53 protein-coding genes and 3 riboswitches (2 of these 56 cut by a window edge) are annotated in these 55,464 nt (G+C 68.3%); of the genes, 24 read left to right on the top strand and 29 right to left on the bottom strand.

Going from position 1 to position 55,464, the window contains the following annotated elements; translation table 11 throughout:
* Positions 1–961, bottom strand: partial view of an ABC transporter substrate-binding protein gene (locus AC1MEQ_RS10110; RefSeq protein WP_479790369.1) — the 5' portion only. 407 nt of this gene lie to the left of the window's left edge; the window shows 961 of its 1,368 coding nt (coding positions 1–961); its start codon is at positions 959–961; its stop codon lies beyond the left edge, outside the window.
* 158 nt (positions 962–1,119) lie between these two features.
* On the opposite strand from AC1MEQ_RS10110, the gene AC1MEQ_RS10115 reads away from it, so the two are divergent.
* The 3 genes from AC1MEQ_RS10115 to AC1MEQ_RS10125 are packed head-to-tail and all read left to right on the top strand — an operon-like array spanning position 1,120 to position 3,727.
* A complete protein-coding gene (locus AC1MEQ_RS10115; RefSeq protein WP_479790371.1) occupies positions 1,120–2,091 on the top strand; it encodes a sugar-binding transcriptional regulator in 972 nt (323 codons plus the stop codon).
* Positions 2,088–3,491 (top strand): xylulokinase, encoded by a 1,404-nt coding sequence (xylB, locus tag AC1MEQ_RS10120; protein WP_479790373.1) that lies wholly within the window; start codon positions 2,088–2,090, stop codon positions 3,489–3,491. Before AC1MEQ_RS10115 ends, xylB begins: the two co-directional genes overlap by 4 nt.
* A 41-nt stretch (positions 3,492–3,532) precedes the next feature.
* Positions 3,533–3,727, top strand: coding sequence for a hypothetical protein (locus AC1MEQ_RS10125; RefSeq protein ID WP_479790376.1), 195 nt, complete (start codon positions 3,533–3,535; stop codon positions 3,725–3,727).
* Positions 3,728–3,746: 19 nt separating this feature from the next.
* Here AC1MEQ_RS10125 and AC1MEQ_RS10130 read toward each other — a convergent pair whose 3' ends face one another.
* Positions 3,747–5,231, bottom strand: coding sequence for a mannitol dehydrogenase family protein (locus tag AC1MEQ_RS10130; protein ID WP_479790379.1), 1,485 nt, complete (start codon positions 5,229–5,231; stop codon positions 3,747–3,749).
* A gap of 122 nt (positions 5,232–5,353) precedes the next feature.
* Here AC1MEQ_RS10130 and AC1MEQ_RS10135 point away from each other — a divergent pair, with 122 nt between their 5' ends.
* Both AC1MEQ_RS10135 and AC1MEQ_RS10140 read left to right on the top strand, forming a co-directional pair.
* Positions 5,354–6,574, top strand: a complete 1,221-nt coding sequence (locus tag AC1MEQ_RS10135) for an MFS transporter (RefSeq protein WP_479790381.1) — start codon at positions 5,354–5,356, stop codon at positions 6,572–6,574.
* Positions 6,575–6,641: 67 nt separating this feature from the next.
* Positions 6,642–7,445: a DUF1206 domain-containing protein gene (locus AC1MEQ_RS10140; RefSeq protein ID WP_479790383.1), complete on the top strand. Its 804-nt coding sequence runs from the start codon at positions 6,642–6,644 to the stop codon at positions 7,443–7,445.
* Positions 7,446–7,454: 9 nt separating this feature from the next.
* On the opposite strand, the gene AC1MEQ_RS10145 is transcribed toward AC1MEQ_RS10140, so the two are convergent.
* The 6 genes from AC1MEQ_RS10145 to AC1MEQ_RS10170 all read right to left on the bottom strand — a co-directional run bounded on the left by AC1MEQ_RS10145 (position 7,455) and on the right by AC1MEQ_RS10170 (position 15,261).
* Positions 7,455–7,880 (bottom strand): CoA-binding protein, encoded by a 426-nt coding sequence (locus AC1MEQ_RS10145; protein ID WP_479796107.1) that lies wholly within the window; start codon positions 7,878–7,880, stop codon positions 7,455–7,457.
* Positions 7,881–8,306: 426 nt separating this feature from the next.
* Positions 8,307–9,722 (bottom strand): NtaA/DmoA family FMN-dependent monooxygenase, encoded by a 1,416-nt coding sequence (locus AC1MEQ_RS10150; RefSeq protein ID WP_479790385.1) that lies wholly within the window; start codon positions 9,720–9,722, stop codon positions 8,307–8,309.
* The gene (locus AC1MEQ_RS10155; protein ID WP_479790387.1) at positions 9,719–10,984 is read right to left on the bottom strand and encodes an acyl-CoA dehydrogenase family protein; all 1,266 of its coding nucleotides are present in this window, start codon (positions 10,982–10,984) and stop codon (positions 9,719–9,721) included. The genes AC1MEQ_RS10150 and AC1MEQ_RS10155 overlap by 4 nt, the downstream gene beginning before the upstream one ends.
* An 8-nt stretch (positions 10,985–10,992) precedes the next feature.
* Positions 10,993–12,348, bottom strand: a complete 1,356-nt coding sequence (locus tag AC1MEQ_RS10160) for an MFS transporter (RefSeq protein WP_479790388.1) — start codon at positions 12,346–12,348, stop codon at positions 10,993–10,995.
* A gap of 80 nt (positions 12,349–12,428) precedes the next feature.
* Positions 12,429–12,517: riboswitch (SAM riboswitch) on the bottom strand.
* Positions 12,518–12,589: 72 nt separating this feature from the next.
* Positions 12,590–13,999 carry an LLM class flavin-dependent oxidoreductase gene (locus tag AC1MEQ_RS10165; protein WP_479790390.1) on the bottom strand — a complete coding sequence of 470 codons (1,410 nt, stop codon included), beginning with the start codon at positions 13,997–13,999 and terminating at the stop codon, positions 12,590–12,592.
* On the bottom strand, positions 13,996–15,261 hold the full coding sequence (locus tag AC1MEQ_RS10170) for an acyl-CoA dehydrogenase family protein (RefSeq protein WP_479790392.1): 1,266 nt from the start codon (positions 15,259–15,261) through the stop codon (positions 13,996–13,998). Before AC1MEQ_RS10170 ends, AC1MEQ_RS10165 begins: the two co-directional genes overlap by 4 nt.
* A gap of 8 nt (positions 15,262–15,269) precedes the next feature.
* Positions 15,270–15,369, bottom strand: a riboswitch (SAM riboswitch).
* Between the two features lie 368 nt (positions 15,370–15,737).
* On the opposite strand from AC1MEQ_RS10170, the gene acs reads away from it, so the two are divergent.
* On the top strand, positions 15,738–17,759 hold the full coding sequence (gene acs / locus AC1MEQ_RS10175; RefSeq protein ID WP_479790394.1) for an acetate--CoA ligase: 2,022 nt from the start codon (positions 15,738–15,740) through the stop codon (positions 17,757–17,759).
* An 18-nt stretch (positions 17,760–17,777) separates the two neighbouring features.
* Here the strand turns inward: acs and AC1MEQ_RS10180 are convergent, their stop codons facing one another.
* Positions 17,778–18,059 carry a hypothetical protein gene (locus AC1MEQ_RS10180; protein WP_479790396.1) on the bottom strand — a complete coding sequence of 94 codons (282 nt, stop codon included), beginning with the start codon at positions 18,057–18,059 and terminating at the stop codon, positions 17,778–17,780.
* A gap of 89 nt (positions 18,060–18,148) precedes the next feature.
* Here AC1MEQ_RS10180 and AC1MEQ_RS10185 point away from each other — a divergent pair, with 89 nt between their 5' ends.
* Positions 18,149–19,207: a helix-turn-helix transcriptional regulator gene (locus AC1MEQ_RS10185; RefSeq protein ID WP_479790398.1), complete on the top strand. Its 1,059-nt coding sequence runs from the start codon at positions 18,149–18,151 to the stop codon at positions 19,205–19,207.
* A gap of 68 nt (positions 19,208–19,275) precedes the next feature.
* Here AC1MEQ_RS10185 and AC1MEQ_RS10190 read toward each other — a convergent pair whose 3' ends face one another.
* Complete coding sequence (locus AC1MEQ_RS10190; protein WP_479790400.1) at positions 19,276–19,491, bottom strand: hypothetical protein; 216 nt, start codon at positions 19,489–19,491, stop codon at positions 19,276–19,278.
* Positions 19,492–19,583: 92 nt separating this feature from the next.
* Here AC1MEQ_RS10190 and AC1MEQ_RS10195 point away from each other — a divergent pair, with 92 nt between their 5' ends.
* Positions 19,584–20,573 (top strand): ArsR/SmtB family transcription factor, encoded by a 990-nt coding sequence (locus AC1MEQ_RS10195; protein WP_479790402.1) that lies wholly within the window; start codon positions 19,584–19,586, stop codon positions 20,571–20,573.
* Here AC1MEQ_RS10195 and AC1MEQ_RS10200 read toward each other — a convergent pair.
* Entirely contained in the window at positions 20,528–21,175 is a 648-nt protein-coding gene (locus tag AC1MEQ_RS10200) for a histidine phosphatase family protein (protein WP_479790404.1), read from the bottom strand. The two genes, AC1MEQ_RS10195 and AC1MEQ_RS10200, sit on opposite strands and share 46 nt — an antisense overlap.
* A gap of 110 nt (positions 21,176–21,285) precedes the next feature.
* Positions 21,286–21,379: riboswitch (SAM riboswitch) on the top strand.
* A 95-nt stretch (positions 21,380–21,474) separates the two neighbouring features.
* Here AC1MEQ_RS10200 and AC1MEQ_RS10205 point away from each other — a divergent pair.
* The gene (locus AC1MEQ_RS10205; RefSeq protein ID WP_479790405.1) at positions 21,475–22,839 is read left to right on the top strand and encodes an O-acetylhomoserine aminocarboxypropyltransferase/cysteine synthase family protein; all 1,365 of its coding nucleotides are present in this window, start codon (positions 21,475–21,477) and stop codon (positions 22,837–22,839) included.
* Positions 22,836–23,348, top strand: a complete 513-nt coding sequence (locus AC1MEQ_RS10210; protein ID WP_479790407.1) for a CoA-binding protein — start codon at positions 22,836–22,838, stop codon at positions 23,346–23,348. Before AC1MEQ_RS10205 ends, AC1MEQ_RS10210 begins: the two co-directional genes overlap by 4 nt.
* A gap of 146 nt (positions 23,349–23,494) precedes the next feature.
* Here the strand turns inward: AC1MEQ_RS10210 and AC1MEQ_RS10215 are convergent, their stop codons facing one another.
* Positions 23,495–24,112: an ArsR/SmtB family transcription factor gene (locus AC1MEQ_RS10215; RefSeq protein WP_479790408.1), complete on the bottom strand. Its 618-nt coding sequence runs from the start codon at positions 24,110–24,112 to the stop codon at positions 23,495–23,497.
* A 78-nt stretch (positions 24,113–24,190) separates the two neighbouring features.
* Between AC1MEQ_RS10215 and AC1MEQ_RS10220 the strand changes: the two genes are divergently transcribed.
* Positions 24,191–25,540 carry an MFS transporter gene (locus AC1MEQ_RS10220; protein ID WP_479790409.1) on the top strand — a complete coding sequence of 450 codons (1,350 nt, stop codon included), beginning with the start codon at positions 24,191–24,193 and terminating at the stop codon, positions 25,538–25,540.
* On the opposite strand, the gene AC1MEQ_RS10225 is transcribed toward AC1MEQ_RS10220, so the two are convergent.
* The gene (locus AC1MEQ_RS10225; RefSeq protein WP_479790410.1) at positions 25,530–26,327 is read right to left on the bottom strand and encodes a carbon-nitrogen hydrolase family protein; all 798 of its coding nucleotides are present in this window, start codon (positions 26,325–26,327) and stop codon (positions 25,530–25,532) included. The genes AC1MEQ_RS10220 and AC1MEQ_RS10225 overlap by 11 nt on opposite strands.
* A 92-nt stretch (positions 26,328–26,419) precedes the next feature.
* On the opposite strand from AC1MEQ_RS10225, the gene AC1MEQ_RS10230 reads away from it, so the two are divergent.
* Both AC1MEQ_RS10230 and AC1MEQ_RS10235 read left to right on the top strand, forming a co-directional pair.
* Positions 26,420–26,716 (top strand): MFS transporter, encoded by a 297-nt coding sequence (locus tag AC1MEQ_RS10230; RefSeq protein WP_479790412.1) that lies wholly within the window; start codon positions 26,420–26,422, stop codon positions 26,714–26,716.
* Positions 26,717–26,725: 9 nt separating this feature from the next.
* Positions 26,726–28,300 carry an FAD-dependent monooxygenase gene (locus AC1MEQ_RS10235; RefSeq protein WP_479790414.1) on the top strand — a complete coding sequence of 525 codons (1,575 nt, stop codon included), beginning with the start codon at positions 26,726–26,728 and terminating at the stop codon, positions 28,298–28,300.
* A gap of 60 nt (positions 28,301–28,360) precedes the next feature.
* On the opposite strand, the gene AC1MEQ_RS10240 is transcribed toward AC1MEQ_RS10235, so the two are convergent.
* Entirely contained in the window at positions 28,361–29,656 is a 1,296-nt protein-coding gene (locus tag AC1MEQ_RS10240; RefSeq protein ID WP_479790415.1) for an adenylosuccinate synthase, read from the bottom strand.
* Between the two features lie 275 nt (positions 29,657–29,931).
* Between AC1MEQ_RS10240 and AC1MEQ_RS10245 the strand changes: the two genes are divergently transcribed.
* Positions 29,932–30,504 carry a TetR/AcrR family transcriptional regulator gene (locus tag AC1MEQ_RS10245; protein WP_479790417.1) on the top strand — a complete coding sequence of 191 codons (573 nt, stop codon included), beginning with the start codon at positions 29,932–29,934 and terminating at the stop codon, positions 30,502–30,504.
* Positions 30,505–30,535: 31 nt separating this feature from the next.
* Here AC1MEQ_RS10245 and AC1MEQ_RS10250 read toward each other — a convergent pair whose 3' ends face one another.
* The 3 genes from AC1MEQ_RS10250 to AC1MEQ_RS10260 all read right to left on the bottom strand — a co-directional run bounded on the left by AC1MEQ_RS10250 (position 30,536) and on the right by AC1MEQ_RS10260 (position 33,256).
* Complete coding sequence (locus AC1MEQ_RS10250) at positions 30,536–30,898, bottom strand: DsrE family protein (RefSeq protein ID WP_479790418.1); 363 nt, start codon at positions 30,896–30,898, stop codon at positions 30,536–30,538.
* Positions 30,879–31,646 (bottom strand): hypothetical protein, encoded by a 768-nt coding sequence (locus AC1MEQ_RS10255; RefSeq protein ID WP_479790420.1) that lies wholly within the window; start codon positions 31,644–31,646, stop codon positions 30,879–30,881. Before AC1MEQ_RS10255 ends, AC1MEQ_RS10250 begins: the two co-directional genes overlap by 20 nt.
* 101 nt (positions 31,647–31,747) lie before the next feature.
* Positions 31,748–33,256 (bottom strand): HD domain-containing phosphohydrolase, encoded by a 1,509-nt coding sequence (locus AC1MEQ_RS10260; RefSeq protein WP_479790422.1) that lies wholly within the window; start codon positions 33,254–33,256, stop codon positions 31,748–31,750.
* Between the two features lie 203 nt (positions 33,257–33,459).
* Between AC1MEQ_RS10260 and AC1MEQ_RS10265 the strand changes: the two genes are divergently transcribed.
* Positions 33,460–34,350, top strand: coding sequence for a hypothetical protein (locus AC1MEQ_RS10265; RefSeq protein WP_479790424.1), 891 nt, complete (start codon positions 33,460–33,462; stop codon positions 34,348–34,350).
* Between the two features lie 24 nt (positions 34,351–34,374).
* Here AC1MEQ_RS10265 and AC1MEQ_RS10270 read toward each other — a convergent pair whose 3' ends face one another.
* From AC1MEQ_RS10270 to AC1MEQ_RS10295, 6 genes are all read right to left on the bottom strand, one after another.
* Entirely contained in the window at positions 34,375–34,821 is a 447-nt protein-coding gene (locus AC1MEQ_RS10270) for an SRPBCC family protein (RefSeq protein WP_479790426.1), read from the bottom strand.
* 83 nt (positions 34,822–34,904) lie between these two features.
* Positions 34,905–35,531, bottom strand: a complete 627-nt coding sequence (locus AC1MEQ_RS10275) for a thymidine kinase (protein WP_479790428.1) — start codon at positions 35,529–35,531, stop codon at positions 34,905–34,907.
* A 128-nt stretch (positions 35,532–35,659) separates the two neighbouring features.
* Entirely contained in the window at positions 35,660–35,866 is a 207-nt protein-coding gene (locus AC1MEQ_RS10280; protein WP_479790430.1) for a hypothetical protein, read from the bottom strand.
* 385 nt (positions 35,867–36,251) lie between these two features.
* A complete protein-coding gene (locus AC1MEQ_RS10285) occupies positions 36,252–36,677 on the bottom strand; it encodes a DUF3151 domain-containing protein (protein ID WP_479790432.1) in 426 nt (141 codons plus the stop codon).
* Between the two features lie 2 nt (positions 36,678–36,679).
* Positions 36,680–37,702: a class II fructose-bisphosphate aldolase gene (fbaA, locus tag AC1MEQ_RS10290; RefSeq protein WP_479790434.1), complete on the bottom strand. Its 1,023-nt coding sequence runs from the start codon at positions 37,700–37,702 to the stop codon at positions 36,680–36,682.
* Between the two features lie 95 nt (positions 37,703–37,797).
* Entirely contained in the window at positions 37,798–39,147 is a 1,350-nt protein-coding gene (locus AC1MEQ_RS10295) for a lipase family protein (protein ID WP_479790436.1), read from the bottom strand.
* Between the two features lie 267 nt (positions 39,148–39,414).
* On the opposite strand from AC1MEQ_RS10295, the gene AC1MEQ_RS10300 reads away from it, so the two are divergent.
* Entirely contained in the window at positions 39,415–41,442 is a 2,028-nt protein-coding gene (locus tag AC1MEQ_RS10300) for a PhoX family protein (protein ID WP_479796108.1), read from the top strand.
* Positions 41,443–41,511: 69 nt separating this feature from the next.
* Here AC1MEQ_RS10300 and AC1MEQ_RS10305 read toward each other — a convergent pair whose 3' ends face one another.
* Positions 41,512–42,141, bottom strand: a complete 630-nt coding sequence (locus AC1MEQ_RS10305) for a TrmH family RNA methyltransferase (RefSeq protein WP_479796109.1) — start codon at positions 42,139–42,141, stop codon at positions 41,512–41,514.
* A 255-nt stretch (positions 42,142–42,396) separates the two neighbouring features.
* Between AC1MEQ_RS10305 and AC1MEQ_RS10310 the strand changes: the two genes are divergently transcribed.
* The 3 genes from AC1MEQ_RS10310 to AC1MEQ_RS10320 all read left to right on the top strand — a co-directional run bounded on the left by AC1MEQ_RS10310 (position 42,397) and on the right by AC1MEQ_RS10320 (position 45,575).
* Complete coding sequence (locus AC1MEQ_RS10310) at positions 42,397–43,590, top strand: TerC family protein (protein ID WP_479790438.1); 1,194 nt, start codon at positions 42,397–42,399, stop codon at positions 43,588–43,590.
* Positions 43,591–43,656: 66 nt separating this feature from the next.
* On the top strand, positions 43,657–44,703 hold the full coding sequence (locus tag AC1MEQ_RS10315) for a magnesium and cobalt transport protein CorA (protein WP_479790440.1): 1,047 nt from the start codon (positions 43,657–43,659) through the stop codon (positions 44,701–44,703).
* 80 nt (positions 44,704–44,783) lie between these two features.
* On the top strand, positions 44,784–45,575 hold the full coding sequence (locus AC1MEQ_RS10320; protein WP_479790444.1) for an HAD-IIA family hydrolase: 792 nt from the start codon (positions 44,784–44,786) through the stop codon (positions 45,573–45,575).
* On the opposite strand, the gene AC1MEQ_RS10325 is transcribed toward AC1MEQ_RS10320, so the two are convergent.
* The 5 genes from AC1MEQ_RS10325 to AC1MEQ_RS10345 are packed head-to-tail and all read right to left on the bottom strand — an operon-like array spanning position 45,572 to position 51,299.
* Positions 45,572–46,108 (bottom strand): gluconokinase, encoded by a 537-nt coding sequence (locus AC1MEQ_RS10325; RefSeq protein ID WP_479790446.1) that lies wholly within the window; start codon positions 46,106–46,108, stop codon positions 45,572–45,574. The genes AC1MEQ_RS10320 and AC1MEQ_RS10325 overlap by 4 nt on opposite strands.
* An 8-nt stretch (positions 46,109–46,116) precedes the next feature.
* On the bottom strand, positions 46,117–47,346 hold the full coding sequence (manD, locus tag AC1MEQ_RS10330; protein WP_479790448.1) for a D-mannonate dehydratase ManD: 1,230 nt from the start codon (positions 47,344–47,346) through the stop codon (positions 46,117–46,119).
* A 27-nt stretch (positions 47,347–47,373) separates the two neighbouring features.
* The gene (locus AC1MEQ_RS10335) at positions 47,374–48,822 is read right to left on the bottom strand and encodes a mannitol dehydrogenase family protein (protein ID WP_479790450.1); all 1,449 of its coding nucleotides are present in this window, start codon (positions 48,820–48,822) and stop codon (positions 47,374–47,376) included.
* The gene (uxaC, locus tag AC1MEQ_RS10340; protein ID WP_479790452.1) at positions 48,819–50,228 is read right to left on the bottom strand and encodes a glucuronate isomerase; all 1,410 of its coding nucleotides are present in this window, start codon (positions 50,226–50,228) and stop codon (positions 48,819–48,821) included. The genes AC1MEQ_RS10335 and uxaC overlap by 4 nt, the downstream gene beginning before the upstream one ends.
* Before the next feature lie 54 nt (positions 50,229–50,282).
* Positions 50,283–51,299, bottom strand: coding sequence for a LacI family DNA-binding transcriptional regulator (locus AC1MEQ_RS10345; RefSeq protein ID WP_479790454.1), 1,017 nt, complete (start codon positions 51,297–51,299; stop codon positions 50,283–50,285).
* 179 nt (positions 51,300–51,478) lie between these two features.
* Here AC1MEQ_RS10345 and AC1MEQ_RS10350 point away from each other — a divergent pair, with 179 nt between their 5' ends.
* From AC1MEQ_RS10350 to AC1MEQ_RS10370, 5 genes are all read left to right on the top strand, one after another.
* The gene (locus tag AC1MEQ_RS10350) at positions 51,479–52,489 is read left to right on the top strand and encodes a TRAP transporter substrate-binding protein (protein ID WP_479790456.1); all 1,011 of its coding nucleotides are present in this window, start codon (positions 51,479–51,481) and stop codon (positions 52,487–52,489) included.
* Complete coding sequence (locus AC1MEQ_RS10355) at positions 52,486–52,992, top strand: TRAP transporter small permease (protein ID WP_479790458.1); 507 nt, start codon at positions 52,486–52,488, stop codon at positions 52,990–52,992. Before AC1MEQ_RS10350 ends, AC1MEQ_RS10355 begins: the two co-directional genes overlap by 4 nt.
* A 2-nt stretch (positions 52,993–52,994) precedes the next feature.
* Positions 52,995–54,305: a TRAP transporter large permease gene (locus AC1MEQ_RS10360; RefSeq protein ID WP_479790460.1), complete on the top strand. Its 1,311-nt coding sequence runs from the start codon at positions 52,995–52,997 to the stop codon at positions 54,303–54,305.
* Between the two features lie 214 nt (positions 54,306–54,519).
* Complete coding sequence (locus AC1MEQ_RS10365; protein ID WP_479790462.1) at positions 54,520–55,404, top strand: hypothetical protein; 885 nt, start codon at positions 54,520–54,522, stop codon at positions 55,402–55,404.
* A protein-coding gene (locus AC1MEQ_RS10370) for a glycoside hydrolase family 3 protein (protein WP_479790464.1) crosses the window boundary here: on the top strand, positions 55,349–55,464 show its start. The gene runs 1,429 nt beyond the window's last position; 116 of the gene's 1,545 nt are visible here — the first part of the coding sequence; it begins with the start codon at positions 55,349–55,351; its stop codon lies off the right edge, out of view. The genes AC1MEQ_RS10365 and AC1MEQ_RS10370 overlap by 56 nt, the downstream gene beginning before the upstream one ends.

The raw sequence follows: 55,464 nt of genomic DNA on the forward strand, positions 1-55,464 counted from the left end.
CCAGCGCCCACGTGTACAGCCAGCCGGCCGACTCGGTCTCCTTCACCGGGGCCAGGGCGTAGTTCGTCTTGCCGGTCACCAGCGACGATTTCGGGTCCTCGATGGAGGAGACCATGGCCGTGGCGTCATACCACATGGCCGCATTGCCCTGGGAAAAGCGGGTGATGCAGTCGCCGTAGCCGGAGGTCGCGGCACCCGGCTGGCCGTAGGTGCGGACCAGGTCGACGTACCCAGAGACGGCGTCATGGACCTCCGGGGTGTTGAGGGTGGCGTTCCAGCCCTCGTCGAACCAGCGCCCGCCGTAGGTGTTGATGACGGTGTCCAACGGTGCCATCACCTCGCCCCAGCCGGCCAGGCCGCGCAGGCAAATGCCGGCGAAATCCTTCTCCGGATTGTGCAGCTCCTTGGCGAACCCGCGGATCTGCTCCCAGGTGGGCTGCTCCGGCATGTGGAGTCCGGCCTTGTCGAACAGGTCCTCGCGGTAGACCACGAAGGAGGATTCACCGTAGAACGGCACCGAGTACTGTCCACCGTTGTGGGTCAGCGCCTCCCGGATCGTGGGGATGAAGTCCTGGGAGTCGTACCCCTCGGTCTGCTTCATGAACGGATCCAGATTCGTGATCCAACCGTTCTCGGCCCACATGGGCGTCTCGTAGTTGGAGATCATCACGACGTCGAATTCCCCACCCTGGGTGGCAACCGAGGCGGTGATCTTCGCGCGGGCCTCATTCTCCGGCAGGGAGACGAAGCGTACGTCGATGCCCGGATGCTTGGAGCGGAAGTCGTCCATCAACGAGATCGCATCGGTCATCTGCGGGTTGGAGACGATGGCGACGACGAGGCTGGTCTTTCCGCCCGCTGAGGCCTGCCCCGAACAGGCACTGAGACCGGCGGCGGCCATGGCGCCGACTCCGGCTCCGATGAATCCCCGGCGGCTGAGGGAGAGATCCCGAATCGCCATTGCTTGCTCCTCGCCCGAGCGACGAGTGATCGCTCATATGATGGTTGTCAAGTGCTCATTTGTTATGTGACTCTAGTCATATAAGATCATTTGAGCAAGACATGCAACTCACATGAGTTCGGCGCGTTGCTGCGTCGCCGGGAGACGAGGTAGGCCACATGCCTGAAGGGCACGAGGAGACGCTGGCGCAAATCGCCACGGAGTACTACCTCGAGAATGCATCAAAAGTCGAGATCGCCAAGACCCACGGGATCTCCCGTTTCCAGGTGGCCCGCTATCTCGACGAGGCCCGCCGGGAGGGGATCGTGACGATCACGATCCGTCGCCCGGCCACCCTTCCAGCCGATGGGACCGCGTTGGCGGTGGCATTGGGTATCACCTCGGTCACCATTGCCTCGATTCCCGACGGGGCAGTCGATGCCCGCGACCGGTTGGCCCGCGCGGCGGCCGGCATCGTGGCAGGGGTCGTCACCGAGGGCAGCCGCCTCGGGGTGTCCTGGTCGCGGACGCTGCAGGCCATGGCCGGCCATTTGCCGACGCTTCCTGGATGCGACGTCGTCCAACTGGCCGGCTCCATAGCCGTGACGGGGGGCGGCGGTTCCGGCTCGCTCATCCACCGGCTGGGACAGGTGGCCGGAGGCAGGACGTGGCCACTTCCCGCACCCCTGATCGTGGAGACCGCCGAAACCGCCGCGAGCCTGCGCCGGCAGCCGGAGATCTCCGATGCCCTGCGCGCCGCCGACGAGCTCGACGTCGCGGTCGTCGCCCTCGGCGACTGGGGGCCGGGCAAATCGACGGTGTTCGAGCGGGTCTCCCCCGCCCAGCGGAAGGCCGCCACCGCTGCCGGGGCCATCGCCGAGTGTTCCGGCCGCCTGCTGGCCGCCGATGGCTCGGCGGCAGATGGCGGCTTGGACGACTGCGTCATCGCGGTCAGCTTGGAGCAGCTCACGTCCACCCGGCAGGTGGTCCTCGTGGCCCCGAGCGAGGACGGTGTCACCGGCGTGCGCGCCGCGGTCGCTGCCGGGATCGCGAACCACTTGGTCATCGGGCCGGCCCTGGCGCTCCGGTTGGCCGAAGACCTCGGCCTGTCCTCCACCCATCCCACCGAGCACGAGGGAGACACTGCGTGAGCCACGTCGTCGTCGGCATCGACTCTTCAACGCAATCCTGCAAGGTCCTGGTCCTGGACGCGGCAACGGGTGGGGAGCTGCGTTCGGCCAAGGTGCCCCACCCCGACGGGACCAGCATTGACCCGCGCATCTGGGCTGACGCCCTGCAGCGGGCCTGGCGGCAGGCCGATCCCGGATCCGCGGGTACCGTCATCGGCGTCGGGCTCGCGGCCCAGCAGCATGGCATGGTGGCGTTGGATGCCCATGGCGAACCGGTCTTCGACGCCCTGTTGTGGAACGACACCCGCAGCGCCCCCGAAGCCGCCGCCATGGTCACCGACCACGGCGCCGCATTCTGGGCCTCGGAGGTCGGCTCCGTTCCGGTGGCGTCCTTCACCCTGACCAAGCTGGCCTGGCTGGCCCGGCACGAACCCGCCGCGGCGGCGCGGGTCCACCGGGTCGTGCTGCCGCACGACTACCTCAACCACGTGCTGACCGGGCGGTGGTTCACCGACCGGTCGGACGCCAGCGGGACCGCCTACTACCATCCGGAGACCGGGTACCGGGAAGCGCTGTTGCACGAATATTTTGGCAAGCTGCCAGAACTCCCCGAGGTCATCGCCCCCGGAGCCTCGGGCGGGCGGCTGCTGGTTTCCTTCGGGGCCGGCGAACCACCCGTCTCCGCCGGTGCGGGCGACAATGCCGCAGCAGCACTGGGGCTGGGCATGCAGGCCGGGGAGATCGCGGTGTCGATCGGCACCTCCGGGACGGTGTTTGCCTCCGTTCCGGATCGACCCACCGCGGACCCCACCGGATCGGTCGCCGGATTCGCCGATGCCACCGGCGGGTACCTCCCGCTGCTGGCCGTCATCAACTCGGCCCGGGTCATGGCTTCCACGGCCGAACTGCTCCGCGTCGAGCTGCCCGAGTTCGATGCGCTGGCCTCCTCCGGCGACCCGCTGGCGGGCGGGCTGAACCTGATGCCGTACTTCGACGGGGAACGGACGCCGAACCTGCCCGATGCGACCGGGAGTCTGACGGGGTTGAGCCGGGCGTCACTGACGCGGGAGAACCTGGCGCGGGCGTCCGTGCTTTCCGTGGTGAACTCCCTCGCCGACGCTGCGCAGGCCCTGTCGGAGGCATCCGTTCCCGCCCGGCGGGCACTGTTGATCGGGGGCGGCGCCCGGTCAAAATCGTTGTGCGCCATCGCGCCGGAACTGCTGGGCATGGAGGTCGACGTCCTGGAGGCCGGCGAATACGTGGCCCTCGGCGCGGCCAGGCAGGCCGCCTGGGCCGCTACGGGCGAGCTGCCCGCCTTCGAACGACGTATCGAGACCCGGCTCAGCCCCTCGGGCGAGGCATGGGGAGCACAGTCCCGCAAGCTCTACGCCACCGAACGCACCCGGTTGTACGGGGTATAGCCACGCACCCACGCGGTGCCTGACGAAAGGAAACAATCCCGATGGATGCTTCGAGTGTGACCTCCAGCGGCGGCTGGTGGCTGGCCCTGGCGATCGTGACCGCCGGCCTGGCCGAGACCAAGGGCAGGCGCCGGTGGATCTGGTTCGTCCTGGGGCTGCTCCTCGGGCCGATCGCGACGGCGCTGGTGGTCATCTGGGACCGCCCAGCGGTTTCGCAGGCGCCCCCGGTGCAGTAGACGAACGACCAGTCCCCGCCTACTTCCAGCCGTCCTCGCGCAGGGTGCGGAGCAGAGCCAGCGCCCCGCCGTCGTCCAGGATGGCCAGCGCCTCCAGATACGGCCCGGTGAAGTCCTCGCGCCCGGCGAGGTCGCCAAAGAGCTCGGGATCGCGCAGGAAGGCCAGCGGATCCTCGTCCTGCGCTGCTGCCGCGGCCATGACGCGGTCGCGGAGCCGGTCCACAACCTCGATGGGTTGGCCGGATTCGTCGATCCCGCGGGCATAGCGCGCCCAGGAGGCGACGATGGCGGCGCTCAGGCGCACCGCCCCGCCGTCGGACAGGTTGGCGCGGATGACCGGGACCAGCCACGTGGGGATCCTGTCGGAGGATTCGGCGGCCAGACGGGCGAGGGTGTCCTGGACCTGTTCGTTGGCGAAGCGCTCGATGAGCTGGTGCCGGTAGGCGTCGAGGTCGATGCCGGGGACGGGCTTGAGCGTGGGGGTGGCCTCGCGCTCCATGTAGGCGAGCAGGAAGTCGATGAAGAGCGGGTCGCCGCAGGCCTCGTGGGCGAAGCGGTAGCCGGCGAGGTATCCGAGGTAGGCAATGCCCTGGTGGCTGCAGTTGAGCAGGCGCAGCTTCATCAGCTCGTAGGGTTCGACGTCGTCGACGAGCTGGACCCCGACCGATCCCCAGTCGGGGCGGCCGGTGGGGAACTTGTCCTCCAGGACCCACTGGACAAAGTCCTCGCAGACAACCGGCCAGGCGTCCTCGACCCCGTATTCGATGGCGATGGCGTCCCGGTCGGCGTCGGTGGTGACGGGGGTGATCCTGTCGACCATGCAGTTGGGGAAGGGGACGTGCTCGATCATCCAGGCACCGAGTTCGGGATCCTTCAACGTGGCGAAGGCCGCGAAGACGCGCGCTGCGAGGTGGCCGTTGCCCTGGATGTTGTCGCAACTCATGATCGTGAACGGTGCAGTGCCGGCTGCGCGGCGGCGGCGCAGCGCCTCGGTGACGAAGCCGAACGTGGTGGTCGGCACGGCGCCGTCCGCCAGGTCCGCGGCGACCGCGGGGGTGCCGGCGTTGAACTCGCCGGTGGAGGGGTTGTAGTTGTAGCCACCCTCGGTAACGGTCAGCGACACGATGCGCACGTCCGGGTCCACGAGTTGGGCCAGCACGGCCTCCGGGTCGTCGGGGGCGTAGAGGTAGCGGGCGATCGAGCCGATGACACGGGCGTCGCGGCTTCCGTCGGGGGCCTTTTCCACGAGTGTGTAGAGCCCGTCCTGGTCGGCGAGCGCGTCGCGCATGCGTTGGTCGTGGGGCATCAGCCCGACGCCGCAGATCGCCCAGTCCAGGTCGTGGCACGCGTTCATCAGCCGGTCCAGGTACATGGCCTGGTGGGCGCGGTGGAATCCACCGACGCCGAAGTGCACGATGCCGATGCGTCGTTGGGCCAGATCGTAGCCGGGCACGGAGACCGTGTCGTTGAGGGAGGACAGGCTCCCGGCGTTCAAACGCGTCATGGCAGGCTCCAATCGTGATGTGGCTAACACGGCGAGCATAACATATGAGCAATTTGGTCTACTCATATGAGCGTCGGAGCGTATGGAGGGCCCCGCTGCCGGGCTTGCTAGGGTTGGGCAGCGTGAGCCGACCCATCCCGCCGAAACGCGACAGCGTCTGGAGCGCGCCCGGGATGCCGGCGCTGCTCCTGCTGACCGCCGCGGGTTTTTCCGGCTACGCGGCCCTGCTCTCCGTCGCTCCGCTCTGGGCGGTCCGCGGAGGCGCCGACGCCGCCGGTTCCGGGTTCGTCAATGGGGCGCTGCTGCTGGCGACCGTCCTGACCCAGGGGCTGGTCCCCCGCCTGCTGGACCGCTTTGGGACGACGCGCGTGCTCGGTGCCGGCCTGCTCCTGTTGGGTGGACCGAGCCTGTTGCTGTTGGTCTCGGACCAGCTGGGCTGGATCCTAGGGTGGTCCATCGTGCGCGGAGTCGGCTTCGGCATCCTCACCGTCACCGGGTCCGCCGCAGTGGCCCTGCTGGTCCCGCCAACCCGGCATGGGGCCGCCATCGGCGCCTACGGTGCTGCCATCGCCGTCCCGCAATTGCTGATCCTTCCCGCCAGCCCCTGGCTCGCCGACGCCGTGGGGTTCTGGACGGTCTTCGCCCTCGGCACCCTGCCGCTGCTGGGCATCATCGCCACCCCGCGCCTGGCACGGGTTCTGCACGAGGACCGGCCACATGCCCCTAGTGCCGACACCGCGGCCACCACCAGTGCCGCGGCCCCCGCCGCAGGCAGCCGCCGTGTCCCCGCCGGGTTGCTTCGCCCCATGCTCCTACTGCTCGGCGTCACCCTGGCCGGCGGCGCCCTGATCACGTTTGCCCCGCAGTTCAGTTCAGTGCCCGCGGCTACCGCGGGCGGGCTGGTGCTCCTGACCGCGACCGCGGCGCTCAGCCGCTGGAAGGTCGGCGCCCTGGCGGACCGGTATGGAGCACATCGCTTCCTCTGGCCGCTGGTGCTGTGCACCGTCGTCGGCCTGGGCCTGGCCGCAGCGGCGGTCCGTGATCCCGACTCCACCGGAGTCCCGCTGCTGCTGGCCGCGATGGCCCTGGTCGGCATCGCCTACGGCGGACTGCAGAACCTCACCCTCCTGCTCTCGCTCTCCGCGGTGAAACGCCACGAATACGGGACGGCCAGCGCCGTCTGGAACATCGGATTCGACGCCGGAACCGGGCTGGGCTCGGTGCTCGTGGGGATGCTCGCTGCGGGTTTCTCCTTCCCCACCGCCCTGCTCGTCGCGGCCGGGCTGTCACTGGCCACCCTGCCGCTGGCCCTGCGGCGCCGTTCGGGACCGTCCGTGCCCTGACGGCCGGTCCCGGGGCACGACGGCGGCCGATGCGGTATCGCGGGGCGCCACTCCTTATGCTGTGCTCATGGGAACGACCGAAGACGCCGTCGATGGCGCACGCGAGGCAGCGCATAGCCAGTGGTTCGAGCGCGCAGCGCGACTGGGCTACATCGCCAATGGGGTACTGCACCTGACGTTGGGATTGCTGGCGGTGAACGTGGCCCGTGCCGCCGGCGCGGAGGCCAACCAGTCGGGCGCCATCGCCGCGCTGGCGAAACAACCCGGTGGCGTCGTCCTGATCTGGATCTGCGCCCTGGGCGGCATGCTGCTGGGGGTGTGGTGCCTGGCCCAGGCGGTCTTCCCCGGCGGCGACGGGACCCGCTACCGGATCAAGCAGGCGGGCATCGCCGTCGTCTTCTTCGCCGTCGGCACCACCTTCATCCGCCATGTGGTGGGCAGCAACAAGGACTCGTCGCAACAAAGCAGCACGGCCTCCAGCGTGCTGATGTCCTCACCGGTCGGCAGCGTGGCCCTGGTCATCGCCGGTCTGGTCGTCATCGGGATCGGCGGCTACTTCGTCTACCGCGGGGTCTCCCGGAGTTTCCAGAAGATCCTCCGCCCGCAGGAGAACCGGGCCATGCGCTTGATCGTGAACGGATTCGGCACGGTGGGGTATATCGCCAAGGGGCTGGTCCTGGCGGCGGTCGGCCTGTTGTTCATCGTCGCCACGATCCAGCACGACCCGCAGGACGCCACCGGCCTCGACGGGGCGCTGAAGGCGGTCCGTGACCAGCCCGCCGGCCCGGCCGCACTCTTCGCCATCGCGGCGGGGATGATGGCCTATGGCATCTTCCTGTTCCTGCGCTCCCGCTACGACGAGATGGAATAGGCCCCGCTTCTACTCGAAGAGGATGTTGCGGCGTTCGATGGCCGGGCAGGCATCCATCACCACGTCGAGTCCCGCCGCCGTGGCCCGGGCCGCCGCGGCCTCGTCGACGACGCCGACCTGGAGCCAGACGGCCTTCGCACCGATTTCGATCGCCTGGTCGACGATGGCCCCGACCTTGCTGGAGTTCACGAAACAGTCCACGACGTCGATGCTCCCGGGGATCTGGTCCAGCCGGGTGTAACCGCGTTCGCCGTGCACGGTATCGCCCTTGAGCGACACCGGGACGATGTCCATGCCGAGCTCGTCGCGGACGATGCGGGCGACCCCGACGGCCGCCCGCATCGGGTTGTTGGACAGCCCGACGATGGCCCAGCGGGCCGGGGTGGTCAGCAGGCGGCGGATGGTGTCCGGGTCGTTGATATGGGGCGCGCGCAGTTCCGGCCCGCCGATTCCGGCCCCGCCCAGTACCGGTTCGCGCAGGACGGGTTCGGACAGCACCGGGTCACCCACATTCAGGACCGGTTCGGTAGTGCCCGTCGCGGGGTCACCGGTGCGCAGCTGCGGGTCGGTGTTGCCCAACGGCGGCCCCTCGACCTCGGGGACGACCGGTTCGGGGATCTGCCCCGGGCGGGTGGACTCGCCGAGGAGGCCGGCGGGCAGGCCACCGTCCGCGACGCCATGCCCCTCCTGGGGGACGGCCGGGATCTCGACGTCGGCGATGTCCGGTTCCGGGATGTCGACGTCGGGGATCTCCACATCGGGGACACCGGCCAATTCGGCCTCGGACGGGTCGTGCTGGGCTGCTGGTTCCGTCATGGTGCCCAGACTACAAGCCGCGGCCCGGCAGGTCTGCCCGGCGCGTCAAGGGCGTCCGGCCGGCACCGCCTGGGTGGCGGCGGCCGCGTGCTGCGAGAAGGCGCCCCGGTATCCGGCCGCCGGATGCGTGTCCTCAAGTGTGGCCCGGCGGCCAAAGACCTTCTCCCGCAGCGTGCCGGGAGTGTACTCCGTCTGGGCGAGGCCACGGGCCCGCAGTTCGGGCAGCACACCGTCGATGAAGTCCGTGTAGGAACCGGGGAGGACCTGGTTGATGATGTTCACCCCGTTGATGCCCGCGTCCTGCCAGCGTTCGAGTTCATCGGCGATCTGCTCGGGGGTGCCGGAGATCTGCTGGGCCTTGGCCCGGTAGCGGGCCAGTTCCCCGATGGTCGGCTTGCCGCCGGGCACGGAGGCGATCGCCGCCTCGAGGACCCCGCGGGCGCCCTCGGTCTCCACCTCGCCGAGCGGGGTGTCGTGATCCAGTCCCCCGAGATCGACGCCGATGCCGCCACCGATGTGCGCGATGATCGCATCCAGGTCCAGGTACTCGTCGTACTCCGCCTCCTTGCGGCGCACCTCCTCCTCGGTGCTGCCCACGACGAAGGAGAGCCCGGCGAAGATCTTCACGTCGCCCGGGGCCCGCCCGGCCGCCGCTTCAAGGCCCCGGATCGCCGCTGCCTGCTCGCGCACGTAGTCGGTATGCGGGGCGAACAGGAAGGTGGCCTCCGCGTGGGCGGCGGCGAACGCCTTGCCGCGCGGGGAGCTGCCGGCCTGGAAGAGGAACGGGGTGCGTTGCGGACTCGGGCTGGTCAGGTGCGGGCCCTCGATGGAGTACCGGGTGCCCTCATGGTGGATCTTGTTGATCAACGCGGGGTCGGCGAAGCGCCCGGCCTCCTTGTCGGCCAGCAGGGCACCGTCCTCCCAGGAGCCCTCCCACAGCTTGTAAACCGCGGAGACGTATTCGTCGGCCCAGTCGTAGCGGTCCTCATGGGCGGCCAACCCCTTCGCCCCGAAGTTGCGGTGCGCGTTCTCCAGCACGCTGGTGACGATGTTCCACGCCACCCGCCCACCGGAGAGGTGGTCGAGGGTGGAAAACTGGCGGGCCATCTGGAACGGCTCGGATTGCACGACGGAGCTGGTCAGGGCCAGCCCGATCTCCGAGGTGGTCGCGGCCAGTGCCGAGGCCAGCACCAGCGGGTCGTTGGAGGGGATCTGCAGGCCCTTGTCGACCAGTGATGCCCAGCCGCCCTCGTGGTTCCCGTACAGCCCCACGACGTCGGCAAAGAACATCGCGTCGAACTTGGCGTCCTCGAGCTGGCGGGCCAGGTCGACCCACATCTGCAGTTCGTTGAACCGGTGCTGCTGGGCCTCGGGGTGGCGCCACTGGCCGCCGAGGATGTGGCTGGGCGTGTTCATCAGGAAGGCGCTCAGCAGCAGGCGCGGGCGCTCGGGGGTGCTCATGCGGATTCGGTCCCCTTTGCGGTCGTGGCGGCCTCGCCGATGCTGTTCAGCCCGGTGGGGATGGTGCCGTTGATGTGGAAGTCGCCGACCGCCCGGGCCTTGAAGACCGCCGGGTTGTGGGTGGCGACGGTGCGGGCGTTGCGCCAATGCCGGTCCAGGGACTTCCCCCGGCTGGTGGCGGAGGCACCGGTGACGTCGAACAGTGCGGTGGTGGCCTCGAGGACGAGCGGCGGGACGGCCACATGGGCCTTCTCCACGCCGAGTTCGGCGCGCAGGAAGGCCCCTTCGGCGTCGAGCCCCAGCGCCGGGTCTACTGCGGCGTCCAGGTCGCGGGCCGCGGCGGCGACGATCGCCTCGGCCGAGTAGACCCGCGCGGCGAGGGTACCGACGTGTTCCTGGATCTGCACGTCGTCGCGGAAGAGCCCGCCGGAACCGGTGTTGAAGATCCGGGTGCGGGCGCCGACCAGGGCCGAGGCGTCGCGCAGGGCAGCCCGGCCGATTCCGGCCAGCACGGCGAGCAGCACGAGCTGGAAGAACGCCGGTTCCAGCGTGCTGGTGACCTTGCGGTGGATGATGTTGGCCTCCTCGACCGCCACGTCCTCGAAGACGGCGGTCCCGGTGCCGGTCAGCGGCTGCCCGAATCCGTCCCAGTCGTCGTGGATGGTCACGCCCGCGGCGTCGGCCCGCACGACGGCATACTGCCGGCCCTCGATGCCCTCGGTGCTGGCCATGACGACCACCCAGTCGGCGAAGATGCTCCCGGTGGTGTAGTACTTGGCCCCGTTGAGGCGCCACCCACCGTCGTGCCTGGAGAGCCGCGTCGCGGTGGTGCCCAGGGCGTTGCCGCCGCGTTCGGTGGCCGCGTTGCCGAAGATCTCCCCGGCGAGCACGCGGGGGAACCAGGTGTCGCGGAAGGCCTCCGGCTGCAGGGCGATGGTCTCGACGAAGGCGAAGTGCGAGCGCAGCAGGTGCGAGACGTTGGAATCGGCTTCTGCGAGTTCGATGAGCAGACGGAAGAGGTGCTCGTGCGTGACCGGGTCGCCGCCGTGTTGCGCGGGGACGCGCAGGGTGGTGAAGCCGGCCTCCTTCAGCCAGCCGATCTGCTCGAAAGGCAGGATGTGGTCCTGCTCGCGGGTGACGGTACCGGCGGCGATGCGCTCGAAGACGGGGCGGAAGCGGGCAGCCAGGGCCGCATAACGGGCTTCCGATCCGTCGGGGACGGTGACGGTGGGCGCCGTGGCCGCCGTGGTGGTTTCGCTCATGGTGTTTCCTAACGGACGGGGGTTGGTTCGGGCTGGGAGGGGGCATCGGCGTCGTGCCGTGCATCCAGATCACGCGCTCCGGTTTCCGGGGCGAGCAGCGTGGTGACCAGGGTGATGGCCCCGACGCCGACGAAGTAGGCGATGACCCAGATGGGGCTGCCGCCGCCAACCGCGAGCAGTGCAGTGGCGACCAGTGGGGCCAGTCCCCCGCCGAGGACGGAGCCGATCTGGTAGCCCAACGAGACGCCACTGAACCTGACCCGGGTGTCGAAGAGTTCGGCGAAGAAGGCCGCCTGGGGCCCGTACATGGCGTCGTGCCCGATGTTCATGCCCAGCACGACCGTGAGGACGATGAGCAGGAAGTTGCCGGTGTCCAGCAGCGGGAAGGCCACCAGGGCCACCAGGATGCTGAAGGTCCCGCCGAAGAGGTAGGTGCGGCGGCGGCCGATCCGGTCGGAGACCCAGCCCCAGAACGGGACGGTGACCAGGCCCAGCGCGGAAGCGATGAGGATCGCCTGCAGTCCGGTCTCGCGGCTCGTGCCGCCCTGGGCGAGGTAGGTGAGGATGAAGACGGTGTAGACGTAGTAGAACGCGTTCTGGGCCAGGCGCAGCCCGGTGGTCAGGGCGACCTGGCGCGGGTGGGTGCGCAGCGATTCGACGACGGGGCGGCGCGGGATAGCCCCGGTGCGCACGACCCGCTTGAAGGAGGCGCTGTCCTCGATCTTCAGGCGCACGACGAGCCCGACGGCGACCAGCAGGATGCTGGCCAGGAACGGCAGCCTCCACCCCCAGGCGAGGTAGGCGTCCTCGGGCATGGACGATTCGAGGGCCAGCAGCACGCCGGTGGCCAGCAGCATGCCGGCACTCGGGCCGATCTGGGTGGCGCTGCTGGTCAGCCCGCGTTTGCCCGGGGCCGCATGCTCGACCGTCATCAGGGCGGCTCCGGCCCATTCGGCGCCGTAGCCGATGCCCTGCAGCACGCGCAGCACCAGCAGCAGGGCGGGGGCGATCCAGCCGGCGGTGTCGTGGGTGGGCAGCGCTCCGATGGCCGTCGTGGCCAGGCCGGTGAGCAGCAGGGAGGCGACCAGGACGGTCTTGCGGCCGATCCGGTCGCCGAAGTGCCCGCCGAGCACCCCGCCGATGGGGCGGGCGATGAAGCCGACGGCGTAGGTGGCGAAGGCGGCCATGGTGCCGACGAGCGGGTCGGCCGGTGCGAAGAACAGGGGGCCGAAGACGGTGGCCGCGGCCAGGCCGTAGAGGACGAAGTCGTAGCCCTCGATGGTGGTGCCGACCAGGCTGGCGACGGCGACGCGGGTTCGCATCCGGGTCGGCGGTGGGGTGCTCGGGGTGGTGGATGTGCTCATGTGTTCCTCCTCGGGGTCATCCGGGGAAGAGCCCACCACCGTCCCGACCGCGCGCAGGCGGGCGGGACAGGGGGAAGGCCTCTCCATCGGTCCTGGCGGGAGCACCAGCCCCGAGGGGTGGTTGCTGCGGCGTCAACGAGCCAGGTCTCTCAGCCGCTCTGGATGGTAGGGGAAGGCCGTACGGCGATCCCGGGTCGAGCGGTGGTGTCCTCCCGGATGCGGGGGGACGGGGTGGGTGTTCCTAGCTGGTGGCCAGGTCCGCGGTCGCCAGCTTGTACTGGGCGGCGCGGTGGGTGTCCTTGACCCGGTCACCATCGCCGAAGAGCTTCTGGCGCAGCGTGCCGGGGGCGTATTCGGTGGGGTAGGCGCCGAGTTTCTGCAGTTCGGGGACCACGTATTCCACGACGTCCTCGAACGTGCCGGGGGTGATGGCGTAGGCCAGGTTGAACCCGTCGACGTCGGTGTCCTCGACCCATTCGACGAGCTTGGCCGCGACCTCCGCGCCGCTGCCCACGGTCACGGGGCCGAATCCGCCGACGCCGATCCATTCGGCGAGCTGGCGGATGGTCCACGGCTTGCCGTCGTCGCCGGAGGCCTTCTTGAACGTCTCGACCGACGACTGGATGGCGTTGGACTGCACGTCTTCGCCGATCACGTCGTCGAGGTCGTACTGCGACATGTCGATGCCGGTCCAACCGGAGAGCAGGGCCAGGGCCCCGTCCAGGTCGGTGTAGGAGGCGTAGTCCTCGTACTTGGCCTGCGCCTCCTCGGTGGTGGCACCGGTGATGATGGTCTGCATGGTGTAGATCTTCACGTCATGGCGGTCGCGGCCGGCTGCCTCGACGTTGTCGCGGATCTTCTGCACCGATTCGACCAGCAGTTCCTTGGTGGGGCAGTTGACGAAGACCGATTCGGCGTTCTCCCCGGCGAATGTGAGGCCGCGCTTGGAGGCACCGGCCTGGTAGATGACCGGGGTGCGCTGCACCGACGGTTCGGTGATCGCGATGCCCGGGACCTTGAAGTACTTGCCCTCGTGGCCGATCTCGTGGACCTTGGACGGGTCGGTGTAGACGCCGGATTCACGGTCGCGGACCACGGCGTCATCCTCCCAGGAGCCCTCGAGCAGCTTGTAGACGACCTCGAGGTATTCGTCGGCGTGGTTGTAGCGCTCGTCATGCTCGAGCTGGTCCTCCTGGCCCATGTTGCGGGCCGCCGAGGGCAGGTAGCCGGTGACGACGTTCCAGCCGATGCGGCCGTTCGTCAGGTGGTCCAGCGTGGCCAGGCGGCGGGCGAACGGGTACGGGTGCTCGTACGCGGTGCCTGCGGTGACGCCGAAACCGAGGTTCTCGGTGACCGAAGCCATCGCCGAGACCAGCAGGAAGGGGTCGTTGACCGGGACCTGGGCTCCGGCGGAGAGCGGCACGGAGTTGGTGGAGCCGTAGACGTCGTAGGTGCCCAGCACGTCGGCGATGAAGAGTCCGTCGAACAGCCCCTTCTCGAGCGTCTTGGCCAGTTCGGTCCAATAGCCGAGCTGCTTGTAGCGCCAGGCCTGGTCCTGCGGGTGGCGCCACAGGCCGGGCGACTGGTGGACCACGCAGTTCATGTCGAACGCGTTGAGACGGACGTAGCGGCGTTCCGGTGTGGTGCTCATTGTTCTCCTTCGGGGGTCTTGAGGTCACCGACGGCGCTGAGCTTGCGCGGCGCCGTGGCGTTGACCTCGTAGTCGCCGACGATGCGGGACTTGTACATGGCGGGGTTGTGCGTGGCAACCGTGCGCGCGTTGCGCCAGTGGCGGTCGAGGTTGCAGCGGGTGGAGGTCGAGGAGGCGCCGAGCCCGTCGAAGAGCGCGGTGGCGGCGCCCAGGACGAGCGGCTGGACGGCTGACTGTGCCCGGTTGGCCGCCAGCTCGCAGACCGCGTACTGCTCGGCGGCGCTGAGCCCGGGCTGGCCGATGGCCGTCTCGAGCTCTGCAGTGGCGGCCAGCACGATGGAGTCCACCGCGAAAGTGGTCGCGGAGATCTCCCCGATGACCTGCAGCACCTGCGGCTCGTGCCGGGAGGCCAGGCCGGTGCCGGTGCTGAACGCCCGGGTGCGCAGCTGGGTGTGGGTGCGGGCGTCGGCGAGCACGGCGCGGGCGATCCCGGCCTGGACGGCCAGCAGGACCAGCTGGAAGACTGCCGATTCGGGGTGGATTTCCAGCACTGCCGGATCGAGCAGGGTGTCGACGGGGACGCGGGTGAACCGGGTGGATCCGGTGCCGGTGAGCTGCTGGCCGAACCCGTCCCAATCATCGAAGATCTGCACTGCCGAATGCCTGGTGGAGACCACGGCGACGTGCCGGCCGGGCACCCCCGGTGCGGTGGCTGTGACCGCGACCCAATCGGCGAAGATCGTCCCGGTGCAGTAGTACTTCTCCCCCGTCAGCAGCCACCCGGTCCCGGTCGGCTCGACGACGGTGTTCAGTTGGCCGAGGTCGTTGCCGCCGCGCTCGGTGTAGGCGTTGCCGACGATCTGTCCGGCCACGAAACGGGCGAACCAGCGGGCCTTCACGGAGGCGTCCTCGAGCAGGAGCACGGATTCGACGAACCCGATATGCGAGCGCAGCAGCTGGGCGATCTGCGAATCGGCTTCCGCCAGCTCGATCAGCAGCCGGAAGGAGTCCAGCAACGAGGCTCCGAACCCGCCGGCCTCGCGCGGCACCCGCAGGGCACCGAAGCGTGCCTGGTTCAGCCAGCCCACTTGTTCGATCGGCAGGATCCTGCCGGCGTCGCGGTCTGCGGCACCCTCGGCGATGCGGGCGAACACGGGGCGGAAGATCGCGGCGAGTTCGTCGTAGCGGGCATCGGCGGGTACCCCGGGGGTCAGTTTGAGCAAATGGCGGGGGGCCACGTCCTCGATCGGCACGGCAGACATTGAAGATCACTCCATCGGTTCCGGCGTGAGCACCTTCCTCCCGGGTGAATCGGGAAGGGGTTGCTGCGGCGTCATCGAGCCAGATCTCTCGGCCGCTCTGGATGGTTACTGGTTCCATTGGGCCACACGAAGGCCCCCGATGCCAACCGCACCTCCCCCGTGGCGTCCCGGCGCATGCCCCCGGACGCAGCCGCCCAGCCACCCGCGCGCATCGAACGATGGCGGTGATTTCGGGGTTTTTCGCGATAAATGTTCAACGACAACACCCCCGGCGCGTGCCGGATGAAATATTTCGCAACGCGTCACGGAAGTTGCCCCTCCGGCGGCCGGTGGGCTTCAGTGGAGGGGAACCCATCCCGAGCGGCCGAGAGACGTGGCTCCGTGACGCCGCAGCAACCATGCGGGAAGGCGCAGCACCCCCGGGTGCGGCGGCTTCCGGCACAGGTGCTTCCGCCATGACCGATGGAGCTGATTTCATGCGCACTGCCCCCGCTCAGACAACCGCCACCCCCGACCTGGCCGACGTCGGACCCGACACGGTCTTCGCCACCGAGTCCGAGCGCCTCGACTTCTGGGCCGCCGCCGCCGCCCGGCTCGAGTGGGCCGAACCCTGGCACACCACCCACCGCGCCACCCCCGTAGACCCGCAGGCCCGCCGCGGCCCCGAACTGCGCTGGTTCGAGGGCGGGAAGCTGAACGCCGCCGTGAACTGCGCCGACCGGCACGTCGCCGCCGGCCGCGGCGACAAGGTCGCCCTGCATTTCGAGGGCGAGCCCGGGGACCGCCGCACGGTCACCTACACGGAGCTGACCGAACTCGTCTCCCAGGCCGCCAACGCCCTGACCGCCCTGGGCATCGAAGCAGGCGACCGCGTCGTCATCTACCTGCCGGTGCTCGTGGAGACCATCGTCATCACGCTGGCCTGCGCCCGTATCGGCGCCGTGCACTCGCTGGTCTTCGGCGGCTTCTCCGCCGAGGCGCTGCGGTTCCGGGTCGAGGACACCGGCGCCAAGCTGCTGGTCACCACCGACGGCCAGTTCCGCCGCGGCACCGCGGTCCCGGTGAAGGACAACGCCGACACCGCCGTGGCCGGTGACAACGCGATCGAGCACGTGCTCGTCATCCGCCGCACCGGCTCCGACATCGCCTGGACGCCGGGCCGGGACCTCTGGTGGCACGAGGTCGTCGAAACCCAGCCACGCACCCACGCCGCCGAGGCGTTCGACGCCGAGACGCCGCTGTTCATCATGTACACCTCGGGGACCACCGGAAAGCCCAAGGGCCTGGTGCACACGACCGGCGGCTACCTCACCCAGGCCTCCTGGAGCCACGAGTTCCTCTTCTCCAACCCGGACCCGGCCCGCCGCGACGCCGACGTCCACTGGTGCACCGCCGACCTGGCCTGGGTCACCGCCCACACCTACGAGATCTACGGCCCGCTGTCCAACGGCGTCACGCAGGTCATCTACGAGGGCGTGCCCAACGCCCCGCATCCGGGCCGGCATTTCGAGATCATCGAACGCTACTCCGTGACCAGCTACTACACCGCCCCCACCCTGGTGCGCTCGCTGATGGGCTGGTTCCCCGACGGCATCCCGACCGAGCATGACCTCTCGTCCATCCGCCTGGCCGGCACCGTCGGCGAGGCGGTGAACCCCGAGGCCTGGCGTTGGCTGCGCACCCAGGTCGGCCGCGATTCCCTGGTCCCCGGCGACCCGGACGCCGGCATCCCGATGGTCGACACGTGGTGGCAGTCCGAGACCGGGGCCACGATCCTCTCCCCCCGCCAGTCCGACACCGTCTTCAAGCCCGGCTGCGGCACCCGCGCGCTGCCCGGGGTCTCCACCGACATCGTGGACGACGCCGGTGCCCGGGTCCCGGCGCAGGTCCAGGGCAACATCGTACTCACCTCCACCGGTCCGGCAATGGCGCGCACCGTGTGGGGCAACCCGGAGCGCTACTTCACCAGCTACTGGGAGAAGTACGCGGCCCAGGGCTGGTTTCTGGCCGGTGATGGCGCCAAGTACGACGACGACGGCGACATCTGGATCCTGGGCCGCACCGACGACGCGCTGAACGTCTCGGGACACCTGCTCTCCACGATCGAGATCGAATCCGCCCTGGTCTCCCACCCAGCGGTCGTCGAGGCCGGGGTCTGCCCGACCACCGATGCGAAGACCGGGCAGGCGGCGACGGCGTTCGTCGTGCCCCATGACCGCTCGTTGATCGGGGCCGGGACCGGCGTCGGGTCGAGCCCGGAGCAGCTGGCCGCGGCGGCGGACCTGCGGGCCCATGTGGCATCGCAGATCGGCCCGATCGCCAAGCCGCGCGACATCGTGTTCGTCCCGGATGTGCCCAAGACGCGGTCGGGGAAGATCATGCGCCGGCTGCTGACCCAGCTGTTCGAGGGAACGGCGCTCGGCGACACGACCAGCCTGCAGAACGAACCCTGCATCCCGGAACTGCAGCGGATCTGCTCACCGTCCTCGGCGCAGTAGTAGTGGCCGCGCCACGACTCACCCCTCGGCCGCCAAGATCCGGGTGACCGGTTCGCCCACGAGCGCCGGACTGTTCGCCGGTGTGGACCAGACGCGGGTGCGCAGGATCCGCTCGAATTCGATGGCGGAATCGACGGAGTCGAAGTCGAGGTCGATGGAAACGAAGAACGGATCGTCAACGGGCCGGGAGATGCGTTGTGCACGTACCCCGGCCTGCTCCCGGAGACCGGCGAACCGGTCGAAGGCCTCCTTCCACGTGGCATAGTCGGTGATCGGGTGCTGGATTCTCAGGGTGTTCATGCGTCAAGCGTGTGCGCGATCATCGGTGCGCACCATCCCAACTATGTGGGTACTTCCACCTCACGGGCACCCGGGTATATCCTCGGCGCATGGTGACCAGGGGCTCGGCACCGCAGGTGCTGGCCGTCGTGGCGGACCTGGCGGAGCAGGCCACGGACTCGCGGGAGTTTCGTGCGGCCGTGGTCGACGTGCTGCGCCGGGCATTGGGCTTCGAATGGTACGTCTGGATACTCACCGACCCGGCGACCTCGGTCGGGGTCGACCCCCTCGCGCAGATCCACGACCTGTCCCTGGTCCCCCGGACAATCCGGCTCAAGTACGCCAGTACAGTCAACCGGTGGACCGGACTGGATACGGCAGCCGCCTTGGGCGATCGGGCCGGGGAGAGCGCCTTGTGGCGGGAGGTGCAGCGCGACGCCGGCGTGGCGGACGTCTTGTCCATCGTCTTCCGGGACGGGTACGGCTGCTGGGCGTTCCTGGACTTGTGGTCCCTCCGACGGGTTGAGGCCAGCGACCTGGCCCTCGTTCGGCCACTGGTTCCGATCCTGACCCGTGCACTCCGCCGCCTGCAGGCCTTGACCTTTCGCGACCTCCCCGACGCACGGCGTCCCGTCACCGGGCCGGTGATGTTGTTGCTGGAGCCGGACCTTCGGGTGGTCGGGCAGACCGTTGATTCGGAGGCCTGGCTCGGGATGCTGCTGCCTCGTCTGGACGGCTCCTCTGCGGTCCCCGCCAGCGCGTACAACGTGGGGGCCCAACTCCTCGCCCGGGAGCAGGGAGTCGACTCCAACGCCCCGACGGCCCGGGTCCACCTCTCCGGTGGATTCTGGGCGACCCTGCGCGTATCGCGGGTCCGCTCAGTCGTCGATACGCCGGAAGAACACGATGGCCAGATCGCGGTGATCGCGGAACCGTCGACGTCGACGGACCGACTCGACCTCTTCTCCCGTGCCAACGGCCTGAGCAGGCGCGAAACCGAACTACTCGGGCATGTGGCGCTGGGCGCCGACACACACGAACTCGCCCGGCTGCTGTTCCTGTCCACCTATACGGTCCAAGACCATCTCACGTCGATTTTCGCGAAGACCGGCATGCGTGGCCGGCGGACCCTGCTGGCCCATGCCCTGGGGGTGCAGGCCGGTCCCTAGAAACGTGTCGGGTCCACCGGCGCATGGACCGTCGCGGCGACGGAACGGGCCGACGGGGAGACCGCCGGTCACATGCGTCCGCCGGTTGCAGCCGAGTACTTGCGGATGGCCTCCTCGCGGAGCCGGGTGTACTCGTACTCCTGGGCGGCGGCCCGCTGCCAGTTGACGCGGTAGAACCTGCCGATGTCGCGGAGGATCCGCACGATAGGTTGCTGCCGCAGCAGTCGGCGGGTGACCCGGACGGTGGTGGAGGCTGCTGGTGTGAAAGCGTGGTTTGTCGTCATGGCACCAGCGTCGGCGTCTGACTGATACCGCGCCACGATTCGGCCCAGGCCGAATCGTCGCCACTTGGTCCACCCGGCCCTACGCTGATTCCATGCACATCACGCTCACCTCCGAGGACCTGACCCGGATCCGGTTCGAGTCCTCCCCACTGTGGGAAACGGTGGCCAGCATCCGGGCGCTGCAGCGCCAGCCGGCGATCCACCGGCCATGGATCGAGGCAACACGGAATGCGCTGGCCGCCTCGGAGGAACCGCACAAAACCCGGCACCTCGACATCCTCGCCACCGTGGTGCGCCCCCACGGGTACATGGCCGATGCCCTGACCCCCACGCCCAGCCGGCACGGCTCCTTCGAGGACTCGCTGGCCGACGTCGCCGCCGTGGATCCGGGGATGTGGCAAGACAACCTGGAGTACCTGCGGCGTTTCGACCCGGTGCGGCGCGTCGTGCAGACCGCGGACCTGCTCTTGGACGATCTCGAGGCGGGCATCCCGATGATCATCTCGGCCCTGTCCTGGTACTGGGACCTGGCCATCCGGCCCTGGTGGCCGCGACTGCGCTCCCTGCAGCTCGAGGATATCGACTGGCGGTTGGCCCAGATCTCCCAGCACGGCATCCACGAGGTCTTGAAGTCACTTCACCCCAGCGTGGTCCCGACGGCGACCGGCCTGGACATCATCCGGGATTGCGATGCGGACGAACCTCCTGAACCCGGTTCCGGGCTGATCCTGGTCCCGAATGCGTTCATCTGGCCGGAGACGCTGGTGCTGAACGTCGCCCCGTTCGTCCCCACGTTGACGTATGCCCCGCGCGGCGTCGGCCGGCTCTGGGAAACCGCCACGTCCTGCCCCGACGACCCGCTCGCCAAGCTGCTGGGGCGCACCCGGGCACAGATCCTGGCCCAGCTCGATGTCCCCATGACGACGACGCAGCTCGCCTGTGCGCTGGATCTCGCCCCGGCCACGGTCAGCACCCATCTGAAGGTGATGTCCGAGGGCGGACTGGCCGCCTCGCTGCGGACCGGGCGCGAGGTGTTCTACCGGCGTGCGGACATCGGCGAAAGCCTGCTGGCGGCCCGCTGACCCGACGGCGTCCCGGTCAGATCCTGGACGTCCGGGGCACCCGGGACGTCGCCCGGACCCGGAATCCCCAGCAGGTCGGCGTCGATCTCCACGACCTCCCCATTGAGCACGCGGGGATGGTGCACGCCGAGCAGAGAGCCGGCCACCAGGCGGATCAGGGTGCCGTGGGCGACGACCACGATGTTGGACGCCGAATGCACGGCGACGATCCCGCGCAGCGCCATCAGGGCCCGGGACACCACGCCGGCTTCCGGCTCGGCGGTGGACAGCAGCTCATCCAACTCCGCCCGGCCCATCCCCGCGACGACCCGGCCCTCGCCGTCACCGTAATGACGTTCCTGCAGGTCGGATACCGGGGTGATCGCGTCGAGCCCCAGCGCGCGGCCCACGATGGCCGCAGTTTCCACGGCCTGCCCCAACGGCGAGGAGACCAGCAGGTCCCAGGCGCCGCCGTCGTGCCCCAGGCGTTCCAGGTCCCGAGCCGCACCCTCGGCCTGGGCGCGGCCGGTGTTGTTCAAGGGGATGTCGGTCTGTCCCTGGAGCCGTTGCTCGGCGTTCCAGTCGGTTTCGCCGTGGCGGACCAGTGCAATGCGTGTTCCCATTCTTCCAGCCTACGGGGCGCGGCGACCGCCTTTTCTTCGATCCAGCCTCGGCAGACTGCCACGCTGCGCAACATTCTTTGATGACCGGCGCAGGTTTGCGACCATGGAGGGGACCATCCCGAGCGGCCGAGAGATCTGGCTTGTCGACGCCGCAGCAACCACCGGAAGCCACCGGAGCGGTGCTAACGCCAGAGGCGATGGAGCGCAGCCGCACATCGGTTGCAGGGTTCCCCGGCGGACCGCACCATGGCCGGGATCGGCACCAGCCGGAAACCAACCTCGAAGGAGCCAACGCCTAGATGTCGGATCACCAGTTCGGATTCCGTACGCGCGCACTGCACGCCGGGGGCACCCCCGATGCCGAGCACGGCGCCCGCGCCGTGCCGATCTACCAGTCCACCTCGTTTGTGTTCAAGGACACCGACGACGCCGCGAACCTGTTCGCCCTGCAGAAGTACGGCAACATCTACTCCCGGATCGGCAACCCCACCGTTGCCGCGTTCGAGGAGCGCATCGCCTCGCTGGAAGGCGGGATCGGCGCGGTGGCCACCGCCTCCGGCATGGCCGCCGAGTTCATCACGTTCGCGGCGTTGACGCAGGCCGGGGACCACATCGTGGCCTCGTCCAAGCTCTACGGCGGCACCATCACCCAGCTGGACGTGACGCTGCGCCGCTTCGGCGTGGACACCACGTTCGTGGACAGCAACGAGGCGGCCGACTTCGCCGCGGCGCTCCGCCCGGAGACGAAGGCGCTGTACACGGAGATCGTGGCCAACCCCTCCGGCGACATCGCCGACCTGAAGGGCCTGGCGGCCGTCGCGCACGAGGCTGGCATCCCGCTGATCGTGGACTCCACGCTCACCCCGCCCTACATCTTGCGCCCGATCGAGCACGGCGCCGACATCGTCATCCATTCGGCCACGAAGTTCCTCGGCGGACACGGCACCACGCTCGGCGGCGTTGTCGTCGAATCCGGGCGCTTCAACTGGGGCAACGGGAAGTTCCCGACCATGACCGAGCCCGTCCCCTCCTACGGCAACGTCTCCTGGTGGGGGAACTTCGGCGAGTATGGGTTCCTGACCAAGCTGCGCTCCGAGCAGCTGCGCGACATCGGCCCCTCGCTGCCCGCCCAGTCGGCCTTCCAGCTGCTGCAGGGCGTCGAGACGCTCCCGCAGCGCATGGACGCCCACCTGGCCAACGCGTACCGGGTGGCCGAGTGGCTCGAGGCCGACCCGCGGGTGACCTACGTGAACTTCGCCGGGCTGCCCTCCCACCCCCAGCACGAGCGTGCGAAGGACCTGTTGCCCGGCGGCGTCGGCTCGGTGTTCAGCTTCGGGGTCGCCGGAGGACGCAAGGCCGGCGGACGGTTCATCGAGGCACTGCAGCTGGCCAGCCACCTGGCCAACATCGGCGACGCCCGCACCCTCGTCCTGCACCCGGGATCGACGACCCACCAGCAGCTGTCCGCCGACCAGCTGGCCGCCGCCGGTGTGCCGGAGGACCTGATCCGGCTTTCGATTGGGCTCGAGGACGTCGAGGACATCATCTGGGACCTGGACCAGGCACTGACCGCCTCCCAGCAGGCGCCCGCCACCCCGGCCGAGGATGGAGCCGCCTGCGCGGTCCCGTCAGGTGCCGGCGAGCAGATCGGAGCCGGAAAATGAGCGCGGAAACCACGCAGCGCGGCTGGGTCGGCCCCTCGGCCCCCGAACGGCTGAACATCCTGCGGTCCACGAAGTCGATCGCGATCGTGGGGGCCTCGGACAAGACCGCCCGCGCGTCCTACTTTGTGGCGACCTACCTGAACAGCTCCACGGGCTACGACCTGTACTTCATCAACCCGATCCTCGCGGCGAAGCGTGTCGAGATCCTGGGCCACCCGGTGTACGCCTCATTGGCGGACCTGCCGGTGGCGCCGGATCTGGTCGAGGTCTTCCGCAAGGCCGAGGACACCCCCGGGATCGTCGAGGAGGCCCACCAGGCCGGAGCCCAGACCGTGTGGCTGCAGCTGGGCATCTGGAACGAGGAGGCCGCCGAGCTGGCCGAGTCGTACGGCATGCATGCCATCATGGACCGCTGCGTGAAGATCGAGCATGCGCGCTTCCACGGCGGCCTGCACCTGGCCGGTTTCAACACCGGCGTCGTCTCCTCCAAACGGCAGGTGCTCGCCTAGGTTTCCGGAATCACTGCACGACGGCGGCCCGTCCCCTTCCGGGGTGGCGGGCCGCCGGTCTGCTCGGGGTCACGGTGCTGGGCTACGACGGGCAGCTCGTCGAGATGGACGCGGTGGCGGCGGTCATCGACTGACCGCCCGGCGCCTCACAGGTCTTCGCGCGCCGCCATGAAGGTGTAGTCCCAGGCCCGGACGCCGTCGGCCTCGTCCGACTCCGCGGGGAGTCGGTGCAGCGAACGCGCCCGGTCCAGCACCTCACCGACCTCCGTGAAGACCCGATCCGCCTCGTCCCGGGTCAGCCGCAGCGTCCCCAAGCTGAGGTCCGCCTTCGGTTCGGGCTCACGTCCGGTCGCAAAGTTCGGCGCCCAAGCCGTCACCTTGGCGACCATCTCCTGCTGGTCCAGCGTCACCTGGTCCAAATAGGCGGCCAGCGGGGCCTCGTCCTCCGGACCGATCGGGACGTCGGGCGAACCGACCCGGTAGGACTGGACCGCTCCCTTCCAGACCCGGTCGCGTCGGTCACGGGCGAACTCGGGGGCCTCCTCGACGAAACCCGCATCGGCGAGCGTGCGCAGATGGAAGCTCAGCGTGTTGGCCGCCACACCGAGTTGCCGCGCCAGGTCGGTGGCGCGGGCATAGTCCTGCGCGCCGAGCACGGCGACGATCCGGCGGCGCAACGGATGCGCCATCGCCTTGAGCATCGGCGAGGTCATGACCTTCGGTTCGAGGTCCGGTGCGCGCGGTGGCTGGCGGTCGGTGTCCATGACACCAGTATACAAACCCGCCGCAAAAGTTGCGCAACTACTCTTGCGCAAATACTCGTGCGGATCTACGATCGTCGTATGGACCCCCTCCAACCCCACCCCGCCACCGCGTCCTCTCCTCCGGGCGCTCCCGCGGAGACCGGGCGGCCCCCGGCGCTGTGGCGCAACCGCGACTACCGCTGGTGGCTGAGCACCGACACCTCCACCGGCCTCGGCCGCGCGCTGCACAACTTCGCGGTCCCGCTGTTGGCGCTCTACATCACCGGCGACCCGGCCCAGGCCGGCATTATCGCGGCCATCGGCCAGGTCGGCCGCGTCGCCGCCACGCTTCCCGGCGGCGTCCTGGCCGACCGGCACGACCGCCGCCGGCTCATCCTGCTGGGTACCGCCACCGGGGTCCTGGTGGCCGCCGCGCTGGCCGTCTTCCAGGTCGCCGGGATGCTCGGCTTCTGGCTGCTGACCGTCCTGAACCTGCTGATGAACGTGCGCAGCGGGCTGTTCGACGGGGTACCGAACGCCGCGCTGAAGGCCGTCGTGGAACCGCGCTCGCTCGGTTCGGCCATGGCCGCCAACCAGGGCCGCGACGCCGTCGTCAGCCTGGCCGGCGGCCCGGTCGGCGGGGTCCTGCTCGTCATCGGCCACGCGGTGCCGTTCGCCGCGACCGCCGTACTCAACCTCTTCGGGCTCCTCTCGGTCTTGCGCATCCGCACCGACCTGCGTCCGCAGCGCGGCAACCCGGAGCACGACGGCGATGCCCCCTCCAGCCACACCGGCTACCTCCGCGAGGCATGGGAGGGCTTCTCCTGGCTGTTGCACCGCCCGGAACTGCGCGGTGTCATGGCCATCTCCACCATCGTGAACCTGGGCATGAATGCCTCGGTCACCGCCGTCGTCTTCGGCCTGCAGCAGCGCGGCGAGTCACCGGCGACCATCGGGGTCGCCACCGCTTCCGTCGGCGTCGGCATGCTGGCCGGCGCCCTGCTGGCACCGCCGCTGGTGCGGCGGGTGGCCACCGGCTGGCTGAGCACCGTGGGACTGGCCATGTGCGCCGGAGCGGTGGCGGTGCTGCCCTTCGTCCACTCGGTTCCGGCCATCTGCATCGTCCTGGGGGCCAGCATGTTCGCCGCGCCCGCGCTGAACGCCTCGCTGCTCGGCTACTTCACGGTCGCGGTGCCCACCCATCTGCTGGGCCGGGCCAACAGCGCCCTGGACCTTCTCGCCATGGGCGCGGTCCCCCTGGCCCCGCTGGTCGCGGGCTTTGGCTACGCTGCCTGGGGATGGACCGGAGTGCTGGCGCTATGTGCGGGGATCTGTGCCGTCGCCGTCGTGCTGGCGTTCTGCAACCGCCGGCTGATGGCCATCCCCGCGTCGGCCCAGTGGGAGGAGCATGCCGCGGCCAACGCCCGCGAGGCGGCGCTCAGGCGCTGACGTCGGTGCCGATCCGGCGGTTGGCCAGCACGGGAAGGAACTCGCGGACCTCGTCGATCCGGCGACGGGTGACATCGACAGTGACCAGCGCCTCGGTCTCGTCGTCGAGGAAGTCCACCGGAATGCCCATCGGGTCCAAGATGGCCGAGTGCCCCACCGTGTTCGTCGAGCTCGTGCCCGCGGCGGCCACCCACACCGTGTTCTCCACGGCCCGCGCCTTGAGCAGCGTCTCCCAGTGGTCGATCTTGAAGTCGCCCTTGAACCACGCGGCAGCCACCAGCACTACGTCGGCTCCGGCCACGGCGAGCCGGCGGGCCATCTCGGGGAACCGGATGTCGTAGCAGGTCATGACCCCGACGTTCAGGCCGCCGATCTCGAAGACGGGTACGGCAGAGACGTCGCCGGACTTGATGCGGGTGGACTCCTGGTAGGAGAAGGCGTCGTAGAGGTGGATCTTGCGGTAGGTGCCCAGGATCCTGCCGGTCGCGTCCACGACCACCAGCGTGTTGTAGGGCTGGGGTTCCCCGCTCGGCTCGTAGCCACCGGCGACGATGGCGATCTCGAATTCGGCGGCCAGTAGGGAGACCTGCTGTACGAACGTGCTCCAGTCCCGATCCACCACGGGGGCCAGCGGCCCGTCGATCTTGCGGACCGTGAACATGGTCTCCTCAGGAAAGAGCACCAGCTCGGCCCCGGAATCCTTGGCCCGGGCCACGATCCGGCGGACCACCTGCAGGTTCTCCTCCAGCGCCCCGCTGGGCGAGAGCTGTCCAACACTGATCTTCATGGTCTTTGCCTTCCTGCCGGTCCCACCAGCGTACCCATGATCGACCAAATGGTGGATGCCCTCCCCGACTACCGATCCGTAACGTTTTAACCGTGAAGAAGCCCTCCCCCAACAAGTGGGCCGCCCTGGCCGCGCTCCTGCTCACCGCAGGGTGCCTCGGGGACCGGCTGGGCCGGCGCAAGCTGTTCTCCATCGGCGTCGTCCTCTTCCTCGCCGGCAGCCTGTTCGCCGCAGCCGCCGACTCATCGGGCACGCTGATTGCCGGGCGCGCCCTGCAAGGCGTCGGCGGGGCCGCGGTGCTGCCCACGGCCCGGGCCATCCAGGCCGCCGGATCCGCCGCGGAAAAACAGGTACGGGACACCGGTGACGGGGCCGGAACCGGCGCGTAGCCTGACCCCATGGAGAGCAACCAGCGCGAGGTGGATGTCTGCGTCATCGGTGCCGGCCCGACGGGCCTGATGGCCGGGAATTGGCTCGAACGCCTCGGCGTGGATGCCGTCGTCGTCGACGGCAAGGAGGGCCCCACCCGGGAGTCCCGTGCGCTGGGCGTCCAGGCGCGGACCATGGAGATCTACGCCCAGCTCGGGGTCGTCGAGCAGGTGCTGGCCCAGGCGGTGCCGGCCAACGAGCTGCGTCCGGGAGTCGACCGCCAATCGTGGAGCGCGGTCCCGCTGGGCGCCATCGGCAAGGGGTTGACCCGCTACCCGGGGATCCACATCCTGGAACAGCACGCCAACGAAACGATCCTGGCCGACCGCCTCGCGGCGCGTGGCCGCCCGGTCCGGTGGAACACCCGGATGACCGCCCTGAGCCAGGACGAGGAGCGGGTACACGTCACCGTCACAACGCCGGAGGGCACTTCCGAGACCATCTCCGCCCGCTACGTCATCGCGGCCGATGGGGCCTCCTCCCCCACGCGCGGGGCGCTGGGTATCCGTTTTGGCGGCGCGACCAACGCCAAGGTCTTCTACGTCGTGGATGCCCAGGACGTCTCGGGGACCGGATCGGGCATCAATGTCCGGCTCGCCGGCGACGACTTCCTGCTCACCTTCCCCATGTCCGCCCCCGGCGAGCCGAAGCGGGTGCGCCTGCTGGGCATCCTGCGCGATGCCCCCGGCCACGCGACCGGCGAGCAGGATGCGGCGGATGACCCGGTAACTGTCGACGAGGCCCGGGCACGCTCCGCCCTGGAGCACGATTTCGGCGTCACCTACGGCCACTCAGGATGGTTCGCCACCTATCGCGTGCACCACCGCGTTGCCGATTCCTTCCAGTCCGGCCGGGTCTTCCTGGCCGGGGACGCCGGACATGTGCACTCGCCGGTCGGTGCCCAGGGGATGAACACCGGACTGCAGGACGCCCACAACATCGCCTGCAAGCTCGCCGACGTCCTGGCTGGACGCATGCCGCAGGACTACCTGCAGCGCTACGCCGCCGAACGCCACCCCGTGGCCGTGCATCTGGTCTCCACGACGGACCGGCTCTTCGCCGCGGTCACCTCGTCCACGCCCCGGGCCCGGTTCATCCGCGAACGGATCATGCCGCTGGCGTGGCCGGTGCTGGTGCGCGTCGTGCCGAGGGGACCACTGGGCGGGCGGATGTTCGGCTACCTGTCGCAGTTGCGCATCCACTACTGGATGACCGAAAGCGCACGACGCCATGCCGCCTCACTGCACGGGCTGGCCCGCCGTCGGAGACGCGACCCCGTGCTCGGCCGACGTCTGCCCTGGATCGGCGCCACCAACCCGGGCGAGGACAACCACATCCCGCTGGCCTCCGCCACCTGGCAGGTCCATGCCTACGGGCCCCGGGCCGCCGACGCCGGATTCCGGACCGCAACGCACCATGCCCTGCCGCTGCACAGCTTCGGGGCCTCGCCACGGCGGGGGTTGCCGGACGGGACGGTCGCCGTCGTCCGGCCCGACGGGTTCGTCGCGGTCCTCGAGCATGCGGGCCGTTCCGCCACCCGTTAAATAGCGGATGCCGCCTCGACCGGGGTCGGGACGGCATCCGGGGACGTCGGGGAACCGCCCTTAGGCGTTGCCCTCGATGAGGTCGTGGCGCACGATGGTCTGGTCGCGGTCCGGTCCGACGCCGATCGCGGAGATCCGGGTACCGGACATCTTCTCCAGCGACAGGATGTAGTTCCTGGCATTCTCCGGCAGGTCCTCCATGCTGCGGGCCGTGGAGATGTCCTCCGTCCACCCATCGAAGTACTCGAAGACCGGCTTGGCGTGGTGGAAATCCGTCTGCGTCATCGGCATCTCGTCGTGGCGGACGCCGTCGACGTCGTAGGCCACGCACACCGGGATCCGCTCGATGTTGGTGAGCACGTCGAGCTTGGTGACGAAGTAGTCGGTGAATCCGTTCACGCGGGAGGCGTGGCGGGCCAGCACCGCGTCATACCAGCCGCAACGACGCGGCCGGCCCGTGTTCACGCCGAATTCGCCGCCGGTCTTCTGCAGGTACTCGCCCATGTCGTCGAAGAGCTCGGTGGGGAACGGGCCAGCGCCGACGCGGGTGGTGTAGGCCTTGATAATGCCCACCGTGCGGGTGATCCGGGTCGGGCCGATGCCCGAGCCGACGGAGGCACCGCCGGCGGTCGGGTTGGAGGAGGTGACGAAGGGGTAGGTGCCGTGGTCGACGTCCAGGAACGTGGCCTGCCCGCCCTCCATGAGCACGACCTTGCCCTCATCCAGCGCCTGGTTCAGCAGGTAGACCGAGTCGACGACCAGCGGCCGCAACCGGTCCACGAAGCCCAAGAAGTACTCGACGATCTCATCGACCTCGACGGAGCGGCGGTTGTAGACCTTGACGAGCAGTTCGTTCTTCTGCCGCAGCGCCCCTTCGACCTTCTGGCGCAGGATGGATTCGTCGAAGACGTCCTGCACGCGGATGCCCAGGCGTCCGATCTTGTCCATGTAGGCCGGGCCGATGCCGCGGCCGGTCGTTCCGATCGCCCGCTTGCCCAGGAAGCGCTCGGTCACCTTGTCCATGGTCTGGTGGTAGGGCGCCACCAGGTGGGCGTTGGCGGAGATTCGCAGCTTGGAGGTGTCGGCGCCGCGGGCTTCCAGGCCATCGATCTCCTCGAACAGGGCCTCCAGGTTCACCACGCAGCCGTTGCCGATCACGGGCGTGGCATTCGGGGACAGGATGCCGGCGGGAAGGAGCTTGAGCTCGTACTTCTCGCCGCCGACGACGACGGTGTGCCCGGCGTTGTTGCCGCCGTTGGGCTTGACCACGTAGTCGACACGGCCTCCGAGCAGATCGGTGGCCTTGCCCTTTCCCTCGTCACCCCATTGGGCTCCGACGATCACGATTGCTGGCATGGGATCCTCCCCCTTGCTTGGGTCAGCGGCCGGCTTGCGCCGGGTTCCGGCGGTGCCGGACACAAGAACGCCCCTGACCTCCGTACCCCGCCCCGAAACCGGGCGGAAGCGTAAGAGTGAAAGGGGCTCTTACGCATCGAGTTTACCCAAGTGCCCGGCAACATGCGACTTTTTCCACTGACCTGACGATCCCGTGACGCTTTTCGACCGCCGGTCCCCAGGCACTGCGGGGCCCCGCCCGGGGACGGCGCGGACCTCCCCTTAGACTGGGGCGCATGGCGTTGACTCGGGATCAGGTGGTGGGCACGGCCGTGTCCGTGCTGCGCGACTTCGGGCTGGCCGACCTGTCGATGCGCCGGCTGGCGCGCGAACTGGACGTCCAGGTCGGCGCCCTCTACTGGCACGTGAAGAACAAGCAGGAACTCCTGGTCGACGTCGCCGCCCAGCTGCTGGGCGATATCCCCGCGGATGCGCCCACCGGCCAGACGGCGGACGTTGGACGTGCCGCGGTCGTGCGGCTGGCCACCGCCATCCGGTCGGCCCTGGTTCCGGTGCCCGACAGCGCCGAGGTCGTCCAACTGGCCCAGTCCATGCAGCCGGCGGCACTTGCCCCGCTGACCGCCCTGCGCGATCTGCTGGAGGCTGCAGGGGTCGGGGCGTCCCACTCGGCCTGGGCGCAGCATCTGGTGTTGAACCACATCCTCGGGTCGGTGGCCGCCGAGCAGGAGCGGGCTCGGCTCGCTGCGGTGGCCGCCGGCGATCCTGCCCTTCCCGGCGGCCCGCCACTCGGGGCCGACGCATTTGCCTGGGGCCTGGAGGTCATCCTGGACGGCGCGCTGCCCCGCTAGCAAGGGGTGCGGCACCGATCCGGGGGCAGCATCAATAGCTGAAGGTCACCGCCGCGTCGTCGCCGATCCATTCCCAGAGCTGCACCGTGCCCCCGACGGCAGAGTTGGGCATCAGTGTCCGGCGGTCCACGTGCCGCGATTCCAGGCACAGCGGGCACACTAGGTATCTTCCACCCGCCCCGCCGAATCGTTCGACCAGCGTGGGAAGCGGGGGGCAACCCTCACAGGCGACAACGTTGCCGAAACCATCCAGAGCCAACCGGACGGCTTCTTTGGTCAGGAACATGAGCGTGCTGCGCCCCTGTTCGGCGGCGCCGACTGCGGTCAGGAAGGCGATGGTGACGCGTTCTGGGTCCTCCAGCCCCGTGGCCAGGCTAATGACTGCCGGTTGCATGGCGATCTCCTTCGGTCCTGGTGGCGATGGCAGGCTGTTGTCGACCACCAGGGGCCGTGGAGGGAAAGCTGATCGCGACATCGGCGGCCAATATCCCCCGCTGGGGCATCCACATGTCTCCGATGCGGGCCTGTCTGGACATTGGTTGGGGCCGGCCGGGATCCTCGCCGAAGATGCTTGCCTTGCTCTCGGCGACCGCCCAGATCCGCCGCGGACGATTGCGGAAACTTTGCCCGTTGGGCACCTGCCCGGTGAGCTGGACACGGCCGATGCGCAGCATCGGCCCGACCATGCTTCCCATGCCGGAGAGGAAGCCGTCATGCTGCCACAGTGGAGCCGGGACACAACGTGAGACGAATCCCGCAATCGCCGTGGCGGGGGTCGCGGCCAGCCGGACCGTCCAGTCCAACACCCCGGGAACGGTGACGTGCATGCTGCGGTCGCCATCCCAGCGCACGCCGACGTCGGCGGTGACCGCCTCGCGCAAAGCCGCACCGAAATAGCGTGCGCATGACTGCTCGGGCGGCGCATCGGCGTAAATGGTCCATGCACCGTCGGGCATGCGCAACCACACGGCCCGATACCCGGGTCCGATGGAGCTGAGGGGCCAATGCCGCATGGCCAGATAGTGGCCCGAGGCGAAGGGCACCCCCATCAGCGTGTAGCCGGCGAAGTGTTCGGCTGGATCGTCCTGCCACGCGGCATCCGCTCGGGGGATTCTGTAGTCCCGTGGTGTACTGGCGGTCATGATCTGCTCCCGGGTCGGTGGGTTCGGTGGCTTCACCTGCTCCGGAGACTACTGATGGTCCGCCCGGCGGGCATGGGGCGTTTGCCCCATTTTCGGGCAGTTCAGTCCGGCGGCCAACCGAGCAGCCCGTGGTCCATGGCATACAGAGTCGCCCCGACCCGGTTGTTGGCCCCGATCTTGCGGTAAATGTGCTCCACGTGGTTGCGGACCGTCTTGGGCGAGAGCACCAGTTCGGTGGCCATCGCTCTGCCGTTCAACCCTCGACACACCAAACGCAGGACCTCGAGTTCCCGGGCGGTCAGAGCCCCACCCGTCTCGGGTCCCGTCGCGGCACCCTGCCCGACGGCGGACAACACCGAAGCCACCGCGTCCCCATCGAGGGTGCCCGCTCTGGCGGCGCGCTCCAGCCGCGTGGCGGCCGTGGTGGCGGTGGCCGCCGGCCGATGTGGACGCGGTTCACGCGACGTGCAATAGGAATCGGCGGCCGCCAGGATCCGCTGGTCCACATCGAGCCCCGCGGCACTGGTTCCGCGAGGATATCCACTGCCGTCCAGCCGTTCATGATGGGCAGCCGCCAGACCAGCCAGTCGGTGCCCGCCGGGGATCCGTTCGACGATGCGTCCGCTGAGGTAGGGATGCTGGTGCATGCGTTCGACCTCCACGGCAGTCAGCGCCGCTTCCTTGTCCCAGATGGCATTCGAGACACCCAGTCGCCCGACGTCGTGCACCCAGCCGGCCTGCCGGAGCAGGTGGGCCTCGGCCTCCGGGAGGCCGAATTCGCCGGCCGCACTCTCCGCCAGCGCGGCCACGGCCCGGGAATGCCCCGCAGTGAATGGAGACTTCAGGTCCGCGAAGTCGCCGATGGCGGCCAGTACGGCGTCGTACGCTGCCTGATCCAGCGGCTTCTCCTCCGGGGCAGCCCGAAGGACCGCCGGCCACGGATCTGAGTCATCGGACCAGGGGCCGGGAATCAGCGCCACCGCGGAGAGCGCCTCGACGACTTCGGGGTCGAATTGCGTGCCGCTGCGGGCCCGCGCCACGTGCTGGCCTGCCTCCATGCCCCCGGACCGGGCATGGATCTCCACGACGTCGGCCACGTGGACCACCCGCATTTCCAACGGGATGGAACGCCCTGCGGCGCCGGTGGGAAGCCCCCGGCCGTCCCACCGCTCGAAGGTGTGCGCCAAAAGAGGCCGTACCTGTTCGGGAAGCCCGATACCTTCGGCCAAGAGCCCTGCCGACCGGCAATGCGAGGCGATCAACTGTTCCACCGAAGCCCGGCCACCGGCCAGGAAGCGCGCCTTGGCCGCCATCTGGGGCAGCAAGGGCAACCGGGAACCGGCATGACCGGCCATCATCGCGGCCAATCGCGGCCCCCGGTTGTCGATCCGGTAAGTAGCCGCGCGGAAGCCGATGTCGTCGCCGAACAACGCCGCCAATTCGTGGGAATCGGCGTGGCATCCGATCCAGGCCAGGAGGCTGGCATAGTAGATCCGTTCGCGGACGGAGCGCTCCACGCCGAGTTCGCGGGCCAGTTCCTGAGCCAGCAGACATGAACGCAGCATGTGTTCCATCGGCTGCCCCAGCCCGAGATCAATACCCAGCGACACGGCGGGCAGGATCTCGCACCGTCGCGGTAACACCGGCTGCCGCCGGTCGAGATCGGCGGCAGGTCGGTGTGGAAGTCCGGCTGGGAATTCCTCCGACATATGCGCAGTATAGTTTGCCTCCTCGCGCTAGACGCGGGGTAATGGACATCCGGTCCGATTTCCGTGCGCGTCCGGCGCGCGGCCTTGGCCCCGAAGGGACCCACATGCATCGCTCGTTCCACAGCATCAACCGGCCCCGCGTCGCCGTCTTGCCTCGGCTGCTGGCGCTGGCCGCCCTCGGAGCACTTTCCCTGACGGCATGCAGCGCGGGAAGCGGATCCGGGGAAACGGATGCCGCCGACGACTCGACTCCGGCGTCTTCAACGGCCAGCGGATCCCCGGAATCCGCTGCATCGTCCGCTCCGGTGCAGTCCACCGGAACCGCGTCCACCGAGGTGCCCACCACGCAGAAGGCCGCAGCCGGGGAAGACCCCATCGTGCCGGGTTCGGCGAACGAGGCCTGGATGGAACAGGCCAGCAAGGCCGTCGCCGACACCGACCCGAAATCGACCGCCTGCCTGGACACGCTGCTGGACCAGACCATGCTCGACGCCGTCGCGACCTACCTCCCGCAGGTGGATTCGATCGTCCTCGGTGGCCAGCGGCACGAGGCCGGCTGCACCTTCGCCGCGCCGGGCGACCCCGGCACCGCCCCCACCGTGCAGGTCAAGCGGTTCTATATCGCCAACGACAGCAGCAGGACGATGGACGAGACCGGGCTGTTGGGAAGCGACATGTGCGCGACCGGGCGGGAGCAGGACGCAAACGGCATCTCGACCGATGTGGGGAACGTGGTGGTCTTCAAGGGACCCGGAGGAGACATCAACGCCACAGTGCGCGGCGCCTGGTCCTGCTCCGAGGACGACGCGATCGGCAGTGCGTTCCTGGTCAGCGCCGGATCAGCTGAAAAGGACGGGATCCCGGATCCACATCAGCTGGGCCAACCCGATTTCTCAGTTTCAGCAGCCACCCACCTGCACGACACGGAGGTCGACTGGGCCCCCACCCTCGATGACCTGTACGAGACGAACTTTCGAGACGTCCTCGGCCAGTAGGGTGCGGCCGCGCCGTGGGGCCAGTCAGGGCGCAAGTTCGGCGTAGCTGCGGAACCGGGCCAGTTGGCCGCCCTCGTCCGCGGCCACCGACGCACGGATACCCTCCGCCTCGGCGTCGAGCGCCGCGGACACCTCGACGTCGATGGCCAGCTCCAGCCGCGTGTCGTCGCCGCTGTCCGCCAGACGGTACGCGTACGTGGTGTGCACGTCGCCGTCGCCCGCTGAGATGCAGAGTTCGCGCTCCGGGATGAAGCTGGAAACCGTATGGGTGCGCACCCGGTTCCCGACGTGTACGTCCACGTCGACATCGGCGGCCAACGGCCCGTCCGCATGCATCTCGGTGACCCCGGTGAGCCACAGGGGCGCCGCCGTGAAGTCGGTCAGCAGCGCCCACACCCGCGATCGCGGCAGGTGGATCAGCTCGCTGGCCGTATAGGCGGTGACGTCTCCGGGCCTCGTCTCGGTACCCATGGGTTCATCCTCCGCCGGGACCGGGCCAAAGTGAAGACGTCGGCGGAAGACAACCCGCCGGAGGTTGGATGCGCAGACGCGATTCAAGCGCCGAGACGGCCTCCGGAGGCCTCCAGATAACAGGATCCACACAGCGATTCGTACCAGACGTCCTGCCCGTCGATGGCCACCTGGTCTCCGTCGAACACGACCGCGTCGCCGATCCTGCGGGTGTTGAAAATGGCTTTGCGGCCACACCGGCAGATGGTCTTGAGCTCCTCGAGGGTGTGGGCCAGTTCCATCAGCCGGTGCGCGCCGGGGAACATGCGGGTCCGGAAATCGGTGCGGATCCCGTAGGCGAGCACGGGCACGTTTTGCTGCACTGCTATGCGGAACAGGTCATCGACCTGGTCGACGGAGAGGAATTGGGCCTCATCGACCAGCAGGCAGGCGACGGGTTGCTGGTCAACGTGTTCCAGCAGGGCATCTGGATCGTCGCCGGCGGCGTGGGCGTTGAACAACTCCGCCACCGAGGCCCCCGCCGGAATCATGAAGTCGACCGCACGGCTCATCCCCAGGCGCGAGACGACCTGGTCATCGCCCTTGGTATCGACGTCGGGCTTGGCCAACAACACGCGTTGGCCACGTTCCTCGTAATTGAAGGCGGCCTGCAGGAGTCCGGTGGACTTGCCGGAGTTCATGGCGCCGTAGCGGAAGTAGAGCTTGGCCAATGCGTTCCTTTTCGTTGCGGGTGCGCATCGATTCTATGCGTTCGGCCGCCACCGGATGGCGGTCAGCCCGGCCGGACCTCACGACCGAAGGCCACCCCCTGCCGCACGTCCTCGAGCTGCCGCAGCATTTACGAGCTGTCCATGGCCCACATTCCCGGCTTGTCCGTGCCGGTCGCCGGGTCCTCCATCCGACCGATGCGGTAGTTTCCGCGGACCCCCGCGTTGACGTACGTGACGGCCTCGATCGTCGTAGGATCGCCTTCGGCCTCGATATGCCACATGAACCACTGCTGGTTCCAGGCCTGTTCCATGACGTCGTTCGCGCCGTGGGGCATCGATCGTCGCCAGCGTGTTTCCGCAAATGGAATTTCCGGCGTTCTTGCCGGCTTCCAGCAGCGGCCCAGGAACTCGCAGCGCAGGCCATCGAGTGCTTCACCAATGTCGATGTGGTCGCATGCCGCTGCCGCTTCCGTGAAGGAAGTCGTCAGGGGGGTCCTTGCTCTCGAGGAGGTCGACGTCGTCCTGGGCCTTACGGACGATCGACGTCGCTGTTCCGACGTTGATCTTCTACCCGTCCAGTGCCATGGGCCTGCTCCTCCGATTCGTTCGATGATGTCCTCAGAGGTTTCACGCTACGGTCAAGACAAAGCCGCCGCGAGGGGGAGGACTCCCCCATCGCGGCGTCTTTGTGCCGTTTTGATAAATGACCGGGCCTTCGAGCTACTCCCCGTCGGCGATCGTTTTTGCTGCCGTCGGGTCGGAGTCGTTGAGGAATTTGCCGATGCGGTCGACTTCGCTGGCCTCGCCGATGGCGGCGGCGGCCCGCTGGAGTGCATACAGCGAGCGCAGGAAACCACGATTGGGTTCATGCGAGTACGGGACCGGGCCCTGGCCACGCCAGCCGGCGTGGCGCAGCGCGTCGAGGCCGCGGTGGTACCCCACGCGTGCAAAGGCGTACGACTCGACCGTGCGGCCTTCGTCGTAGGCCTCGTCGGCGAGCAGCGACCACGCCAGTGAGGAGGCGGGGAATTGCGCCACCACGTCGACCGGTTCGTCGCCGGCCGCGAGGCGTGCATCCACTTCCTCTTCGGGCGAGAGCAGGGTCTCGGGGATGCCGAGCAGGTTGCGTCCGAGTTCGTCGCTCATGGCTACTTCAGCGTCTTCCCGGCAGAGCCCAGGCGTTGGGCGGCCTCCACGATGCGTGCCGCCATGCTGGTTTCCGCAGCGGCACCCCAGACACGGGGGTCGTAGGTCTTCTTGTTGCCGACCTCGCCGTCGATCTTCAGCACGCCGTCGTAATTGGAGAGCATGTGCCCGGCCACCGGACGGGTAAACGCGTACTGCGTGTCCGTATCGATGTTCATCTTGATCACGCCGTAGGAGACGGCGTCGGCGATCTCCTGCTCGGACGAACCGGATCCACCATGGAAGACCAGGTCGAACGGCTTGTCCTTGCCGAGCTTGGCACCGACCTCGGCCTGGATCTCCTTGAGGATCTCCGGGCGCAGCTTCACGCCACCGGGCTTGTAGACCCCATGGACATTGCCGAAGGTCAGCGCTGTGATGTAGCGGCCGTTCTCCCCGGCACCGAGCGCGTCGATGGTGGCCATGGCGTCACCGACCGTGGTGTAGAGCTTTTCGTTGATGGCGTTCTCCACGCCGTCCTCTTCACCGCCGACGGTGCCGATCTCCACCTCGAGGATCTGCTTGGCCGCAGCCGAGCGCGGCAGCAGCTCGGCTGCGATACGCAGGTTCTCCTCGAGGGTTTCGGCCGATCCGTCCCACATGTGGGAGTTGAAGATCGGGTCGCGGCCGGCCTTCACCTCGGCTTCGGAGGCGGCCAGCAGCGGCAGCACGAAGCCCTCGAGCTTGTCCGCCGGGCAGTGGTCGGTATGCAGGGCGACATTGACGCCGTAGCTCTTGGCGACTTCCTTCGCGAAGGCGGCGAAGCCCAGCGAGCCGACCACCATGTCCTTGACCGACGACCCGGACCAGTAGGCCGCGCCTCCGGTCGAGACCTGGATGATGCCGTCTGACTCGGCCTCGGCGAAACCGCGGATGGCGGCGTTCAGGGTCTGCGAGGACGTCACGTTGACCGCGGGGAAGGCGTAGCCGTCCGCCTTCGCCGCGTCGATCATGGCGTTGTACTTTTCCGGGGTTGCAAGAGGCACGCTGACTCCTTCATGAGTTGGGCAGGGAGTAGACATCGTTGGCTACGGCCCATCCTACCGACATGCGATCAACGCCACACCCGCAGATGACGCCCTCAGATCCGCCAGCAGCTGGAGAGCTGGTTCTTTCCCGCAAACCGTTGTTTCAGGAAGAACAGGGTCGCGGGCAAAGCGGCGACGTATCCCCCGATGTGGGTCGGGCCGACGGTTGTATTCCACGAGACGTTGGCACCCTGGGCGCACCAGCGCTCGGCCAGGTCGCGGCCGGTCTTGTAGGGGATCACGTCATCGAACAGGCTGTGGGACAGGAGCACGGGGACTGCGGGCTTGCGGCCGTTGCCGATCTTCTGGTTCTCGACCACCGTCTTGAACTTGTCCCGGGCCATGACGGTTTCCAGTGATTCACCGGAGCGAGTCAAATCCGCGGTGTCCAGGAAGGCGTGTTTGCCCAGCGCCTCGACAGTGCAGTCGCCTTCGGCCCCCTCGAGTTCCCTCATCCCCTCGGCATTGAGGTACTCCGGCGGGTCCAGATCCGCGTCTGTGGCCCCGAGCCCGGATACGGCGTACAACAGGAAGGCGGTGTAGAGGCTCCGGTCGAGGTTCTTGGCCACGGCGACCAGGTCCGCCGGAACGGCTCCGGCATAGGCGCCCTTGAGATTCAGCGCCGGAGCATAGTCGGCGGCCAATTCGGCGGCGGATGCGCTGGCACCGCCGCCCTGGGAATACCCGACGAAGGCGACGGGGTTCTTGGCACCGATTCCCGCCAAACCGAGCTGTTGGGCCGCACGTACGGAGTCGATCACGGCGTGCCCCTGGGAGGCACGCCCCATATAGGTGTGCTTCCCGGGCGTGCCCAGCCCCTCGTAGTCGGTGATGGAAAGTGCGTAGCCGGCGTCCAGCAGCGCGGAGATCATCGGGCCCTCGTATTCCTGGCCCACACCCATCTGCCGGGACGGGGCGCATTTGTCCGCCACGCCCTGGGTGCCTACCGCGTACCCGATGAGCGGACGGGATCCCGTGCTGCTCCAGGCCTTCTTCGGCACCAGCACCGTTCCGGTTACCGCCATCGGCTGGTCGTGCGCGTCGGTCGACTTGTACATGATGCGCGTGGCGGTCGCCGCCGGGCGGATGAGCCGGATCGGATCCAGGTAGAAGTCCGCCGCCTCGCTGCGCACCGGAGTTCCATTGGCCGCGGGAAGCGTGGCCGGCGGGGTGTAGAAGTCCGGGTCGACCGTTTGTGCCAACTGCTCCAGGGCCTCCTGCCGTTGGACATCCCCGCTTCCGGCGGCATCGGACTTCTCGATCGAGGACAGGTCGGAGCCGGTTGACGCGGCAGGCGCGGCAACGGCCACGCCGGTTCCGGAAAGCAGCAGGGTGGATACCGCGACACAGGACAACGCCAGTCGGAGACGACGGCGGACCGGGGTGTGCTGGGCAGGGGTCATGTTCGCTCCTTTGCGAGGGGACCGCGGCCCGACGTCCGCGGGGGGTGTCTTGACACGATCCAGTTATTACTAGTGAGTAACAAGTGATCCGCATCACAGACTAAGTCAGAAATCGACACAGGGGAAGACCCCGGCCGAACTCCATTCGTTCACGGGGCGTTCAACTGCCCTGCCCCGGGGATTCAGCTGGTCCTGACAGGGTGGTCCCGATCCCGCACCGCCGAAGGAAGGCCCACCGTGAACGCCGATACGAAGACATTCCTGCCCATGCTCGGACACACGCGCGGCAAGCGCAGCCCGGTGACCTGCGCATTGAAGTGCGACAACGCCTGCTCCAAGGCCGTATGCAACACGTCGTCCAACAGCTACTTCCGCGACATCGCCTCGACCGAATTTTCCCGCCGTTCCGCGCTCGGGGTGGGAGCCGCCGGTGCGCTGGCCGCAGCGGTCGTCGCCGTCGGAGGTGCGGACCCGGCTGCCGCAGCGGGGGCTTCCGCCAAGCGGCATCGTCCGGGCCGGCTGGCCTTCGAGGCCATCAAGCCGGTCGACGCCAAGGTCGACGTCTTCGACGTCCCCGAGGGCTTCGAATGGGCCCCCTTGCTGCGCTGGGGCGACCCGCTGTTCAACCAGTCCCCGGAGTTCGACTTCGACCGCCAGACGCCCAAGGCGCAGGCCCTGCAGTTCGGCTACAACAACGACTACACGGACATCATCCGGTCCCGGAACGGCAAGAAGGCCGTCCTGGTGTGCAACCACGAGTACGTGAACCCCGAGATCATGTTCCCCGCCGCGCCGGCCAACGCCGCCGAGGAGCGCCAGCGGCGCAACATCTTCCGCAGCGCTGTCGGCCTCAGCGTCGTCGAGCTGAAGCGAAAGGAACGCGGCCAGCCCTGGGACTATGTCCGCGGCGCCCACAAGAACCGCAGGATCACGCTGGACACCGAGTTCGAACTGACCGGTCCGGCCGCGGGTTCCGCCCTGCTCAAGACCAAGCGCGACCGCCGCGGACGCTTCGTCGAGGGCACGCTGGGCAACTGCTCCGGCGGCACCACCCCGTGGGGCACGATCCTCTCGGGCGAGGAGAACTTCAACGGCTTCTTCCGCACCGCCGGCACCTCGGCCGAGGACAAGCGCTACGGGCTGGAAAACAAGGCCACGGGCATGGGCTGGGAGCGCGAGGACCCGCGCTTCGACGCGCGCGGGGAGGACTTCGCCAACGAGCCGAACCGTTTCGGCTACATCGTGGAGATCGACCCGGAAAACCCGAACTCGACGCCGGCCAAGCACACCAGCATGGGCCGGTTCAAGCACGAGGGGGCCAATGTCATCGTCGCCGACAACGGGCACGTGGTGGCCTACATGGGCGATGACGAGCGCTTTGACTACCTCTACAAGTTCGTCTCCAAGCGCACGTACCGCAAGAACGACCGCCGCCACAACATGACCCTGCTGACCGAGGGCGACCTGTACGTGGCCCGCTTCGCCGGTACGTCCGAGGGCGAGATCGACGGTTCGGGAGATGTCCCCTCAGACGGCACGTTCGACGGTTCCGGCCGCTGGATCCCGCTCGTCGAGGACGGCAGGAGCCGGGTCGAGGGCATGAGCGTCGAACAGGTGCTGGTCTTCACCCGTCTGGCCGCCGACGAGGTCGGGGCCACCAAGATGGACCGGTGCGAGGACGTGGAGCCGAGCCTGAAGTCCGGCAAGATCTACGTCGCCTGCACCAACAACTCCAACCGCGGCGCCGGCGCCAACGCGAAGGCCGACGAGGCCAACCCGCGCACCGAGAACCGCGACGGGCACATCGTGGAGATCACCGAGCGCCGCGGCGACCACACCTCGACGCGGTTCAACTGGGACCTGCTGATGCTCTGCGGCGATCCCGCCCAGGGCGACGCGACCTACTTCAGCGGCTTCCCGGCCGACCAGGTCTCCCCGATCTCCTGCCCCGACAACGTCGCCTTCGACTCCGAGGGCAACCTGTGGATTTCCACCGACGGCGCCCCGGACGGGATCGGCTACAACGACGGCCTGTTCAAGGTCACCGTCGACGGCAAAAACCGCGGAAAGGTCGAGCAGTTCCTCTCCGTGCCGCGTGACGCGGAGACCTGCGGTCCGGTCATCCACGACGACGAGTCGATGGTCTACGTCGCGGTCCAGCACCCGGGCGAGGACGGCTCCCCCACGGAGATCCGCTCGTACTTCCCGGACTACGTGCCCTCCGAGGCACGCCCGGCAGCCGGCGAGGTGCGCGCCCCGCGCCCCTCGATCGTGCAGGTCTACGCCACGAAGTAGGGCACCCCGGAACCATGGACGACGCCGGCGCCTCCTTCGAACATCGGGAGGCACCGGCGTCGTACTGGTTCAGCCCGTTGGCTGGGAGAAGACGTGCCGGCGGATCCAGGCGTGCATGGCGATGGCCGCCGCAGAGGCGGCGTTGATGGAGCGGGTCGAGCCGAACTGCTCGATGCTCAACGTGGTCTTCGCCGCCGCGTGCACCTCCGCGCTCAGGCCCGGGCCCTCCTGGCCGAAGACCAGCACGCAGTTGCGCGGCAGATCGTACGTCTCCAGCTGCTCGGAGTCCGGGAAGATGTCGATGCCGATGACCTCCAGGCCCTCCCCCTGCGCCCAGGCCACGAAGTCCTGGACCGTCGGGTGGTGGCGCACATGCTGGTAGCGGTCGGTGACCATCGCCCCGCGGCGGTTCCACCGGCGTCGTCCGATGATGTGGACCTCCTTGGCCAGGAACGCGTTGGCGGTGCGCACGACGGTGCCGATGTTCATGTCGTGCTGCCAGTTCTCGATGGCGATGTGGAAATCGTGCCGACGGGTGTCCAGGTCGGCGACGATGGCCTCGTGCAGCCAGTAGCGGTACTTGTCGGCGACGTTGCGGCGGTCCCCGTCGCGCAGCAGCACCGGATCCCAGTGGTCCCCCTCCGGCCACTCGCCCTCCCACGGGCCGAGGCCGACCTCTGGCACGGCGGCCTCCGTCACCGCGCCGTCGGGAAGGAGGGCCTCGGGTGCTGCGGCCTCGGGCCGGGATGCTGGTTCGTCCACCGTGCCAGCGTAGTCTGCGCACGCCACCGCCGCCCCCTTTGATAGGATGGGACAGAACGTGAGGGAGTATCCCCCCGCGCCCAGGCCGTCAACACGCAGGGTTCCGCAACCCCGCCGGCCGCGGCGGACGGCGCCTACGGGCGGCCGGAGGAGAGACTCGCGGTCCCATCGCCCCAACGCAAAGGACTACCCGTGACCGTTCCCCTCTGGATCTGGCTGGCGACGATCGTCGTCATCCTGGGCCTGCTCGCCTTCGACTACTTCTTCCACATCCGCAAGGCCCATGTGCCGCAGCTGAAGGAAGCGGCGATCTGGTCCTCCATCTACGTCGGCATCGCCGTCGTCTTCGGCATCCTGGTGCTGGTCTTCGGCGGCGGGACGATGGGTGGAGAGTACTTCGCCGGCTACATCACCGAAAAGGCCCTCTCGGTCGACAACCTGTTCGTGTTCCTGGTGATCATCGCCAGCTTCAAGGTCCCGCGCGAGGACCAGCAGAAGGTGCTCCTGTTCGGCATCGTCTTCGCCCTGATCGCCCGCACGGGCTTCATCTTCGCCGGCGCCGCGCTGATCAACGCCTGGTCCTGGATCTTCTACATCTTCGGGCTGATCCTGCTGCTCACCGCCGGGAACCTGCTCAAGCCCGGCAGCCACGAGGACGACCAGGCGAACAACTTCATCATCCGCCTGGCCAAGCGCTTCATGCACACCTCCGACGACTACGACGGCGACAAGCTCTTCACTGTGGTCAACGGCAAGAAGGCGCTCACGCCCATGCTGCTGGTCATGGTGGCGATCGGCGGCACCGACATCCTGTTCGCCCTGGATTCGATCCCGGCGATCTACGGGCTGACCCAGAACGTCTACATCGTCTTCACCGCGACGGCCTTCTCGCTGATGGGGTTGCGCCAGCTGTACTTCCTGCTCGACGGGCTGCTGGACCGGCTGATCTACCTCTCGATTGGGCTGGCGGGGATCCTGGCGTTCATCGGCGTCAAGCTGTTCCTGCACGCCCTGCACGAGAACAACCTGCCCTTCATCAACGACGGCGGGCACGTCAACGTCATCGAGATCAGCACGGGCTTCTCCCTGGCGGTCATCGTCGGCATCCTGGTCGTCACCGTCATCGCCTCCCTGGTTTCCCCCATGGGCAAGGCACAGACCGCGATCAACAACGCCCGCCGCCACGCGGAGAACTACCTGGACCTCGGATACACCGAAGATGCGGGCGAGCGCGAACGGATCTACCGGCTGCTCCTCGAGGAGGAACGCGGCATCGAGGCCATGGACCAGAAATACCGGGACAAGGCCAAGGACGTCGAGGCGATCCGCACCCAGGTCGCCGCGGTCCACGAGCGCCACGACGAGCTCGGGACCGCGACCCGCTGATGCCCGGCGGCCGGCGTTGCCCGCGACCCGCCCCCGCGGTGGCAGACTGGTGCGCTGGAGGTGGTCATGGCGATTGTCGATAACGGGATCTACGTCAACGGGCAGCGGGTGCAGGATCCGGCGGAGTTGGGTCACACGGTGCAGTGGATGCGTGAGCACTCCGGCATGGCGTGGCTGGGGCTCTACCGGCCCAGTGAGGACGAGTTGCAGGCGGTCGCCGACGAGCTGGGGCTGCATGCCCTGGCCGTCGAGGACACGTTGAAGGGCCACCAGCGGGCCAAGCTGGACCATTACGGCGACCATTCCCTGCTGGTGTTGCGTCCGGCCCGCTACCTGGACGACGTCGAGAAGGTCGAGTTCGGCGAGCTGCACATCTACATCGGCGAGGACTTCGTGGTCACGGTCCGGCACGCCGAGTCCCCCGATCTGGCCAAGGTGCGGCATCGGATGGAGCAGGAGGAACCCGATCTGCTGGCCCTGGGGCCGCGGGCCGTCCTCTACGCGGTGGTCGACCAGGTCGTCGACGAGTACGAGCCCGTCGTCGATGGGCTCTCCAACGACATCGATGAGATCGACGACCAGCTCTTCTCCGGCAACCCGAACGTCTCCCGGCGCATCTACGAGCTCTCCCGCGAGGTCATCGAGCTGCAACGGGCGACGCTGCCGCTGGAACGCATCCTGACCGTGCTGCGCCGCGACCTCGGCGGCGGGCAGCCGATCGAGGGCATGGAGCAGTCGGCCCGCCAGGGAACGGCCGACGAAGGCGTCCTGGAACTGGACCACCGGATGGTGGACGTCCAGGACCACGCCATCCGCGTCTCCGAACGCATCGCCTCGTTCCGTTCCCTGCTCGCGAATGCGTTGTCGCTGAGTTCGACGCTCGTCTCGCAGCAGGCGGCCGAGGCCGGGGTCGCGCAGAATGAGCAGATGAAGAAGATCTCCTCCTGGGCGGCGATCCTCTTCGCGCCCAGCCTGATCGGCAGCATCTACGGCATGAACTTCGACAACATGCCCGAGCTCGCGTTCCCCTGGGGGTACCCGGCGGCGCTGGTCCTCATGCTCGGGCTGAGCGTCGGGTTGTATGTGGTCTTCAAGCACAACAAGTGGTTGTGAGCCCGGGCGCGGACGCGCCGCCGCGGGATAGCGTGGACCCAGGACCGATGAAGAGGCACCCGAGGCAGAAGAGGATGACCATGAACGAAAACGGCCGAACCCCGGCGGACATCGAATGCTGGCTCACGGACATGGACGGCGTGCTGGTGCACGAAAACCAGGCCATCCCCGGGGCCGCGGAGCTCATCGAGCGGTGGGTGGACACCTCCAAGCGGTTCCTGGTGCTGACGAACAACTCGATCTACACCCCGCGTGACCTCTGTGCACGCCTGAACGCGTCGGGCCTGGTGGTCCCCGAGGAGAACCTCTGGACCTCGGCGATGGCGACGGCGGAATTCCTCAAGCACCAGGAGCCCGGAGGCCGGGCATTCGTCATCGGCGAGGCCGGCCTCACCACGGCACTGCACGACGCCGGTTTCATCCTCACAGACCAGGACCCGCACTTCGTGGTCCTCGGGGAGACGCGGACCTATTCCTTCGAGGCGATCACCAAGGCGATCCGCCTGATCACCAGCGGGGCCCGCTTCATCTCCACGAATCCCGACGCCACCGGGCCGTCCGCCGAGGGGCCACTGCCGGCCACCGGCGCCGTCGCCGCCCTCATCACGACGGCGACGAACCGCACCCCCTACGTCGTGGGCAAGCCCAACCCGATGATGTTCCGCTCGGCCATGAACCGGATCGAGGCCCACTCGGAGACGACGGCGATGATCGGGGACCGGATGGACACCGACATCATCGCGGGCATGGAAGCCGGGTTGCACACGGTGCTCGTGCACACCGGGATCACCCAGCCCGGCGACATCAAGCGCTACCCCTTCCGCCCCGACGCCGTCTACCCATCGGTGGCGGAACTGCTGGAACAGCTCTAGGCGCGGAGCCACTCGGCGGCGTCGGTGGCCAGCTGTGCCGGGGTGTCGGCGATGTCGAACACGCGCCCGCCCTCGTCGACGCCGAGGTCCTCGAGCGTTGCCAGCTGCGAATCGAGCAGGCTGGCGGGCATGAAGTGCCCGGGCCGGACCTGCATGCGTTCGCGCAACAGCTCGTTGGTCCCGTGCAGGTGCACGAAGCGGGCATCCGGAGCGGCGGCGCGGATCAGGTCCCGGTAGGAGCGCTTGAGCGCGGAACAGCCGATGACCAGAGTGCGGCCCGCGGCTGCGGCGGCGCCGAGATCGGCGCCGATCTCGCGCAACCATGGTTCGCGGTCGTCGTCGTCCAGCGGGGTCCCGGCGGCCATCTTCTCGATGTTGGCCGCCGGATGCAGGGCATCCCCGTCGACGTAGGTGCCGTCAAGTTCGGCGGCCAGCAGTTCGCCGACCGTCGTCTTGCCACTGCCCGAGACGCCCATGACGACCACGCGGTCCCCGGGCATCGCCGTCGTGCCCTGTTCTTCTGGTTCGGTCATCACGGCGCTCACCAGTCGTGGACCGTGCCGTCGATCAGACGGTTGTAGGGCAGGTAGGCCTGCTGGTAGGGGAACTTGGCGGCGGCCTCGACGTCGAACTCGACGCCGATGCCGGGGGCGTCGCCCGGGTGCAGGTAGCCGTCGGCGAAGGTCATCGACTGGTGGAAGACCTCGTTCGTGGCGTCCGAGTGCTGCATGTACTCCTGGATGCCGTAGTTGTGGATCGCCAGGCCGACGTGCAGCTGCGCGGCGAAACCGATGGGCGAGATGTCCGTGGGGCCGTGGAAGCCGGACTTGATCTGGTACTGGGCGGCGTAGTCCATGACCTTCTTCAGCGGGGAAATGCCGCCGAAGTGGGTGGACGCGGCGCGCACGTAGTCGATGAGCTGTTCCTTGATGATCTGCTGGAAATCCCACACGGTATTGAAGATCTCGCCGATGGCCAGCGGGGTGGTGGTGTGCTGGCGGACCAGCCGCAGCCCCTCCTGGTTCTCCGCGGGGGTGCAGTCCTCGAGCCAGAACAGGTCGTAGGGTTCCAGCGACTTGCCCAGCTTGGCGGCCTGGATCGGGGTCATGCGGTGGTGGCCGTCGTGCAGCAACGGGATCTCGGGGCCGAATTCGTTGCGCACGGCCTCGAAGACGGTGGGCAGGTGGCGCAGGTACGCGCGGGTGTCCCAGTCCTCCTCCTGCGGGAATGCGCCGCGGCCGGCGGGCTCGTAGTCGTAGCGCTCACCGGAGGACTGGGTCTGGGCGGCGACGCCGTAGACGGCCTTGATGCCGGGGATGGCGGTCTGCACGCGGATCGACTTGTAGCCGAGCTCCAGGTGTTCGTGGATGGAGTCGAACAGCTGCGGGATGTCGGTGCCCGAGGCGTGGCCGTAGGCGCGCAGGCCGCGGCGGGAGGCTCCGCCGAGCAGCTGGTAGACCGGCAGGTTGGCGACCTTGCCCTTGATGTCCCACAGCGCCATGTCGACGGCGGCGATGGCGGCCATGGTGATCGGGCCGCGGCGCCAGTAGGAGGACCGGTACAGGAACTGCCAGGTGTCCTCGATGCGGTGCGGGTCCTTGCCGATGAGCAGCTGGACGACGTGCTCCTTGAGGTAGCTGGCGGCTGCGAGTTCGCGGCCGTTGACCGTCGCATCGCCGATCCCGACGAAGCCCTCGTCGGTTTCGACGCGCAGGGTGACGAAGTTGCGCGACGGGCTCGTCACGAACACTTCGGCCTTGGTGATCTTCATGGGTGGGTGTCCTTTCGGGGAACGTGGTCAGTCGGTGAAGGTGCCGCGGAGGGCATGGAGGGCGGAGACCGTGTCCGGTTCGGCAGCCAGCGCGGCGTCGACGATGGCCAGCAGTGCGGTGGTCTGCTCGGCCCCGGCGGCGTGGGCCGCCGCGGTAATGGGGCCGGCAGCGGGGTCGTGGATGTCCTCGCCGGCGGCCAGCTGGGCGTCGATGCGGTCCATCCAGGCGGCCAGCAGGCGCAGGGCGGCGGTTCCGTCGCGGCCCGCGCCACGCTCGGCCCGATAGACCGGGACCGCCCGGGCGGCCAGCTTGAGCGAGCCGTCCATGCCGATCTGGGCCAGGTGGTGGGCGATCCGCGGGTTGGCGAAGCGCTCGCGCAGGGCGGCACGGTAGGCGGGGATGTCCAGCTGCGGGTCCTGCAGGTGGTGGGCCGCCGCGTCCCAGAAATCCTCGATCCACGCAGAGACGTGCTCGTCGGCCAGGGCCTCGGCGACCGTCGTGTGGCCGCGCAGGGATCCGGCGTAGGCCATGAGCGAGTGCGATCCGTTGAGCAGCCACAGCTTGCGGCGTTCGTAGGGTTCGAGGTCTTCGACGAAGACGGCACCGGCAGCTTCCCAGGCAGGGCGTCCGGCGGGGAAGTCGCCGGCCAGGACCCAGGAGGAGAACGGCTCGGTGATCACCGGTGCCACGTCGTCGTACCCGGTGGCCTCGAGCACGGCGGCCCGGTCGGCGTCGGTGGTGCGCGGGGTGATCCGGTCGATGGAGCTGTCCACGAACGAGACGTTGGCGTCGATCCACGAAGCCAGCAGCGGGTCGAGCAGTTCGGCCAGGTCCATCACCGAGGCGCGGGCCGCGGCCCCGTTTCCGGGCAGGTTGTCGCAGGAGACGATGGCGATCGGCCAGCCGTCCGCGGCACGGCGTGCGGCCAGGCCGACGAGCAGGCGGCCGGCGGTGGTGCGCACGATGCGGCCGTCGAGGCCCCCGGTTCCCAGCGTGAAGTTCGAGCCCTCGTAGTGGGCCCGCAGGGCGGAGATGTCGGTGGCGACGAACTCGTCGGCGGTGTCCAGCCGGGGGCCCTCCCCTGCGGTGCCGGGAGCCAGCCGGTACCCGGCCTCGGTGACCGTCAGGGTCACGATGGCGATGTCGGGGTGGGCCAGCAAGGTGGCCAGGGTCCGGAGGTCGGCCCCGTCGTGGGCCTCGACCTCGGCGCCGATGACCTCATGGCGGTCACCGTCGGCAGCCCGTTCGACCAGCGTGTAGAGCCCGTCCTGTCCGGCCAGCTGCCGGGCCGCCTCGGGGCTGCGTCCGGTGAAGGCGGCGATGCCCCAGCCATCACCGGCCCGTTCCGTGTACCAGGCCTGGTGGGCGCGGTGGAAGGCCCCCAGCCCCAGGTGGACGATTCGGATCTTCGGACGCGCCCCGGCTTCGTAGGTCGTGGCGTTCAGCGGACGCGTTGCCGTTTCCGTGGCGCTCACAGCTTGAACGCCCGTCGCGGTGAACCATCGACCAGGTCGACGATGACCTCGGCGGCGCGCTCCTCGGTGAGCCGGTGTTCGGCGACGAGGCGGGCCAGGAATGCCGCTTCCGTCCTGCGGGAGGCATCGTGGCGTGCGGGGATGGAGCAGAAGGCACGGGTGTCGTCGATGAAGCCGGAGGACCGGGAGAAGCCGGTCGTTTCGGTGACGGCGGAGCGGAAGCGCAGCATGGCGTCCGGGGCGTCGAGGAACCACCAGGGGGCGCCGACGAAAACCGAGGGGAAGAACCCGGCCAGCGGGGCGATCTCGCGGGAGAAGACCGTCTCGTCGATGGTGAACGGAATGAAGTGGAATCCCTCGGCCGTGCCGAAGTCGGCCAGCAGCGGCTGCAGGCCCGTGGAGAAGTCGACGCCAAAGGGGATGTCGTGTCCGGTGTCGGGCCCGAAGCGCTCCAGGGTTCCCGGGTGCGTGTTGCGGTGCACGCCGGCATGCATGGTCATGACCAGGCCGTCGTCCAGCGCCATGGCGGCCTGCTGGTACATCATGTGGGCCTCGAAGGCCAGGCCCTCGGCAAAGGTCGCGGTTCCAGCCAGGCCCTTGGCGAAGAGCCCGGCGGCCTCGTCGCGACCGAGCTTGAGCGTGTTGGCGTTGTGGGTTCCATGGTCGGAGGAGACCGCACCGTGTTCGGCGAAGTAGCGGCGGCGGCTGGCCATCGCGGCGAGGTAGCCGTCGTAGCCGGTGGCACCGTCACCTGCGGCCTGGATCAGCCGGTCGGCGTTGGCGGAAAAGCCGTCGACCCAGAACTTCGTGTAGGCGTCGGGGCGGAAGGTCGGCAGCACGCGCGGGGCGAACGTGGCGTCGGCGGCCAGCCGGTCGTGGGCGGCGAGGTCGGCCAGGGGATCGTCGGTGGTGGCCATGACCTCGATGCCGAACTGGTCCATGAGCGCCCGGGGGCGGAAGCCGGGCTCGTCGATCTTCTGCTGCAAGGCGTCGTAGACGGCGTCGGCGGTCTCCTCACGGATGTCCAGATCGTCGATGCCGAAGACGTCGACGAATTCCTGGCGCAGCCAATAGCCCGAGGCGGTGCCGTCATACAGCGGCCAGTTCCGGCAGAACGTCCGCCAGGTTTCACGGGGCGTGGCGCCGGTGCTGCCGCCGACGCGCTGGTTCTCCAGCGGGACACCCGCAGCGTGCATCAGACGCGTGACGTAGTGGTCGGGGCTGATCAGCATGGCCGTCGGGTCCGGGAAGGCCACATCGTCGGCGATGACGGCGGCCTCCACGTGTCCGTGCGGGGAGATGATGGGCAGGGTCTCCACAACCGCGTGGAGTCGGCGCGCAACGTCACGTACGCCGGGATCTGCCGGAAACAACCGGTCGGGGTGGTTGGCAATGGAGGAAGGCATGGCTCTATCGTCGGATTCGACGACCGCAATGGCAACAAGTTGCCATGTGTTGCATCACACCCGGGGATGGCCGGTCGAGGCCCGCACCACCAGTCGCGTCGGGAGCACCACGGGCCGGGCGGGGATCTGGACACCACCCTGGGAGATGACGAGCAGGTTGCGCACCGCGGCGGAACCCAACGCATGCAGCGGGGCGGCCACCGTGGTGAGTCCGGGGTGGGCAAGTTCGGCCACCACCGAGTTGTCGAATCCGATCACACTGACATCGCCGGGGACGTCGTAACCGATGGATTGGGCGCGGCGCATGAAGCCCACGGCCAATTGGTCGTTGTATCCCACGACCGCCGTCGCCCCACTGGCCAGGACCTGTTCAGCCACGGCCCCGCCGCCGTCACGGGTCGGCGCCGGGCATGCGATGAGGTTCACCCGCAACCCCAGCTCCAAGGCACCCTCCTTCAGGCTGCGCCAGCGCATCCCGTTCGCCCAGGAAGCCTCGGGTCCGGCGAGATAGGCGATGTCGCGGTGACCCAGTTCGCCCAGATGCTCAACCACACGTCGCATGCCGCGGGCATTGTCGGTCACGACGCTCGCGACCCCGCTGACGCCCCGGTTCATCACCAGGGTCGGCTTCTGTTTCGCCATCGCTCGGATCGCCGCATCGGACATCCGAGAGCTGCTCAAGACAATGCCGTCCACGATCCCCATGACCCGTTCGATGGCCTCGCGTTCGACCACCCCGGACTCCCGGGTATGGGCCAAGAGCATCGTGTAGCCGCTCTTGGCTGCCTCCTCCTCCGCCCCGCGGATCATGTCGAAGAAGACGGGATTGGAGATGTCAGCGATCACCAGGGCAATCGTGCCGTGTCGTTCCCGCCCCTCCGCCATGGGCCGGCGGACGTCCAACGAGCGGTAGCCGAGTTCCGCCGCCACTGTGCGGATCTTTTCGGCCGTGGCAAAGCTGACCCGTCCCGGACGCGCAAAAGCCCGGGAGACCGTCGACGCAGAGACGCCGGCCAGCCGCGCCACATCGTAGATCGTCGCCGGTTTCGGGGCATCCGGGATGAGGGGCATGCTCCCCATCTTGCTCCATTGGCTCCGCTACGTGAACCCGGTGGCAACTCATGGCAACTAGTCGCTTTCCGCCCCCTGTGGCAGACATCATGCATAAGTACCGTCAATGGGGCCGGTCCGCCGCGAATCTTTCGCGGGGTGGACGATCATCGTCCGCCGGCCAGAAAGTAGTGATCCGAATGAAAGTGCGCTTCCTGAGCCTGTGCGCCGTGGGGCTGGCCTTGATGCTGGCTCTCTCCGCGTGCAGTTCCGGCGTATCGGGGAAAGCGGAGACCGGCAAGACGCTGGTGCTCTCGCTGAACCAGTCCGAGACCCATCCGTCCTACATCGCACTCACCGACTTCGGCGAACGGCTCAAGACCGCCACCGATGGACGCTGGGATGTCAAGGTCTACCCGAACGAGACGCTCGGGGCGCAGCAGGAGGTCATCCAGCTCGTCAGCGACGGATCGGTCGACATGGCCGTCGCCTCCGGAACCCAACTCGAGAACCTCAACCCCGACTTCGGCGTGCTGAACCTGCCGACGACTTTCAAGAGCATCGACCACCAGATGGCGGTCATCACCGACAAGTCGATCGTGGGCGATCTGTTCACCTCGCTCGAGGAACCAAAGAACCTCACGGTGCTGGGCGGCCTGACACAGGGCGACCGGAACCTCTACACGGTCACCGGACCCATCAAGAAGCCCGCCGACTTGCATGGCATGAAGATCCGCGTCCAGGAATCGGACGTCCACATCGACATGGTCAACGCGATGGGCGGCTCCGCGACGCCGATGTCCTATGGCGAGGTCTACACCGCATTGCAGTCCGGAGTCCTCGATGGGGCGGAGAACAACGAAATCTCCTACATGACGCAGCACCACAATGAGGTGGCCAAGTACGTCGCACGCACTCGCCACCTGGTCGGCTTGGATTACATGCTGATCAACTCCGAGACCTACAACGGCATGACCCCGGAGGACCGCAAGACCTTCGACGCCGAATGGGCCAAGACCATGACGGCGCACACCGAACTGTGGAAGAAGGATACGGCCGAGGCCATCCAGCAGGCCAAGGACTCCGGAACGAAGTTCAACGACGTCGACAAGGCCGCCTTCGACAAGGCGCTCGCCCCCGTGGTCAAGGGCGCGTTGAAGAGCCCGGCCGACCGCGAACTCTACGACGCCGTCCAGGAGGCCGCCCAGTGACCGCAGTCAAGAAATCGCTCGATGTCGCGTTGCGCTGGCTGTGCATCGTCCTCTTCGTGGCCCTCGTGCTGGTCGTGGTCTGGCAGGTCTTCAGCCGCCAAGTGGTCCACTCCCCCGCCACCTGGACCACGTCGGTGGCCCAGTACCTGTTCGTTTGGCTGGCCCTGTTCGGGTCGGCCTGGGTCTTCTCCGAGAAGGAGCACATCGCCGTCGACTTCCTGACCCGGCTGGTCAAGGTCAACGGCACCCGCGGCATGGAAATCGCGGTCAACGTCGTCATTCTCGCCTTTGCCCTGCTCATCCTGGTCTGGGGTGGCCTGCGCGGCGTCGACCTGACCTGGACCCAGAAGGTCTCCGGGCTGCCGGTGAACATCGGCACCATGTACCTCGCACTGCCCATCTCCGGCCTCATCATGACGTTCTACTCGCTCTTCCACATCTCCGAGGCCGCCCGCGGCCGCGGCCTGCCCAGTGACGAAGAAGAGATCAGGGAGGCGGTCTGACCATGGATGCAGCACTCGTTGCAGGAATCGTCCTGGTGGTCGGCATTGCCGTCCTCCTCCTGGCCCGCGTGCCGATCGCCGTCGCGGTCGGGTTCTCCGCCTTCGTCGCCGTGGCCGCGGTCATCGGCATGGAAAAGGCCTCCTTCGTGGCCGCCCAACGCATGTTCACCGGGGTGAACTCGTTTGCCCTGCTGGCCATCCCGTTCTTCATCCTGGCCGGCGTGCTGATGAACAATGGCGGCATCGCCGGGCGGCTCATCGATGCCGCCAAGGTCCTGGTCGGGCGCATGCCCGGTTCGTTGGCACAGACCAACGTCGTGGCCAACGCGCTTTTCGGTTCCGTCTCGGGCGCAGCCGTGGCGTCTGCCGCAGCCGTCGGCGGCGTGATCGGCCCCCGGCAGGCCAAGGAAGGGTATGACCGGAATTTCTCCGCGGCCGTCAACGTCGCCTCGGCCCCGTCGGGCATGTTGATCCCGCCAAGCAACACCCTGATTGTCTACTCGCTGGTCTCAAGCACCTCGATCGCCACCTTGTTCGTCGCCGGCTACATCCCGGGCATCCTGTGGGCCGTGGCCTGCATGTTCATCGTCTGGCTGTATGTCCGCCGCCGTCCCGGCGTCGGTGTCACGGAGCGGGTGCCGTTAAAGCTGGCCATGCTCACCCTCTGGCGCGCTGTGCCGTCGATCCTCATGATCGTCGTCGTGATCGGCGGCATCCTCGCCGGCATCTTCACCCCGACGGAGTCCGCAGCCATCGCCGTCGTGTACTGCCTGGTCCTCGGATTCGCGTATCGGGCCGTGAAGGTCAGGGACCTGCCGGCGATCGTCCTGGACGCAACCCGCACCACGTCGATCGTGATGCTCCTCGTTGGCGTCTCGACGATCATGGCGTGGGTCATGGCCTTCTCGGGCATCCCGGCGGCCATCTCGAACGCGCTCCTGGGCCTGACCGACAACCCGTCGATCATCCTGGTGCTCATCATGATCATCCTGCTGATCGTCGGCACGTTCATGGATCCGACGCCGGCCATCCTGATCTTCGTGCCGATCTTCCTGCCGATCGTCACCGAGTTCGGAGTCGACCCGATCCACTTCGGGATCATGGTCACGTTCAACCTCTGCCTGGGCACGATCACCCCGCCCGTCGGCAACGTGCTCTTCGTCGGCGCGAAGATCGCCAAGCTCCGGGTGGAACCGGTGATCAAGTCGCTGGTGCCGTTCTTCATCGCCTTGATCGTCATGCTCTTCATCGTGGCGTTCATCCCGCAGTTGTCGATGTGGCTTCCCGAGCTCCTGGGCCTGACGGGCCCGTAGCGGGAGCAAACTCCCCGGCTTCGTCGCCGAAAACCCCCGCAGGCACGGATGGCTGCGGGGGTTTTTCACGTCTGGATGCACATCGACAAATTCGGTGCAACTGATGGCAACCACGAGCCTCCCACGGGTGTTCTGGGTCACAGTGGACTCGTGCCGGTGGCCGTCGCATCGTCACACCGTGATCATCATTCGCACCAACTCGCTGGAGGGCCCTATGAAAAGATTCAACGCACCGACCTCAAAACGGCACCGCGCCGCAGCGGCCGTGGCCGTGCCGCTGTCGCTGGTCCTGGGACTACCGGCCGCGGCCGCCATGCCGCAGGCGGCCAGTCCAACTGCCCAAGTACAGACCCGGGGAAACGAGGGGAACCACGGCAAGCCACCCCGACTCGACGCCCGGGCGAAGGACACCATCAAGGTCAAGGGGCGGCACTTCAAGGACCTGAATGGCAATGGCCAGCTCGACCCCTATGAGGACTGGCGGCTCCCCGCCGAAAAACGTGCGGAAAACCTGGTCTCCCTGATGACGCTCGAGGAGAAGGCCGGCCTCATGCTCATCGACACACTCAATGCCGCCTGCGACCAGGAGACCGGGACGCGCGGAACTCTCGATCCTGCTGCAACGGGATACATCAACGACCAGATGATGCACCGCTTCATCTTCCGAAACACCGTGACCAGCGCGGACCAGGCCGTTTGCGGGGATGCAGGCGGAGGGTTCCGTGCCAGCACCTCCCTCACCCCCGGCGAAGCCGCCACCTACATGAATTCCATCCAGGAGCTGGCCGAAGCCACCAGATTGGGCATTCCGGTGCTCTACAAGTCAAACGCCCGCAACCACATAGACCCCAATGCCCGGGCCGGCATCAATGAATCGGCGGGCGCCTTCACCGCCTTCCCCAAGGAAGCCGGGATCGCTGCAGCGGCCCTGGGACAGGAGTCCCAGCGCACGGGGCAAGAACCCACCACTGGCGACATGGAGGTCGTAGAAGACTTCGCCGGGGTCATTGGGAGAGGAGTGGAAGTCCATCGGGTTACGCGGCATGTACGGCTACATGGCAGACCTGTCCACCGAACCCCGGTGGTACCGGGTGCATGAAACGTTCACCGAGGACGCGGACCTGGATGCCAACATCATGTCCTCCCTCGTGGGGACCTT

The sequence above is a fragment of the Arthrobacter sp. ASL1 genome, from assembly GCF_056680475.1.

What these genes read in the sequence shown, in the direction of transcription:
- AC1MEQ_RS10265 (WP_479790424.1), top strand. Translation starts at nt 33,460, where the DNA reads ATGCATCGCTCGTTCCACAGCATCAACCGGCCCCGCGTCGCCGTCTTG.
- AC1MEQ_RS10245 (WP_479790417.1), top strand. Translation starts at nt 29,932, where the DNA reads ATGGCGTTGACTCGGGATCAGGTGGTGGGCACGGCCGTGTCCGTGCTG.
- AC1MEQ_RS10315 (WP_479790440.1), top strand. Translation starts at nt 43,657, where the DNA reads ATGGCGATTGTCGATAACGGGATCTACGTCAACGGGCAGCGGGTGCAG.
- AC1MEQ_RS10155 (WP_479790387.1), bottom strand. Translation starts at nt 10,984, where the DNA reads ATGAGCGAAACCACCACGGCGGCCACGGCGCCCACCGTCACCGTCCCC.
- AC1MEQ_RS10365 (WP_479790462.1), top strand. Translation starts at nt 54,520, where the DNA reads ATGAAAAGATTCAACGCACCGACCTCAAAACGGCACCGCGCCGCAGCG.
- AC1MEQ_RS10125 (WP_479790376.1), top strand. Translation starts at nt 3,533, where the DNA reads ATGGATGCTTCGAGTGTGACCTCCAGCGGCGGCTGGTGGCTGGCCCTG.
- AC1MEQ_RS10140 (WP_479790383.1), top strand. Translation starts at nt 6,642, where the DNA reads ATGGGAACGACCGAAGACGCCGTCGATGGCGCACGCGAGGCAGCGCAT.
- AC1MEQ_RS10345 (WP_479790454.1), bottom strand. Translation starts at nt 51,299, where the DNA reads ATGCCCCTCATCCCGGATGCCCCGAAACCGGCGACGATCTACGATGTG.
- AC1MEQ_RS10235 (WP_479790414.1), top strand. Translation starts at nt 26,726, where the DNA reads ATGGAGAGCAACCAGCGCGAGGTGGATGTCTGCGTCATCGGTGCCGGC.
- AC1MEQ_RS10200 (WP_479790404.1), bottom strand. Translation starts at nt 21,175, where the DNA reads ATGGGAACACGCATTGCACTGGTCCGCCACGGCGAAACCGACTGGAAC.
- AC1MEQ_RS10180 (WP_479790396.1), bottom strand. Translation starts at nt 18,059, where the DNA reads ATGAACACCCTGAGAATCCAGCACCCGATCACCGACTATGCCACGTGG.
- AC1MEQ_RS10205 (WP_479790405.1), top strand. Translation starts at nt 21,475, where the DNA reads ATGTCGGATCACCAGTTCGGATTCCGTACGCGCGCACTGCACGCCGGG.
- AC1MEQ_RS10215 (WP_479790408.1), bottom strand. Translation starts at nt 24,112, where the DNA reads ATGGACACCGACCGCCAGCCACCGCGCGCACCGGACCTCGAACCGAAG.
- uxaC (WP_479790452.1), bottom strand. Translation starts at nt 50,228, where the DNA reads ATGCCTTCCTCCATTGCCAACCACCCCGACCGGTTGTTTCCGGCAGAT.
- AC1MEQ_RS10130 (WP_479790379.1), bottom strand. Translation starts at nt 5,231, where the DNA reads ATGACGCGTTTGAACGCCGGGAGCCTGTCCTCCCTCAACGACACGGTC.
- AC1MEQ_RS10285 (WP_479790432.1), bottom strand. Translation starts at nt 36,677, where the DNA reads ATGAGCGACGAACTCGGACGCAACCTGCTCGGCATCCCCGAGACCCTG.
- AC1MEQ_RS10210 (WP_479790407.1), top strand. Translation starts at nt 22,836, where the DNA reads ATGAGCGCGGAAACCACGCAGCGCGGCTGGGTCGGCCCCTCGGCCCCC.
- AC1MEQ_RS10165 (WP_479790390.1), bottom strand. Translation starts at nt 13,999, where the DNA reads ATGAGCACCACACCGGAACGCCGCTACGTCCGTCTCAACGCGTTCGAC.
- AC1MEQ_RS10185 (WP_479790398.1), top strand. Translation starts at nt 18,149, where the DNA reads ATGGTGACCAGGGGCTCGGCACCGCAGGTGCTGGCCGTCGTGGCGGAC.
- AC1MEQ_RS10255 (WP_479790420.1), bottom strand. Translation starts at nt 31,646, where the DNA reads ATGACCGCCAGTACACCACGGGACTACAGAATCCCCCGAGCGGATGCC.
- AC1MEQ_RS10300 (WP_479796108.1), top strand. Translation starts at nt 39,415, where the DNA reads ATGCTCGGACACACGCGCGGCAAGCGCAGCCCGGTGACCTGCGCATTG.
- AC1MEQ_RS10220 (WP_479790409.1), top strand. Translation starts at nt 24,191, where the DNA reads ATGGACCCCCTCCAACCCCACCCCGCCACCGCGTCCTCTCCTCCGGGC.
- acs (WP_479790394.1), top strand. Translation starts at nt 15,738, where the DNA reads ATGCGCACTGCCCCCGCTCAGACAACCGCCACCCCCGACCTGGCCGAC.
- AC1MEQ_RS10295 (WP_479790436.1), bottom strand. Translation starts at nt 39,147, where the DNA reads ATGACCCCTGCCCAGCACACCCCGGTCCGCCGTCGTCTCCGACTGGCG.
- AC1MEQ_RS10150 (WP_479790385.1), bottom strand. Translation starts at nt 9,722, where the DNA reads ATGAGCACCCCCGAGCGCCCGCGCCTGCTGCTGAGCGCCTTCCTGATG.
- AC1MEQ_RS10350 (WP_479790456.1), top strand. Translation starts at nt 51,479, where the DNA reads ATGAAAGTGCGCTTCCTGAGCCTGTGCGCCGTGGGGCTGGCCTTGATG.
- AC1MEQ_RS10195 (WP_479790402.1), top strand. Translation starts at nt 19,584, where the DNA reads ATGCACATCACGCTCACCTCCGAGGACCTGACCCGGATCCGGTTCGAG.
- AC1MEQ_RS10170 (WP_479790392.1), bottom strand. Translation starts at nt 15,261, where the DNA reads ATGTCTGCCGTGCCGATCGAGGACGTGGCCCCCCGCCATTTGCTCAAA.
- AC1MEQ_RS10160 (WP_479790388.1), bottom strand. Translation starts at nt 12,348, where the DNA reads ATGAGCACATCCACCACCCCGAGCACCCCACCGCCGACCCGGATGCGA.
- AC1MEQ_RS10250 (WP_479790418.1), bottom strand. Translation starts at nt 30,898, where the DNA reads ATGCAACCGGCAGTCATTAGCCTGGCCACGGGGCTGGAGGACCCAGAA.
- AC1MEQ_RS10325 (WP_479790446.1), bottom strand. Translation starts at nt 46,108, where the DNA reads ATGACCGAACCAGAAGAACAGGGCACGACGGCGATGCCCGGGGACCGC.
- AC1MEQ_RS10270 (WP_479790426.1), bottom strand. Translation starts at nt 34,821, where the DNA reads ATGGGTACCGAGACGAGGCCCGGAGACGTCACCGCCTATACGGCCAGC.
- AC1MEQ_RS10190 (WP_479790400.1), bottom strand. Translation starts at nt 19,491, where the DNA reads ATGACGACAAACCACGCTTTCACACCAGCAGCCTCCACCACCGTCCGG.
- AC1MEQ_RS10320 (WP_479790444.1), top strand. Translation starts at nt 44,784, where the DNA reads ATGAACGAAAACGGCCGAACCCCGGCGGACATCGAATGCTGGCTCACG.
- manD (WP_479790448.1), bottom strand. Translation starts at nt 47,346, where the DNA reads ATGAAGATCACCAAGGCCGAAGTGTTCGTGACGAGCCCGTCGCGCAAC.
- AC1MEQ_RS10115 (WP_479790371.1), top strand. Translation starts at nt 1,120, where the DNA reads ATGCCTGAAGGGCACGAGGAGACGCTGGCGCAAATCGCCACGGAGTAC.
- AC1MEQ_RS10225 (WP_479790410.1), bottom strand. Translation starts at nt 26,327, where the DNA reads ATGAAGATCAGTGTTGGACAGCTCTCGCCCAGCGGGGCGCTGGAGGAG.
- AC1MEQ_RS10240 (WP_479790415.1), bottom strand. Translation starts at nt 29,656, where the DNA reads ATGCCAGCAATCGTGATCGTCGGAGCCCAATGGGGTGACGAGGGAAAG.
- AC1MEQ_RS10280 (WP_479790430.1), bottom strand. Translation starts at nt 35,866, where the DNA reads ATGCCCCACGGCGCGAACGACGTCATGGAACAGGCCTGGAACCAGCAG.
- AC1MEQ_RS10360 (WP_479790460.1), top strand. Translation starts at nt 52,995, where the DNA reads ATGGATGCAGCACTCGTTGCAGGAATCGTCCTGGTGGTCGGCATTGCC.